At 38.1% G+C, this 56,942-nt stretch carries 60 protein-coding genes and 1 pseudogene (1 of these 61 only partly in view); 27 read left to right on the top strand and 34 right to left on the bottom strand.

The features are described 5' to 3' along the window. Positions 1-1,074: 1,074 nt before the first annotated feature. The 8 genes from hydF to CDOMF_RS01060 all read right to left on the bottom strand — a co-directional run bounded on the left by hydF (position 1,075) and on the right by CDOMF_RS01060 (position 8,268). Complete coding sequence (gene hydF, locus CDOMF_RS01025; RefSeq protein WP_260952055.1) at positions 1,075-2,328, bottom strand: [FeFe] hydrogenase H-cluster maturation GTPase HydF; 1,254 nt, start codon at positions 2,326-2,328, stop codon at positions 1,075-1,077. Further along, a complete protein-coding gene (gene hydE, locus CDOMF_RS01030; RefSeq protein WP_260952056.1) occupies positions 2,325-3,377 on the bottom strand; it encodes a [FeFe] hydrogenase H-cluster radical SAM maturase HydE in 1,053 nt (350 codons plus the stop codon). The genes hydF and hydE overlap by 4 nt, the downstream gene beginning before the upstream one ends. Further along, on the bottom strand, positions 3,365-4,834 hold the full coding sequence (hydG, locus tag CDOMF_RS01035; protein WP_260952057.1) for a [FeFe] hydrogenase H-cluster radical SAM maturase HydG: 1,470 nt from the start codon (positions 4,832-4,834) through the stop codon (positions 3,365-3,367). The genes hydE and hydG overlap by 13 nt, the downstream gene beginning before the upstream one ends. A gap of 9 nt (positions 4,835-4,843) precedes the next feature. Next, positions 4,844-5,521, bottom strand: coding sequence for a cytochrome b/b6 domain-containing protein (locus tag CDOMF_RS01040; protein ID WP_260952058.1), 678 nt, complete (start codon positions 5,519-5,521; stop codon positions 4,844-4,846). Further along, positions 5,514-5,861, bottom strand: a complete 348-nt coding sequence (locus CDOMF_RS01045) for an iron hydrogenase small subunit (protein ID WP_260952059.1) — start codon at positions 5,859-5,861, stop codon at positions 5,514-5,516. Before CDOMF_RS01045 ends, CDOMF_RS01040 begins: the two co-directional genes overlap by 8 nt. A gap of 16 nt (positions 5,862-5,877) precedes the next feature. After that, entirely contained in the window at positions 5,878-7,230 is a 1,353-nt protein-coding gene (locus CDOMF_RS01050; RefSeq protein WP_260952060.1) for a [Fe-Fe] hydrogenase large subunit C-terminal domain-containing protein, read from the bottom strand. Positions 7,231-7,540: 310 nt separating this feature from the next. Next, entirely contained in the window at positions 7,541-8,071 is a 531-nt protein-coding gene (gene bcp, locus CDOMF_RS01055; protein WP_260952061.1) for a thioredoxin-dependent thiol peroxidase, read from the bottom strand. Continuing rightward, positions 8,068-8,268 (bottom strand): tautomerase family protein, encoded by a 201-nt coding sequence (locus tag CDOMF_RS01060; RefSeq protein ID WP_260952062.1) that lies wholly within the window; start codon positions 8,266-8,268, stop codon positions 8,068-8,070. The genes bcp and CDOMF_RS01060 overlap by 4 nt, the downstream gene beginning before the upstream one ends. A 253-nt stretch (positions 8,269-8,521) precedes the next feature. On the opposite strand from CDOMF_RS01060, the gene CDOMF_RS01065 reads away from it, so the two are divergent. The 4 genes from CDOMF_RS01065 to CDOMF_RS01080 all read left to right on the top strand — a co-directional run bounded on the left by CDOMF_RS01065 (position 8,522) and on the right by CDOMF_RS01080 (position 12,575). Further along, positions 8,522-10,300, top strand: coding sequence for an aryl-sulfate sulfotransferase (locus CDOMF_RS01065; RefSeq protein ID WP_260952063.1), 1,779 nt, complete (start codon positions 8,522-8,524; stop codon positions 10,298-10,300). Between the two features lie 85 nt (positions 10,301-10,385). Further along, positions 10,386-11,324, top strand: coding sequence for a DUF3137 domain-containing protein (locus CDOMF_RS01070; protein ID WP_170000967.1), 939 nt, complete (start codon positions 10,386-10,388; stop codon positions 11,322-11,324). A gap of 102 nt (positions 11,325-11,426) precedes the next feature. After that, positions 11,427-12,071 carry a DsbA family protein gene (locus CDOMF_RS01075; protein ID WP_172129450.1) on the top strand — a complete coding sequence of 215 codons (645 nt, stop codon included), beginning with the start codon at positions 11,427-11,429 and terminating at the stop codon, positions 12,069-12,071. 3 nt (positions 12,072-12,074) lie between these two features. After that, positions 12,075-12,575, top strand: coding sequence for a hypothetical protein (locus CDOMF_RS01080; protein WP_260952064.1), 501 nt, complete (start codon positions 12,075-12,077; stop codon positions 12,573-12,575). A 116-nt stretch (positions 12,576-12,691) separates the two neighbouring features. Here the strand turns inward: CDOMF_RS01080 and CDOMF_RS01085 are convergent, their stop codons facing one another. Genes CDOMF_RS01085 through CDOMF_RS01100 form a run of 4 tightly spaced genes read right to left on the bottom strand, consistent with a single transcriptional unit; the run spans position 12,692 to position 16,381 of the window. Further along, the gene (locus CDOMF_RS01085) at positions 12,692-13,381 is read right to left on the bottom strand and encodes a response regulator transcription factor (RefSeq protein ID WP_260952065.1); all 690 of its coding nucleotides are present in this window, start codon (positions 13,379-13,381) and stop codon (positions 12,692-12,694) included. Then, positions 13,378-15,030: a cache domain-containing protein gene (locus tag CDOMF_RS01090; protein ID WP_442863526.1), complete on the bottom strand. Its 1,653-nt coding sequence runs from the start codon at positions 15,028-15,030 to the stop codon at positions 13,378-13,380. The genes CDOMF_RS01085 and CDOMF_RS01090 overlap by 4 nt, the downstream gene beginning before the upstream one ends. A gap of 59 nt (positions 15,031-15,089) precedes the next feature. Next, positions 15,090-15,725, bottom strand: coding sequence for a protein-disulfide oxidoreductase DsbI (gene dsbI, locus CDOMF_RS01095; protein WP_260952068.1), 636 nt, complete (start codon positions 15,723-15,725; stop codon positions 15,090-15,092). 8 nt (positions 15,726-15,733) lie between these two features. After that, positions 15,734-16,381, bottom strand: coding sequence for a thiol:disulfide interchange protein DsbA/DsbL (locus CDOMF_RS01100; RefSeq protein ID WP_260952069.1), 648 nt, complete (start codon positions 16,379-16,381; stop codon positions 15,734-15,736). Between the two features lie 240 nt (positions 16,382-16,621). Between CDOMF_RS01100 and CDOMF_RS01105 the strand changes: the two genes are divergently transcribed. The 7 genes and pseudogenes from CDOMF_RS01105 (at position 16,622) to CDOMF_RS01135 (ending at position 24,452) form a co-directional block, all read left to right on the top strand. Further along, complete coding sequence (locus CDOMF_RS01105; protein WP_260952070.1) at positions 16,622-18,481, top strand: aryl-sulfate sulfotransferase; 1,860 nt, start codon at positions 16,622-16,624, stop codon at positions 18,479-18,481. Positions 18,482-18,658: 177 nt separating this feature from the next. Continuing rightward, a pseudogene (locus tag CDOMF_RS01110) lies at positions 18,659-20,454 on the top strand (aryl-sulfate sulfotransferase). 173 nt (positions 20,455-20,627) lie between these two features. Then, positions 20,628-21,542, top strand: a complete 915-nt coding sequence (locus CDOMF_RS01115) for a branched-chain amino acid transaminase (RefSeq protein WP_260952071.1) — start codon at positions 20,628-20,630, stop codon at positions 21,540-21,542. A 20-nt stretch (positions 21,543-21,562) separates the two neighbouring features. After that, on the top strand, positions 21,563-22,651 hold the full coding sequence (locus tag CDOMF_RS01120) for a prohibitin family protein (RefSeq protein ID WP_260952072.1): 1,089 nt from the start codon (positions 21,563-21,565) through the stop codon (positions 22,649-22,651). A gap of 22 nt (positions 22,652-22,673) precedes the next feature. Then, entirely contained in the window at positions 22,674-23,387 is a 714-nt protein-coding gene (gene hisIE / locus CDOMF_RS01125; RefSeq protein WP_260952073.1) for a bifunctional phosphoribosyl-AMP cyclohydrolase/phosphoribosyl-ATP diphosphatase HisIE, read from the top strand. Continuing rightward, a complete protein-coding gene (locus tag CDOMF_RS01130; protein ID WP_260952074.1) occupies positions 23,377-23,904 on the top strand; it encodes a DUF2393 domain-containing protein in 528 nt (175 codons plus the stop codon). Before hisIE ends, CDOMF_RS01130 begins: the two co-directional genes overlap by 11 nt. Beyond that, positions 23,904-24,452 (top strand): DUF2393 domain-containing protein, encoded by a 549-nt coding sequence (locus tag CDOMF_RS01135; protein WP_260952076.1) that lies wholly within the window; start codon positions 23,904-23,906, stop codon positions 24,450-24,452. Before CDOMF_RS01130 ends, CDOMF_RS01135 begins: the two co-directional genes overlap by 1 nt. Here CDOMF_RS01135 and purF read toward each other — a convergent pair whose 3' ends face one another. The 22 genes from purF to mqnP all read right to left on the bottom strand — a co-directional run bounded on the left by purF (position 24,453) and on the right by mqnP (position 40,666). Further along, positions 24,453-25,790: an amidophosphoribosyltransferase gene (purF, locus tag CDOMF_RS01140; protein ID WP_169976313.1), complete on the bottom strand. Its 1,338-nt coding sequence runs from the start codon at positions 25,788-25,790 to the stop codon at positions 24,453-24,455. It lies immediately after the preceding gene. Positions 25,791-25,896: 106 nt separating this feature from the next. Then, the gene (gene dapB, locus CDOMF_RS01145; RefSeq protein WP_260952078.1) at positions 25,897-26,658 is read right to left on the bottom strand and encodes a 4-hydroxy-tetrahydrodipicolinate reductase; all 762 of its coding nucleotides are present in this window, start codon (positions 26,656-26,658) and stop codon (positions 25,897-25,899) included. A gap of 141 nt (positions 26,659-26,799) precedes the next feature. Continuing rightward, positions 26,800-27,738, bottom strand: coding sequence for a thioredoxin-disulfide reductase (gene trxB, locus CDOMF_RS01150; protein WP_260952079.1), 939 nt, complete (start codon positions 27,736-27,738; stop codon positions 26,800-26,802). A gap of 12 nt (positions 27,739-27,750) precedes the next feature. Beyond that, entirely contained in the window at positions 27,751-28,200 is a 450-nt protein-coding gene (locus tag CDOMF_RS01155; RefSeq protein WP_260952080.1) for a hypothetical protein, read from the bottom strand. After that, positions 28,200-28,514 carry a thioredoxin gene (trxA, locus tag CDOMF_RS01160; protein WP_169976305.1) on the bottom strand — a complete coding sequence of 105 codons (315 nt, stop codon included), beginning with the start codon at positions 28,512-28,514 and terminating at the stop codon, positions 28,200-28,202. The genes CDOMF_RS01155 and trxA overlap by 1 nt, the downstream gene beginning before the upstream one ends. A 70-nt stretch (positions 28,515-28,584) precedes the next feature. Then, a complete protein-coding gene (locus CDOMF_RS01165) occupies positions 28,585-28,923 on the bottom strand; it encodes a YraN family protein (RefSeq protein ID WP_169976303.1) in 339 nt (112 codons plus the stop codon). After that, positions 28,924-30,198, bottom strand: coding sequence for a homoserine dehydrogenase (locus CDOMF_RS01170; protein ID WP_260952081.1), 1,275 nt, complete (start codon positions 30,196-30,198; stop codon positions 28,924-28,926). Next, a complete protein-coding gene (locus CDOMF_RS01175; RefSeq protein ID WP_172129437.1) occupies positions 30,198-31,403 on the bottom strand; it encodes an LL-diaminopimelate aminotransferase in 1,206 nt (401 codons plus the stop codon). Before CDOMF_RS01175 ends, CDOMF_RS01170 begins: the two co-directional genes overlap by 1 nt. 13 nt (positions 31,404-31,416) lie before the next feature. Further along, complete coding sequence (locus CDOMF_RS01180; RefSeq protein WP_260952082.1) at positions 31,417-32,214, bottom strand: hypothetical protein; 798 nt, start codon at positions 32,212-32,214, stop codon at positions 31,417-31,419. After that, positions 32,208-33,221 (bottom strand): phosphatidylglycerophosphate synthase, encoded by a 1,014-nt coding sequence (locus CDOMF_RS01185; protein WP_260952083.1) that lies wholly within the window; start codon positions 33,219-33,221, stop codon positions 32,208-32,210. Before CDOMF_RS01185 ends, CDOMF_RS01180 begins: the two co-directional genes overlap by 7 nt. Beyond that, positions 33,214-33,894 carry a 23S rRNA (guanosine(2251)-2'-O)-methyltransferase RlmB gene (rlmB, locus tag CDOMF_RS01190; protein ID WP_260952084.1) on the bottom strand — a complete coding sequence of 227 codons (681 nt, stop codon included), beginning with the start codon at positions 33,892-33,894 and terminating at the stop codon, positions 33,214-33,216. The genes CDOMF_RS01185 and rlmB overlap by 8 nt, the downstream gene beginning before the upstream one ends. Positions 33,895-33,929: 35 nt before the next feature. Further along, a complete protein-coding gene (gene rsmI / locus CDOMF_RS01195; RefSeq protein ID WP_260952085.1) occupies positions 33,930-34,742 on the bottom strand; it encodes a 16S rRNA (cytidine(1402)-2'-O)-methyltransferase in 813 nt (270 codons plus the stop codon). A gap of 4 nt (positions 34,743-34,746) precedes the next feature. Then, the gene (rpmE, locus tag CDOMF_RS01200; RefSeq protein WP_169973557.1) at positions 34,747-34,947 is read right to left on the bottom strand and encodes a 50S ribosomal protein L31; all 201 of its coding nucleotides are present in this window, start codon (positions 34,945-34,947) and stop codon (positions 34,747-34,749) included. A gap of 88 nt (positions 34,948-35,035) precedes the next feature. Next, positions 35,036-35,692: a 16S rRNA (uracil(1498)-N(3))-methyltransferase gene (locus CDOMF_RS01205; RefSeq protein WP_260952086.1), complete on the bottom strand. Its 657-nt coding sequence runs from the start codon at positions 35,690-35,692 to the stop codon at positions 35,036-35,038. After that, positions 35,689-36,102, bottom strand: coding sequence for a hypothetical protein (locus CDOMF_RS01210; protein WP_260952087.1), 414 nt, complete (start codon positions 36,100-36,102; stop codon positions 35,689-35,691). The genes CDOMF_RS01205 and CDOMF_RS01210 overlap by 4 nt, the downstream gene beginning before the upstream one ends. Beyond that, positions 36,102-36,290 carry a hypothetical protein gene (locus tag CDOMF_RS01215; protein ID WP_260952088.1) on the bottom strand — a complete coding sequence of 63 codons (189 nt, stop codon included), beginning with the start codon at positions 36,288-36,290 and terminating at the stop codon, positions 36,102-36,104. Before CDOMF_RS01215 ends, CDOMF_RS01210 begins: the two co-directional genes overlap by 1 nt. Further along, the gene (locus CDOMF_RS01220) at positions 36,290-36,871 is read right to left on the bottom strand and encodes a 6-pyruvoyl trahydropterin synthase family protein (RefSeq protein WP_260952089.1); all 582 of its coding nucleotides are present in this window, start codon (positions 36,869-36,871) and stop codon (positions 36,290-36,292) included. Before CDOMF_RS01220 ends, CDOMF_RS01215 begins: the two co-directional genes overlap by 1 nt. Beyond that, entirely contained in the window at positions 36,872-37,633 is a 762-nt protein-coding gene (locus CDOMF_RS01225; RefSeq protein WP_260952090.1) for a 7-carboxy-7-deazaguanine synthase QueE, read from the bottom strand. It lies immediately after the preceding gene. A gap of 37 nt (positions 37,634-37,670) precedes the next feature. Then, positions 37,671-38,639: a GTP 3',8-cyclase MoaA gene (gene moaA / locus CDOMF_RS01230; RefSeq protein ID WP_260952091.1), complete on the bottom strand. Its 969-nt coding sequence runs from the start codon at positions 38,637-38,639 to the stop codon at positions 37,671-37,673. 143 nt (positions 38,640-38,782) lie between these two features. Further along, positions 38,783-39,295: a DUF6115 domain-containing protein gene (locus CDOMF_RS01235; protein WP_169973547.1), complete on the bottom strand. Its 513-nt coding sequence runs from the start codon at positions 39,293-39,295 to the stop codon at positions 38,783-38,785. Next, complete coding sequence (locus CDOMF_RS01240; RefSeq protein WP_260952092.1) at positions 39,288-39,803, bottom strand: hypothetical protein; 516 nt, start codon at positions 39,801-39,803, stop codon at positions 39,288-39,290. The genes CDOMF_RS01235 and CDOMF_RS01240 overlap by 8 nt, the downstream gene beginning before the upstream one ends. Continuing rightward, positions 39,800-40,666 carry a menaquinone biosynthesis prenyltransferase MqnP gene (gene mqnP / locus CDOMF_RS01245; protein ID WP_260952093.1) on the bottom strand — a complete coding sequence of 289 codons (867 nt, stop codon included), beginning with the start codon at positions 40,664-40,666 and terminating at the stop codon, positions 39,800-39,802. The genes CDOMF_RS01240 and mqnP overlap by 4 nt, the downstream gene beginning before the upstream one ends. Positions 40,667-40,760: 94 nt before the next feature. Between mqnP and CDOMF_RS01250 the strand changes: the two genes are divergently transcribed. The 16 genes from CDOMF_RS01250 to gdhA all read left to right on the top strand — a co-directional run. Further along, entirely contained in the window at positions 40,761-41,963 is a 1,203-nt protein-coding gene (locus tag CDOMF_RS01250) for an NAD(P)/FAD-dependent oxidoreductase (protein WP_260952094.1), read from the top strand. After that, positions 41,960-42,916, top strand: coding sequence for a tRNA (adenosine(37)-N6)-dimethylallyltransferase (locus tag CDOMF_RS01255; protein WP_260952096.1), 957 nt, complete (start codon positions 41,960-41,962; stop codon positions 42,914-42,916). The genes CDOMF_RS01250 and CDOMF_RS01255 overlap by 4 nt, the downstream gene beginning before the upstream one ends. A gap of 52 nt (positions 42,917-42,968) precedes the next feature. Then, a complete protein-coding gene (locus tag CDOMF_RS01260) occupies positions 42,969-44,042 on the top strand; it encodes an epoxyqueuosine reductase QueH (RefSeq protein WP_260952097.1) in 1,074 nt (357 codons plus the stop codon). A 122-nt stretch (positions 44,043-44,164) separates the two neighbouring features. Next, on the top strand, positions 44,165-44,611 hold the full coding sequence (fabZ, locus tag CDOMF_RS01265) for a 3-hydroxyacyl-ACP dehydratase FabZ (RefSeq protein WP_260952098.1): 447 nt from the start codon (positions 44,165-44,167) through the stop codon (positions 44,609-44,611). Positions 44,612-44,635: 24 nt separating this feature from the next. Further along, positions 44,636-45,424: an acyl-ACP--UDP-N-acetylglucosamine O-acyltransferase gene (lpxA, locus tag CDOMF_RS01270; protein WP_260952099.1), complete on the top strand. Its 789-nt coding sequence runs from the start codon at positions 44,636-44,638 to the stop codon at positions 45,422-45,424. Beyond that, on the top strand, positions 45,424-46,656 hold the full coding sequence (gene clpX / locus CDOMF_RS01275; protein ID WP_260952100.1) for an ATP-dependent Clp protease ATP-binding subunit ClpX: 1,233 nt from the start codon (positions 45,424-45,426) through the stop codon (positions 46,654-46,656). Before lpxA ends, clpX begins: the two co-directional genes overlap by 1 nt. Positions 46,657-46,671: 15 nt before the next feature. Continuing rightward, a complete protein-coding gene (locus CDOMF_RS01280; protein WP_169973529.1) occupies positions 46,672-47,709 on the top strand; it encodes a rod shape-determining protein in 1,038 nt (345 codons plus the stop codon). After that, the gene (gene mreC / locus CDOMF_RS01285) at positions 47,699-48,454 is read left to right on the top strand and encodes a rod shape-determining protein MreC (RefSeq protein ID WP_260952101.1); all 756 of its coding nucleotides are present in this window, start codon (positions 47,699-47,701) and stop codon (positions 48,452-48,454) included. The genes CDOMF_RS01280 and mreC overlap by 11 nt, the downstream gene beginning before the upstream one ends. Next, positions 48,454-51,708, top strand: a complete 3,255-nt coding sequence (gene carB / locus CDOMF_RS01290; protein WP_260952102.1) for a carbamoyl-phosphate synthase large subunit — start codon at positions 48,454-48,456, stop codon at positions 51,706-51,708. The genes mreC and carB overlap by 1 nt, the downstream gene beginning before the upstream one ends. Before the next feature lie 10 nt (positions 51,709-51,718). Further along, on the top strand, positions 51,719-52,423 hold the full coding sequence (locus CDOMF_RS01295) for a hypothetical protein (RefSeq protein WP_260952104.1): 705 nt from the start codon (positions 51,719-51,721) through the stop codon (positions 52,421-52,423). Then, positions 52,413-52,601, top strand: a complete 189-nt coding sequence (locus CDOMF_RS01300) for a DpnD/PcfM family protein (protein ID WP_260952105.1) — start codon at positions 52,413-52,415, stop codon at positions 52,599-52,601. Before CDOMF_RS01295 ends, CDOMF_RS01300 begins: the two co-directional genes overlap by 11 nt. A 7-nt stretch (positions 52,602-52,608) precedes the next feature. Continuing rightward, the gene (locus tag CDOMF_RS01305) at positions 52,609-53,430 is read left to right on the top strand and encodes a type II restriction endonuclease (RefSeq protein WP_260952106.1); all 822 of its coding nucleotides are present in this window, start codon (positions 52,609-52,611) and stop codon (positions 53,428-53,430) included. Continuing rightward, on the top strand, positions 53,423-54,241 hold the full coding sequence (locus tag CDOMF_RS01310) for a DNA-methyltransferase (RefSeq protein ID WP_260952107.1): 819 nt from the start codon (positions 53,423-53,425) through the stop codon (positions 54,239-54,241). Before CDOMF_RS01305 ends, CDOMF_RS01310 begins: the two co-directional genes overlap by 8 nt. An 84-nt stretch (positions 54,242-54,325) precedes the next feature. Beyond that, complete coding sequence (locus CDOMF_RS01315) at positions 54,326-55,228, top strand: DMT family transporter (RefSeq protein ID WP_260952108.1); 903 nt, start codon at positions 54,326-54,328, stop codon at positions 55,226-55,228. Then, positions 55,225-55,647 carry a Sua5/YciO/YrdC/YwlC family protein gene (locus tag CDOMF_RS01320; protein WP_260952109.1) on the top strand — a complete coding sequence of 141 codons (423 nt, stop codon included), beginning with the start codon at positions 55,225-55,227 and terminating at the stop codon, positions 55,645-55,647. Before CDOMF_RS01315 ends, CDOMF_RS01320 begins: the two co-directional genes overlap by 4 nt. 220 nt (positions 55,648-55,867) lie before the next feature. Continuing rightward, positions 55,868-56,942 carry the 5' portion of an NADP-specific glutamate dehydrogenase gene (gdhA, locus tag CDOMF_RS01325; RefSeq protein ID WP_260952110.1) on the top strand. The gene runs 284 nt beyond the window's last position, so 1,075 of the gene's 1,359 nt are visible here — the first part of the coding sequence; it begins with the start codon at positions 55,868-55,870; the stop codon falls past the right edge of the window.

Consider the following 56,942-nt stretch of genomic DNA (forward strand, 5'->3'; position numbering starts at 1 on the left):
GCTTTTGAGCTAAAAATATATTTTTCTTTTGATTGCTTTGCTGTCTTGTGTATAAAATTTGCTCTTTTTTGATACACAAATATTTTGAATATTAAAATTTATATACTATGAATTGTATTAAATTTCTTTGATTTCTTGCTATCTGCTTGATTGTGTTGTGTTTGCCTGCTTTCCTGCTCTCTGCCGGATTAGGTTAAATTTGCTTGATTTCTTGCTGTTGTGCGGATTTGCTTCTGCCTGCTTGATTTCTTGCTATTGTCCGAGCTGGATTAAAGCTTCTCAAGTAAGTTTAATTTGCTTAATTTTATTCATCCTTACACTGAATAAATTATATCTCGTTTAGGTTTTGGCGTAAGTGTTTAAAGCCCGTTTAATAGGCTTTTAATAGATGTATTTTTAAAGGATTATTTTTTCAATTCCGACATTTTTAAAAGCGAATTGTAGTTAAAATTTATGTGCGTTTCTTTCGGCTTGTGTTGATAAAATTGTCTAATGCTTGTTTTGAGTTAAAGCGGTCTTGTAGCCCTTTGCGGTTTAGTGTTCTGCCGTCTGTAAATGCTTTAAGTTTGATATATCAGGTGGTTATCATCGGTAAGCCCTCTAGCGTGTAATCTGTGCGCTATTTTATCGGCTGTTTCTATGCTCTGCGGCAGCTCGTTTTTAATACTTACGTAAAAAGTCTTATCGGTTGAGCTGTCGTATAGTCTTGCTTCGCCACTTGTTCTACGCTTATAAACCGGTTAGCAAAATTAAAGAAACCCTGCTTAATAGCGTAATAAAATATCGTTGCGCCAAGCTGTAATATATTGCCTATAGTTGCGTTTGCATATCCTGCGCTTATAAGCTCCTTTTGTAGCCCTATAACATCATCTTTTTTAATCGATATTAAAGGCTTATAGCCTATTGTGTCCCTTAGATGTCTGTTAAATTTGCTCCTGCGCTCTTTTAGGCTTATTGTTTCGCCTGCTATTGTTCTACCATCAAAATACTTGTCTGCAATATCGTTTAGCGTTGTCTTGTGCTGTTTTTTAGCGACAATAGGTATCTTTAAATCATCGCCTAGCCTAAGTTTGGCTAGTATTTAGGCTCGCTTGTTGTAGCAATATACCTCGTTAAATCCGTCCCTATCGCTCCCGATTGTAGATTGTTTTGAAAAATTTCAGTCACTCTATCAAGCACACCCTGACAAAGCGAGATGATGATGCCGTAGTTTGTTATAGGCACTATGGCGCGAGAGGCCTTTTGCATGCGGTTTTTCATGATGGTTTTGTTTATCATGCAGCCTCCGCAGTGGATAATGAGTGCAAATTCGTCTAAATTCGCAGGATAATCCTTGCCGTTTGTGTAGCTAAATTCAAGCTTTTTGCCGCTAAATTTGCTAAGCATTTTTGGGATCTTAACCCTTGCTATGTCGCCGTCTTTTGCGTTGTGAGTGCAGGCTTCGGCTATTAAAATTTTATCGTTATCTTTTAGGCTTTTAGCGCGCTCAGAGCCTTTTATAAATTCGCTCAAATCGCCCTTTAGCCTTGACATCAGGATAGAAAAAGTAGTGATTTTCGCCTCTTTTGGAGCGGTTTTTACGACTTCTAAGACACACTGCGAGTCGCACACTATCAAATTTGGCTTGAACATCTGCGCGGTTTTTGATACGTCTGCACTACTTGAGACGCAAACGTAAGCTTTGCCGTCTAAAATTTGCCTTATGGCTTGCACTTGAGGCAGTATGAGCCTGCCCTTAGGCGCTTCATCGTCAATCGGCGTTATAAGTAAGACAATGTCATTAGGATTTAAAATTCCGCTAAAAAGATCGTCAGTATCTTTTGAAATTTGCTTTGAAATTTCGGCTAAATTTTCATAAATCAGCTCTAAATTCAGACTCGTTTTGGCAGAAGTTTTGACAAATTTAAATGGCTTTATCAAATTTAAAAACTCGTCCTTTGACTCTTTGAGGTCGCACTTATTTACAAGCACTAAAAAAGGCTTGCTTAGGCTTTTAAATTTAGCAATAAGCTCACTTTCAAATTTGCCAAATTTGTTATTTTCCACGACCAAAACGGCTATATCGATATTTTCTATCGTCTCGTTTGTCTTTAAAACTCTTTGCTTGCCAAGTTCGCCCACATCATCAACGCCCGCCGTATCAAATAGCGTAGCGGCGCCAAGCCCGTGTATCTCGATACTTTTTTGCACCGTGTCAGTCGTAGTTCCCGCAACATCGGATACTATAGAGGCGCTTTGATTGCTTAGCATGTTCATGATGCTTGATTTGCCGACGTTTCGCCTGCCGAAAATCCCTATGGCCGTGCGCATAGATTTTGGAGTGTTCACAGCCCTTGCCTTTGGTTAAAATGCACGCTGTTGCCGTTTGTAAGCGAAATTTTATCTCCTATTAAAGTAAGCATTTCATCAAATCTATCGTAAATTTCCGCCACGCTTTCTTTTAGACAAAATTTATTCGGATAGAGACTGTATAGATCGTGATATCTGCCTTGCGTGATTGAAGGCATGATGACGTTTGCACCGCTTCTTAAAGCCATTTTACGCCCTTCGTTTGGATCAAGCGTCTCGATAGCGGTTGTTGCAGGTATATTTATCTTAGGCAATAGCAGTCTTGTTAGAGCGTTTGCTTTTAGGGCAAGCTTTATCTCGCCTGCTTTTGAGTGCTCAAGCGGCGTGTTTGTAGAGGGTATAAAAGGCCCTATGCCTATCATGTCAAAGTCGTGTTTCTTTAAAAACATCAGATCTCTTGCTAGGATTTTAGTGCTGCTTCCCGGCAAGCCCACAAGCAAGCCGCTTCCCGTCTCGTAGCCTAAATTTCGTAAATTCTCTAAGCACTTTATACGGTTTTTTAGGCCCATGTTGGGATGAAGGGCTTTATAAAGAGCTTGATTGGTAGTTTCTATGCGAAGCAGGTATCTATCTGCACCCGCTTCTTTGTAGGCTTTATACTGCTCAAAGCTCTTTTCGCCAAAGCTAAGCGTGATATGAACGCCAAATTTCTTTATCTCGCGTATGATCTCGCAAATTTCATCATCTTTAAATGCGCCACTTTCGCCTGATTGCATTACGATAGTTTTATATCCGCTTATGGCGGCTTCTTTAGCGCAAGAAACTACCTCATCTGTGCTCATCTTGTAGCGTTTTAGACTTTTGTTTTTGCTTCTAAGACCGCAGTAAAAGCACTCTTTGGCGCAGATATTTGAGATCTCTATAAGAGCTTTTAGATGCACCTCTTGTTTTACAAATTTTTGTCTAACTCTATTTGCCGCCTCGAAAAGATACTCGCAGTTATCATCATCGGCGATGATCTTTTCAAGCCCGTAAAGCGAAGTGGTATGGGTTGCTTCAAGCTCGTTTATAAATTTTATAGATGACAATCTCTTGCGCCCTTTTCCATATCGCTTATCAAATTTCTAACTTTTTGCGCAACGCTAGGCAAATTTTCCTCAAGCTCGCTAAGATACTTTGGAATGATCACGTTCTCGCCAAGCTCTCTTGCTTCGGTTGAACCGTAGTCTAGCAAATACTCCTTAAGCGTTAAGATTGCATTTGGCAAGCAAAGATACTTGATCTTGGCGTTTTTGGCATAAGGCATGAAGTGATCACCCGTGCGACCCTCGCGGTAACAGGAAGTGCAAAAGCTTGGAATTTTGTCTTTTTTCATCACGTTTAGCACGAATTCGTCGATACAGCGGTGATCTCCGATTTTAAATTGCTGATTGTCAAGCTCGTCTTTGATATTTTTCTTAGAATACCCGCCTATGCCTATGTTTGTGCCTGCGTCCATTTGAGAAATTCCGCACTTTCTTATCGCCTCATCTCTTACGGACGGCTCTTCTCTAGCCGTTAGGATAGTGCCTGTAAACGGACACATTAGGCGAATGATCGCAATAGCTCTTAAAAACTCATCATCACTTAGCGCATAAGGCATGTCGTTTGCGCCGGCTGAGGTCTTTTTGATACGAGGGAAAGATATAGTATGCGGACCTATACCGAAGTATTTTTCTAAACTCATGGCATGATAAAGCAAGCCTAAAATCTCAAATTTATAGTCATAAAGTCCCAAAAGTGCGCCTATAGCCACATCATCAAGCCCAGCTTTAAGAGCTCTATGAAGCGCAAAAACGCGCCAGTCGTAAATGCCTTTTAACGTATTTTGCGGATGGTATTTGGCGTAAGTTTCTCTGTGATAGGTCTCTTGAAATACCTGAAAAGTGCCTATGCCTTCAGCCTTAACTACCTTATACTCGTCTTCAAAAAGAGGAGCGGCGTTTATGTTTACTCTGCGGATGTTAAGGTTGTTTTTCCTAACGCTGTAAATTTCTCTTACAGTCTTTGCGATGTAGTTATAATCACTCTTTGGATGCTCGCCGTAAACCGCTATCAGGCGCTTTTGCCCCATGTCAAGCAGGCTTTCTATCTCGTTTTTTAGCTCCTCTTCTTTTAAAATTTTCTTTTTTGTAGCGGTGTTTGAAGCAGCAAATCCGCAGTATTTGCAGTTATTTACGCATGGGCTTGAGATGTAAAGAGGCGAGAAAAGCACCATTCTGTTGCCGTAAACTTCCTCTTTGACCTCTGTTGCGGCTTCAAAAATTTCATCCCAAATTTCATCATGCGAGTTATTTAAAAGCACCGCCGTTTCGTAAGGAGTTAGCATAGTGCCTTTTATGGCGTTTTCTTTGGCCTTTTTTATAACGGCTCTTACTTCGTCTTTGCTCGCGTTTTTGGTTTGAGATAGAATTTCTTCTATCTCATTTTCGTTTATGAAGTCTTCGTATTCGTGTTTGCTAACCCAATCTAAAATTTTTTCATATCGTTCATCTGTCCATGACATAAATCGCCTTTAATGAGCGGGTTTTGCAGCATCAACCGCCATAAGATCGTTTTCTACCCATTTTGGGGCGTGATGGTGCGCATCATCAAGCGGCACGTCGCCTGCGCCTATCCTAAACATAGCCTTTAGATCCTCTACGTTTATAACAGCAAGGGGCATATGCACGCAAAACGCAAGCAAGCTTGTTAGTATCGAGCCCCAAACATGGAAGTAAAACATCCATTTAACGAAAATTTTACCCATCGCAGCAGGATATGCATAAAGCAACCAGCCTGAAACTATAAGTCCAAATATCATAAACATAAATATAAGATAAGCGGCTTTTTGACCGGCGTTAAATCTGCCTTGAGGAGCTACCTCTTCAGGACCGAATTTGATACCAAACAGTCTTCTTGGATATCCGCCGAAATTCTTAAACCAAGCGAAAGTATCGCGATCCCAGATGAGTAAATTTCTCATCATCAAAGCAAAACGATCGAAATTTAGGAATACAAATCCGAAGAAATTTATCGTAAATACTATGCCTATACCGATATGCCAATCCATCATAAGCTCTGAAGTAGGCTCATCTACAAGTTGAAAGTAGATCAAAACACCCGTTACGATAAGAGCTATCCAAGTGATTAAGTTTACGTTATGAAAGACCTTTTCTGATAGAGGAAATTTTAAAACTCTTTTTTCATGCATGGTTAGCTCCTTGTAAGATCAAATTTTTGCGATCGAAATAAGCATTAGTATGCAGAAGTTTTTCGGCTATCTCGCCCATCGGTTCGGTCTTTAGATCCTCGTAGGATTTCGCACAGCTTGGGTTTTGATGAGAGCTTGTAAGCTTTAAATTTTGACAGCGCTTGTCATCTTTATATAAGCCTTCTTGGCGCATTGCGATATAGGATTTGCGTCTTTTGATGATGTCTGTGATGGCATATCCAGTCATCGCAACGACAGCCGTCATCACTCCGCCAGCTTTTAGGAAATCTCTTCTTGAGAAGATTTTGCCTACCGGTTTTTCTATGTATTGAAATTTCATCTTTTGTCCTTTAAATTTATGCTTTTAGAGGTAGAGGAAGCAATGGATGAAGCCACGACGTTCCCATAGCATGAACCGGCTGACCGCCGCCGTTTACGCAGCCTCCGGGGCAGTTCATAACCTCGATAAAGTGATATCTGTTAGAATCTTTCGTGATATGTTTTAGTATCGTGCCGAGGTTTCTTGAAGCGCCGTTTACTACCGCTACTTTAAGCTCGAGCGTCTTACCGCCGTAGTCTTTTAAAGGGATAGGTATAACCGCTTCGGTTAAGTCTTTATCATACCCTCTTACAGGAGTTAGCTCAGGATCTCTTAACTCTTGTCCCGATAGCAAGAAATAAGCCGTTCTGAGTGCAGCCTCCATAACGCCTCCGCTGTTGCCGAATATCGTTCCTGCGCCTGTATATACGTTCATTGTTTTTTCCGGATATTCATCGCTCATTTCAAGCGGATTTATGCCCTTTTTACGGAAAATTTCAGCTATATCGCGAGCCGTAAGAGTTGCGTCTATATCAGGGAAGCTCTTTGTATCCGCAGGAATTTCACCTGTCTCTTTTAGATACTGGTAAGCCGAGTTAAACTCAGGTCTGCTTGCCTCGTAAATTTTAGCAGTACATGGTGTAACGGTCGCTACGTAGATATCGCGCGGGTCTTTGTTCCAGACAAATTTAGCCGCCCATGTTTTAGCAAGCGGTCCTCCCATTTGGATAGGCGATTTTGCACCCGAGATGTGAGGTATGAGCTCGGGATGGAAAATTTCAGCATTTCTAACCCAAGCCGGACAACAGCTCGTAAAGTGCGGGAAAGGGTGGTGCGAAACGTGCTCTAAATCAGGGCTTCTCTCGCCAAGTAACCAGTATTTGATCTTTTTGATTAGCTCGGTTCCCTCTTCAAGGATAGTGTGATCAGCGGCGAAATTTACGTCGTACATATTAAAGCCCGCCATCTCAAGAGCGTTATACATCTTATTTATCGTTAGTTCGCCCGGTTTTCCGCCAAATTCTTCAGCCAAAGAGACACGAACGGCAGGAGAAGGGTGTGCTACGACAAAGGTCTTTTTGTCTTCAAGTTTAGCCATAACCTCATCGACAAAGCTCATCTGCTCGATAACGGCAAACGGGCAGTTGATGAGGCACTGACCACAGGCTACGCATAAATTTTGATCTATCCTGTGTGCGATGCCTAACGAGCCTTCTATCGCATCCGTTGGACAGAAAGAGCGACAGGTGTCGCATCCGACGCAATTATCTTGATTTATCGTTATGATACCTCTAAGTTCGCCTTTGCGATAAGTGCCTTCAAATTCAGCCTCACCGCCTCTTGAATTTGCAGACGGCGGGAAGGTATTTATCTTATAAACACTCAGCATAAAACCTCCTGATATTTATTAGTACTATTATTAAATTAGTATTATTATAATAATACTAATTTAATTTTCATGATATTGTATAGGTAGTTTTATTAAAAATAGATAAAATATAAGAATTAATGTATGAAATGTATTCTACTACAAAAATACTTTTATGAAATTTAAATATATAGCAAAAATTTCTATATTTAAGTAAAATATTTTAAATTTTTACAATAAATTATATTTTATATATTAATTTAATTTTAAGACGCTGTGAAAATATTTTTTGAAAAAGGAGTCGATAAATTTGACTCCTTATAAAATTATCTTATTTAGTTAGATCGGCAAGAACTTTTGCAGCATGATCTTTTGCTTTTACGCTTTTATAGACTTTAGAAATTTTGCCTTTTTTATCTATCACAAAAGTTGTGCGAACTATGCCAAGATACTCTTTACCATAATTTTTGCGAATCTGCCAAACTCCGTAAATTTTCGCTACCTCTTTATTTGCGTCACTTAGTAAAATGTGCCTTAAATTTTGCTTTTCTATAAAGCCCGCATGACTTTTTACACTATCTGGACTTATGCCGATTATAACTGTATCGCTTGCGATAAAATCATCATAGATCGCGCTAAATTCGCAAGCCTCGGTAGTGCATCCCGGAGTGTTATCTTTAGGGTAAAAATAAAGCACGACATTTTTGCCGATGAAATCTTTTAAATTTACACTCACGCCGTCTTGATTTTCAAGGCTAAATTCAGGCGCCTTATCGCCGGCCGCGAGAGTTACCTTGCGCTCGATATCCTCTTTGCTAAATTCGCTTTTTACTTCACAAGCTTCTTTTTTCTTGCAACTCATTTTTTACTCCTTAAATCTTCTAAACTAAGTCCGTTTTTGCCGATACTTTCAACCTCAAGTGTTTCTATCATCACAAGAACCGCGGCGGGATCTTTGCCAAGTACTCTTACTAGAGTATCGGTAACTTCGGCGATGATCTGCTTTTTTTGCTCTTTTGAGGGTTCGGGGGCTGAAACTTTGATATTTACAAATGGCATTTTTTCTCCTTTAAAATTTCAGTGATTATAGCTAAAATTAATAATAAATTTAGCTTAAATAATTTTGCATATAATATAAGTAAATTTAATCTTGTAAACATAAAATACTTACCAACTCTTTGTTTTTGCAAATAATATTAAATTCAGTGTAAAATACTTAAAATATGCTATTAGATAGTAAAATATATAAAATTTAAATTTATCTATAAATTAAACTATATTTTGCTTTGAATTTATTGCAGAAAGGATAAATATGAAAATAATTTCATTAGTTTCCGCAGCTCTTGCGGTAGGCTTGTCTTCAGCCATGTTGTTTATTGTTGCTACGCCTGCAAACTCAGGAGTTCTTGCTCATCAGATCAAAAAGCAAGGCGAGCTCGGACAAGTCTTCATAAACCCCTATGACGTAGCGCCGCTTACTGCTATAGTAGATCGTGCCGGCAAAGATATAACCGATATCCACGTGCGCGTACTTGGCAAGCCAAACGGAGGAGTTGATATTAACTACAACGTTTCGCAAAACGCTCTTTTAAACCACGACGGCGTACCTATATGGGGGCTATATCCCGACTATCTGAACCAAGTTGAAGTAAGCTATGTATTTAAGAGTGAAAAGAAAAAAGAAGTGTATAAAATTTACGCTCAACCGATCGTAACCTTAAGCCGAGATTTTAGATTTGAGCATATGCAAAAGAGAGTTCCAAAGAAAGTAGATCCCGAATTTAAAGATAGACTCTATCTTATCAATAATACAATTACGGGAATTTATAAGCCGTTTGACTGGCGAAGCGGATACGGCGGTGCGGCTAGCTGGAATGACTACACAGAAAACTATATCGTAGATACTACAGGCGAGGTTAGATGGTATCTTGACTATGCTAAATTTTACGATCGCCGCGAGAGAAATGTCGAAAACACAGGTATGATGATGGGGTTTCATCAGCTGCCAAACGGCGATATAAGCTTTGGAATGTCGCAAAAATATATGCGATATGATCTTATGGGCAAACAAGTTTATGAAAGAATTTTGCCGCGCGGCTATATTGATTTAAGCCATGAAGTTTTGCCGATTAAGGGCGATCATTTATTACTTCGTGTAGGCAAATACAACTATTACCACAAAGGTGGACAAATTTCGCACACTATCCGCGATCATATCATTGAGCTTGACAGTACGGGTAAGGTGGTAAACGAGTGGGATCTAAACGAAATTTTCGGAAATAATGTCTATAGAAGTAACCTTATAAAGGCGCTTGATCCACGTGCGATTTGTCTAAACATCGACATGAACGCAAAGGAAATCGACACTAGCTCGGACGCTCCGTTTGGCGATAAGATCGGCACCGGCACAGGGCACAACTGGGCTCACGTAAATTCTATCTCTTATGATCCAACCGATGAAGGTATCATCCTTTCGCTTCGCCATCAAGGTATCGTAAAAATCGGCAAAGATAAAAAAGTTAAATGGATACTGGCAAGCCCTGAAGGCTGGAGTGATGACTTTAAGGCTAAAGTTTTGGTTCCTGTTGATAAAAACGGCAAAAAGATAAAATGCGAAAATTCTAAATGTGAAGGTGATTTTGACTGGTCTTGGACACAGCACACCGCTTGGCTAACGGACAGATACGAAAACAAAGGTAATATCAAGCATTTAAGCGTGTTTGATAACGGCGACGGGCGAGGTATGCAGCAGCCTGCATTCAAAGAGGATAAATACTCCCGCGCGGTTGAATACAAAATAGATGAGAAAAATTTGACCGTTGAGCAAACTTGGGAATTTGGCAAAGAGCGCGGATTTGAATTTTATAGCGCGGTTACCAGCAACACCGAGTGGCAAAAAGATAAAAAGACTTACTACATCTCAAGCTCAAACGTAAATCTGCTTCGCCCTGATAAGACTATAAAGATGGTTTTAGTTGAGATCGATCCAAAGACAAATGAGATCAAATTTGAAATGGATGTGGAGTCTGCGTCAAGAGATGACGTGGCTTATCGCTCGCTTGTTATAAATCCAAATATATTTGAATACTAACTTTTTTAACGCGGCTAAATTTGGCCGCGTTAATCCTCTTTGAGAGCTTAAATTTGATATAATTACTCAAATTTAAAGGTTGCGTTTGAAGACACTACTTGAGCTTGAAAAAGAGCGAAAACTAATACTTTCTAAATTTTTCTCATATCGCATATTTGTTACTTTCATAATATTTGTATTTATTTTTTACTTTTTGTATCAAATCTTTACCGAGGCTCCATTAAATACGCAATTTGGTTTCATAAAAGGTAAAAATTTAGGTCAAATTTTAGCCTTGATACTCTCTTTGGTTATTACTTATATCTTTTATCATAATCTTTTCTTTTATTTTGCAAAAAAGGAAAAAAGTGAATTTGCGAAAAAATATAAAAAATTTTACCTTGAGAGCTACTTTAACTCGCTTGGGTTTAAATATGAGATGAATAATCATATAAATTTATTTTATATAATGCAAAGCAGATTGTTCTTTAGTATAACCGAACAGTTTGGAAATGATCTGGTAAGCGGAGAGATAGATGGAGTCAAATTTAGCTTTAGCGACTTAAAATTAATCGGTAAAGATAGTTTCTTTAATCCAGCAACTATGGAACAAGAGAGTGTTGAAGTAAGTTTTTTTAAAGGGATATTTTTTATGGCTGATTTTAATAAAAAGATAGAATCAAAAACCTTTGTGCTAGCAAAAGGCAAGCCGCATGATCCTCTAGCTAAACGATTTATCGTTGATAATGCTGAATTTAACGAACTTTTTAGAGTTTATACAACCGATATCCAAAATGCAATGTATATACTAAGTCCGGCTTTAATGGAGGCTATTGTAAAGCTTGCTAAGTATATGAGAGTTCCTATTGGATTAAGCTTTGTTGACGGGCGAATTTATATAAGGATTGATAGAGGCATTGATAGCTTTGAGCCTGATATTCATAAGAACATTGTAAGTAAAAAATTAGACAAAAAGATAAAAGCCGATTTAGATGGCATGTTTGACATTATTAGGATATTAAAATTAACTAAAATTTATAGTTGATTTATACGGATTATTTGCGAATTTGGCAGATAATGTTTTAACCTCAAATTTATCATTTCTTTTATAGTATTTCATAAAATATCAGGACTAATAAGGAGTTGTATGAAAATTTTTACTAAATTTATAAAGGTTTTGGCTACACTTGGGCTTTTTAGCTCCTGCGCTTTTGCTCTAACCGACGGGATAGAATATAAGGTGCTCGAAAGACCGCTTTCGGTAGGCGATAATACTCTTACTAAAGTATTTAGCTACGCTTGCTCGCACTGCTATAAATTTGATAAAGGCGTAACTCAAAAAGTAATGTCTAAACTTGATGGAGTTAAATTTATACCTTATCATCTAAAGTCAAAAGGTGAATTTGGCGAGACTGTGAGCGGAATTTTAGCCTCTATGATCTCACTTGATGAGGAGAAAAATATAGGCTATTTTGATGATAAATCTCTGTTTAAAAGAGCAAAATTTGCCATTTATAGATCATATCACGACAAAAACGAACAATTTAGTGACAAAAACGAGTATATAAATAAAATTTTAAAAGATACCAAGGTAAACAGAAGCGACTATGAAAAGGCTTTAAGCACAACAAGAGCGCAAGAAATTTTATCTAGTTGGGACGATAGCTATTCGGTTGCTGTTTTAAGTGGAGTACCCGCCTTTGTCGTAAATGGAAAATATCTAATTAATCTAGATGCGGCTTATTCGATAGATAAATTAATTGAAATTATAAAAGAACTTTTAGGAAAGTAGATTATGGATTATAATAAAGATAATAAAGGTTTTGTCTGCTGGATATATAACTTTCAGCGCACAAGGAAGCCTTGGATGGCTCTGTTTTTAGTATGTATCGGTTTGCTTGTCGGATCATTTTTTTGTGGCGCCTCAGATCCTCTTAGTATGATTATTAGATCTATTTTGGCGATTATTTTACTTGGTGCTATTATTGCCATGATAGAGCCTAAATCTTTTGCGGTAAAATTAATAGCCTATATTTTTATATTTTTAGGTGTTATTTTCGGACTTAGTTATACAAATGAGAGCAAGACACTATCTTTGGAAAATTTCTCATTCCCATTTGGACTACCTCTTAATGAGTGGATGCCAGCTATTTTTTTGCCTAAAAGTGCCGAGATTAGTAGTTCTTTGTCAGTAGTAGGCTTTATCGGTTTTGCATTTATTGGAGCGGTGTTTTTGGTCATGATCTTAAGTTGGTTTGTTTACAACGCAAGAAGTAGCGAGATAAATCCCATCTAGCATTAAAATTTTGTATTTGATAGCCTGCTAAATTTAATTAGCCAGCGTTTTTGCCCGTTTTGTTTATGAATCGGGCAAATTTCTTTTAAATTTCCAATCAAATTTTGCAAGACTTTTTATTCTTTTTGGCTTGTTACTAGGATGTATCCCGCTTCTGAGATATTTTTAAATTTTATCCCAAGCTCTCGCTTTAGACGCAAGATGATATTTTGTATAGCACCCTTGCTCACGACCTCGTTTTCATAGACGAATTCCTCTATCATTTCGTAGCTAACGAGCTTGTTTAAATTATACGCAAAGAGCCAGAAAAATTTATTTTGCAAATATGTCAGATAAATTTCCTCTCCGTTTTTATAAATTTTCTCCTCTTTTAAATTTATGCTTATTTCGTCGCTGATTTTGATTAATTTTTCGTCTTTTTCGTAGGTTAATGCAATTATCATTGAGCGAAGATCTTTGATGTCGATAGGTTTTTTTAAAAATAGCGCAGCGCCTTGTTCTATGCTTTTCATCAAATTCATATCCGTATCGTAAGAGGTAAAGACGATGAATTTTTGATGAGGTTTAAGCCTTGAAATCTCTTTCATCATCTCAAATCCATTCATTATCGGCATATGGATATCCGTTATGACGATGTCTGATTTTTGTTTTTTAAAGTATTCAAGCCCCTCGCATCCGTCCGCGGCGACTCTAACGCTAGCGCAATACGGCTTTAGCCCGCTTGCTATGAGCTCTCTTGACATATCGTCGTCTTCAACGATCAAAATCGATAGCTTTTTTAGTAATTTTAAAGATTCGTTATTCATTTATCGCCCTTTAAATCAACATCGAAATTTAACTCAAATACCGTAGGAAGCGCTCTGTTTACGAGTTTAATATCTCCGTTTATCTTTCTGTTGGCAAGCTTTTTAGCAAAGTACAGTCCTATGCCGCTGCCTTGTTTTTTGGTAGTTTTTGGCTCGTCAAATATCTTGTGGCTCATCGCTTCGCTCACCCCGCTTCCAAATTCGATGACCTCTATATAGCACCTGTTTTCATCGAATTTTACATCTATTTGCACTCTTCTTGACTTGATATCGTCTTTAAATTTATCCACCAAAGCGTCTTTTGCATTGTGGATTAAGATAAGTAAAATTTGCTGGATTATATTTTCTATCTGATTTACTTTTTTATCTTCAAATTCGCTTAAAACCACATGCACATTGGCTCTTGTAAGCTCGGTGTGCATAAGAGTTAAGAGATTTTTAATGCTCTGCTTGACGCTAAATTCTCTTATGTTTTCGCTTGTTTTGTAAAAATTTCTAAAGATATCTATGGTATTGCTTAGTAGCAATATGGACTTTTGCCCTTTTTCAAGCATATTTTGCAGAGTCTCTTTATCTAAATTTCCATCTTTTTTAAGCATAAGCAGGGTTGATATCATCAAATTTAAAGAATTTACAGGCTGGATGAATTGATGATTTATCCCGCTTATAAGCTCGCCCGCTTCACTCATTTTGGCTTTGTGAGCAAGGATTGCTTCGTATTCGTCTTGGCGCTTTTTGATCTTAGCGTACATGAAGTTATGAAGTGAATTTGCCACGAACGCAAGAGCTATAAAGGCAAAAAGCAAGGCAAGAGCGTTTTTAGTCGTTGCTTCAAGCAGCTCTTTAGTCTCTTTTGCATTATCCGTTCCTGCGCCGATAAACCAGTTTAAAGAGGGAATTTCGGCAATCGAGATGAAATTTGAGTCCAAAACAATGCTTTTTATATCCTCATCTTTTAAAAACATCTCTTTAAATTTTTCTTGAATTTGCTCTTTTAGCTTTTCGTCTTTCATCTTGGTTAAAATTTCGCCGCTATGAGTAACGATAAATGAGTATGAATTGGGAGGAAGCTTGAAGTTGCTGATCTTTTCAAATATGCTTTTAAGCTTTACTACTCCGCAAAGCACGGCTGCAAATTTGCCGTCTTGGTAGTTTGGAACGCACAAATTTAGAGTCTCTTGCTCTAATATAGCGTGTTTAGGCATGAAATTTACTGTCGGTTTGTTGCTGTTTTTTGTCTCAACATACCAAAAGAGACTAAGTCTTGAATTTTTTACTTCATCGCTTTTTGGTATATTTTCTCCGTTTATATAAATTTCTCTATTTTCCTTTAAAAGCTGGATAAGATCAAATTCCTGAGCATCGCCCAAAAAAGCTTCGGTAAATTTTTTGATACCTTTTTCATCGTCTAATATATCTGCATTTTGCATAAATTTAGAAGCTTTAACAAGTGAGTTTATCCTCTCATCAAGCCAAATTTGAAATATTTCTACGATATTTTCACTTGTTGCGATTTTGCTTTTGTTCGATAGAGTAGTGATATGATGTTTTGCGTTTTTGTATACGTTTGCGCCAAGCAATACAACAAATAGGCTGGAAAGAATTATGATGATATAAATTTTGAAGTTGTATCTGTTAAATATATCTATCTTCACTTGCCGTTTTCCTTAAATTTAAGCAAGCAGTATATCTAAAAAGGTCTGAAAATTCAGACCTTTTTAGAGTTGTTAACTAGAGTGATGACCTTTGAAACCGCCATGACAAGTAGAATGATTAAGCATAAGCCAAAGCCTAAAAGCGTGCAGTCAGCCATCGACATAAAGTGCTTTGAAGGTATCAGATACCAGCCGTCTGCATAAAGATCCACAAGATATTTTTGCAGTCCGCTTAAAGTAACTCCGTCAGGAACTATAGGATTATCATATCCGCAATCACCCGTTGGCAAAAACCAGTCAGGCGCCCACTCGTGAAGCGGCAAGTTAAACGGATAGGTCGGATCGGTTGAGCATCCTTGAACGCCAAACGGATCATCGCCATGAACGGCGGTGTGAATTTTAGCGAGCTTTACGCTATACATTATGCCTTGGATCGCGCCCCAAAAAGAAAACAGATAGCCTATAAGCGCAAGGGCTAAATTTTTAGGGTTGATAGCTGCAATGATGCCTCCAAAAGCCATGCATAAAAAGGCAAATCTTATATATACGCACTGCTCGCAAGGCGGCATGTAGACGTACTTTTGAAAGAGTGAGTGCGCTAAAACTACCAGCGCAACACTCACAAAAGTCATGAGCAGCCAAGGAAATCTGCTATCTTGCCAAGACGAAATTTTATCTATGAGGTTCATATCTTTTCCTATTTTTTAAGCAACTCTTCTATAAGGCTTGCAAAGCCTTCTACGGATGTGATAGAGCTTGTGTAAATCAGATATTTGCCGTTTACGATAAACGCAGGAACTCCTTGAATTTTAGCCGCGTCGTAGCTTTCGTCCCATTTTTTAAGAAGTTCTATGACTTTTGGATTTTCAAGCTCTTTTTTGTATTCGTCCATAGTTATTCCCGCAGCCTCAAGCCCCGTTTTTAAAAACGCCTCGATGTCTTTGCCTCCGCCCCAGCGCTCTTTTTTGTCGTGATAGGCTTTATAGTAGGCGAATTTCGCCTTTTTAAAATCAAGCCAACTAATCCCTTTAGCCTCGTCTTTTACGGCTAAAACGGCTAAAATTTTACTTGCCGCCTCTCCGTATTCGGCTTTGGTTTTTAGATGATAGGGCATATATTTTAAGTCCGCAACCTTTTCAACTACTTTTGGAGTTACGCTTTTATCATACTTATAGCAAAACGGGCAAGCGTAGCTAAAAACTTTTGTCAGTGTCCCGTTTTCCACGCTTAGAGGTTTTTCAAGGACTATATAGTCTTTACCTTCGGTAAAAGCGTTAGCGCTAACGGCGCCAAAAAGCAAAGCGGCGGCTAAAATTTTAGTCGTCTTCGTAAGTAGAGATTTCATCTAAACTCCTTTGAATTAAATTTATGTAGTGTAATTTTATAAAATCAAACTTCCACAAAAATAACGCAAAAATAAATTTAAGCTGAATTTACTCAAAACTATTAATATATAAAATTAAATTTGAAATATAAATTTGATTTAAACTTAGTTTAATTCTCGTGTGGTTTTTGCGTTAGTAAGATTATATAAATTTATCCAAGCGGTAAATCCGTAATCAATTTATTCATTAAGGAGATGATTATGAAAACAAAATCTTTGCTTTCATCGGTTTTAGTTGCAAGTATGCTGGTATGCGGCGCTACTACATCCGCACTTGCACTAGGAGGACCAAGCGGAGCGGCTCTTGATTATCAAGTCGCCGGAAAACTGGGCGGGGTGTATATGGATCCTTATGGACTATCTCCTTTAAGCGCTATCATAATGAACGGCGGATACGTAATAGAAGATGCTGCGGTTAAAATTTTGCCTAAAAAGGGAGGTGAAATTTTAAGCTACAAAGTAGGTCCTCAAAGCCTAAAAACTTACGGCGGAATTCCCGTAGTAGGGCTTTATGCGAACTATCAAAACGAGGTTGAAGTAGAATACACTAGAGTTTTTAAAGGAGAAAAAGAAAAGATTAAAGAGAGTTATAAAATTTACACCGCGCCTTATTATCAAACCATGATAGGCACTAGCGGCGCGAATGCCGCTCCTTACAAGGAGGTAAAGGTGCATAAGGTGGATAGTGAATTTAAAGATAGAATGTATCTTGTTAATAACGTCATCGGCAAGGCTGCGGGCAGGAATTCCAACTTCGTCTGGAACAACCCTATCGGCGGAGCTGCGGAGTGGAATTATCTATCAAACGTATTTGTAGTAGATACTCAGGGCGAAGTTCGCTGGTATATGAACGCAGACAAGCTCTTAAATTTTAACGATATGTATAATACGGGCATTATGATGGGATTTCAGCAGGCAAACGACGGGGCGATCACTTGGGGATTTGGTCAAAGATACGTTAAATACGACCTAATGGGACGCGAAATTTTTAATCGCAGACTACCGCTTGGATATCAAGACTTCTCTCATTCGCTTGATAATATGCAAAACGGCAACTACCTAATTAGAGTTGCGAATTCAAACTACAAAAGAGCCGACGGCAAAAACGTCCGCACCGTTAGAGACGTGATAATCGAAGTCGATAGTGCAAGCGGCAAGGTCGTAGACGAGTGGAAGCTATACGATATCCTTGATCCTCATAGAAGCGACGTTATCAAGGTGCTTGATCAAGGTGCGGTCTGCTTAAACGTAGATGAGAGCCATGCGGGACAAACCATAAGCGAAGAGGAGCTTGCTAAGCTTGACACCAGCGATAAATTCGGCGATATCGCAGGAACGGGAGCCGGACGAAACTGGGCGCACGTAAATAGCGTGGATTACGATCCGAGCGATGATAGTATCATCATAAGCCCTCGCCATCAAAACGCCGTTATAAAAATCGGACGCGACAAAAAGGTTAAATGGATACTTGGAGCTTATAAGGGCTGGAAGGGCGAATTTAAAAACAAGCTCTTAACGCCGATTGACGCAAAGGGCAATAAAATCATCTGCGAAGATGAATTTACGAAATGTCCGGGGTATTTGGACGAAAAGGGCGGATTTGACTGGACTTATACTCAACACACCGCGTTTAGGATAGACGAAAAATCCAAAAAAGGACTTATCTATATCACCGTTTTTGATAACGGCGATTCGCGCGGATTTGAGCAGCCTGCGTTAGCGTCTATGAAGTATAGTCGCGGCGTTATCTATAAGATAGACGAGAGTAAAATGACCGTCGAGCAGGTTTGGGAATACGGCAAAAACCGCGGATCGGAGTGGTTTAGCCCTATAACCTCCTTAACAAGATATGAGGCGGATAAAAACTCTATCATGGTGTATTCCGCAACGGCAGGTATGCAATACGATCTATCAAAAGGTAAGATGTTAGGCGCTCCAAAGCCTGAGATAGACGAATTTAAATGGGGAGAAACCGAGCCGAGCGTGCAAATTCAGTTTATAGGCACGGGCTCAGCCTATCAAGCGTTTCCTATAAGCATACAAAAGGCTTTTGAGAAGTGATTTGCCAATAGCCCTAAAATATATTTTGGGGCTATATTACTCTTTTTAAATTTAAATGTAGTGATTGCACATAAAATTTAAGCTAATTTTAATATGAGAATTAAAGATTAAAATTGTAATAAGTTTCAAAAGACGATTAATGTTAAGAATTTAGTTAATATCTAATTAGGAGGATTTATGAAAAAGTTACTTTCATCAGTAGTAGTTACAAGGGTTGCTTATCGGCACAAGTTCCATCGCAGCAGGCGGACCAAACAGTCCTGTCGGCTATAAATGTCCGGAAAACTCGGTGCAGTTCTTGTGAACCCTTATAAAATGACTCCTCTTACTGCTATCATTTATAACGGCGGGTACAACTTAAAGGATGTCAAAGTCGTCGTAAAAGGGAAAGGCGAAAAGGTGTTGATATAAAATACTCAGTATCTGACAAAGAGGTTTTAACGCATGGCGGTATTCCTGTTTGGGGACTTTATGCCGATCATGTAAATAACGTCGAAGTTAGCTACAAAAGAAATGGCGAAGCTATGAGCGAAACATATAAAATTCACGCTCCTGCTATCTTTATGAACACAAGCGGCACAGGACAACATACTTCGCTACCAAAAGCAAATGTCGTAAAAATGGATGAGAAATTTAAAGATAGGCTCTATTTTATAAACCATCTAATCAGAAATTCACTGCCAAATGCGGGGCAGGCGTTATGGAACTATCCTGCAGGCGGTGCTTTACCTTGGGATCTTGAGGCTATGAACTGGGTTGTGGATACAAACGGCGATATAAGATGGTATATGAAGTCTGATGTTATACGCGATCCTGATAACCTATATCGCAAGGGTAATATGATGGGCTTTCAGCAAACCAAAGACGGATATATGCTCTTTGGTATGGGGCAAAGATATATCAAATTTGACCTAATGGGGCGCATAGTATTTGATAGAGTGTTGCCAAATTCATATATAGACTTCTCCCACCATATAGAACAAACCGCAAAAGGCACTTATCTAATGCGTGTTGCAAGCGCAAATCAAAAAAGAGCAGACGGCAAAAATGTCCGCTCGGTTCGTGACGTTATCGTCGAGCTTGACCAAGACGGAAAAGTCATAGACGAGTGGAAAATTTACGATATCTTAGATCCTTATAGGGACGTAAATATCCTAGCACTTGATCAGGGCGCAGTATGTCTAAACGTAGATGCCGATAAAGCCGGAACAACCGCAAATAAAGAAGAACTTGAAGATCCAAATGCTCCTTGGGGAGATATACCGGGTGTTGGCATAGGTAGAAACTGGGCTCATATAAATTCGGTCAATTATGATGCAGCAGATGACAGCATAATCCTTTCTATACGCCATCAAAGCGCTGTCGTAAAGATAGGCAGAGATAAAGAGGTTAAATGGATACTTGCCTCAAAAAGAGGCTGGAACGATAAACTAGCCAAAAAGCTACTAACTCCTGTGGATAAAAACGGCAAAGCGCTTGATTGTGATGATAACGGAAGATGCGAAAATACGGATTTTGACTTCTCTTGGACTTCACATACCGCTTATAAAGTAAATGAAAAGAGTAAGTCGGGAAAATTCATGCTAAGCGTATTTGATAAGGGCGATGCAAGATATAACGAGCAGCCAGCACTTCCTACCGAAAAATACAGCCGTGCGGTTGAGTATGAAGTAGATGAGAAAAATATGATAGTTAAGCAGGTTTGGCAATACGGTAAAGAGCGCGGATTTGACTGGTATAGCGCTATAACTTCGGTTGTGAAGTATCAATCGCAATACGACTACATGTTTATATATTCAGCTGTTGCCGGTCTTGCAAAACAGCTTCTTAAAATGGGTAAAACAGAACCTATTTTAAATGAGGTAAAATACGGCAGACAAGATGTTAAAGTGAAGATTAAATTTACAGATATGGGACCTGCTACTATCGGTTATCGAGCGCTTCCTATCGACATAAATAAAGCCTTTAAATAATCCTTTCTAAATTTGCCTGCTTGGAGAGCACTTCTTTTGCTACTCCTGCAGGCAACTATTAAAAATTCGCCCTTTCAAATTTTACTCCTTGCGTGCGTGCTATTTTCAAAACAATTAAATTTTAAAGATTTTTTTGATAAACTCCGTAAATTTTACAATATGAAAGGCGTAAGATGAACCCTTCTGAATTTATTTGGATGGATGGAAAATTGGTTAAATGGGAAGATGCTAAAGTGCATGTTTTAACCCACTCGCTTCACTATGCAAATGCCGTATTTGAAGGCACAAGGGCTTATAAAACTGATAAAGGTTTAGCGATTTTTCGTTTACAAGATCACACAAACAGGCTTTTAAAGTCTGCAAAAATGACAATTTTAAACTGTACTTATACTCAAAAAGAGCTTGAAAATGCACAAATAGAGCTTTTAACGGCAAATAAATTTAACGGCAACGTATATATTCGCCCGATTATATTTTTAGGTTACGGCATTATGGGACTAGCTCACACAAAAGCTCCTGTAAATACCGCAATAGCCGCATGGGAGTGGGGTGCTTATCTTGGCGATGAGGGGCTTGAAAAGGGCATTAGAGTTAAAATTTCAAGCTTTGCCAAGCTAAATCCGGCAGGTCAAATGAATAGAGCAAAAGCAAGCTCAAACTACCTAAGCTCGCAAATGGCAAATTACGAAGCAAAAGATGCGGGCTACGATGAAGCTCTGCTTTTAGACAGCGAAGGCTTCGTGGCTGAGGGTCCTGGCGAGTGCTTTTTTATAGTTGAAAACGGCACTATCGTAACACCTCCAAACGATAATAGCCTAGCAAGCATTACTCAAGATACCGTTATCAAGATTGCTAAAGATTTAGGCTATGAAGTTCGCCGCGAGCGAATTACTAGAGATCAGGCTTACGTGGCCGATGAGGCTTTCTTCACGGGCACGGCAGCTGAGGTAACTCCGATAAGCAGTATCGATGCTAGGGTTATCGGAAGCGGAAAACGCGGAGAGATCACTAAAAAACTGCAAGATGCTTATTTTGACGTAGTTTACGGACGAAACCCAAAATATGCTTCAATGCTAACTTATATTTAAAATTCTAAACAAGGATATGAATGCCAGCAGATTTAAATGATTATTTTAATAAAAAGAACAATAGTAGCGGCGGAAGCAATAACGGTCCAAAGCTGAATTTCAAGGCACCAAATTTACCAAAGAATTTTGGAAAAATGTCAGGACTTGCTTACGTTATCATAGTTATCATAGCTATTTTAGCTATTACTCAGCCTTTTGTGGTTATAAACTCGGGCGAAGTAGGCATTAAGGCTACAGCAGGTAAATATGATCCAAACCCAATGCAACCGGGCTTTCACTTCTTTATACCAGGAATTCAAAGAGTTATAATCGTAGATACCAGAGTTCGCCTTATAAACTATACTTCAGGTGAGGATATGGGTGAGACACAAAAATTTTCAACCCAATCTCAAGCGGGAATTATTCGCAAAAACTCAATTTCGGTTTTGGACGCTAGAAACCTTCCTGTAAGCATAGATATCACCGTTCAATACCGCTTAAATCCGGAAAATGCACCTCAAACAATCGCTGCTTGGGGTCTTAGCTGGGAAAGCAAAATAGTAGATCCTGTAGTGCGAGATGTGGTAAGAAGTGTAACTGGTAAATATACAGCCGAAGAGCTTCCTACTAAGAGAAATGAGATAGCTGCTCAAATAGATGAGGGAATTCGCAAAGATATCGACTCTCAGCCAAATAGGCCGGTAGAGCTGCTTACCGTTCAACTTAGAGAGATCATCTTACCTGAAAAGGTAAAAGAGCAAATTGAGCGCGTTCAAATCGCTAAACAAGAGGCGGAGAGAACCAAATACGAAGTAGAGCGTGCAAACCAAGAAGCGCTTAAAAAGGCCGCTCTTGCAGAAGGAACCGCAAAGGCAGCTATCATAGAGGCTAAAGGTAAGGCTGATGCGGTTAAGATAGAAGCCGATGCTCAAGCGTATGCAAATAAAGAGGTTGCCAAGAGTTTGGATCAAAATTTGCTAGAGTTAAAACAAATAGAGATTCAGGGTAAATTTAACGAAGCTTTGCGTGAAAATAGCGATGCTAAAATTTTCTTAACACCTGGAGGATCGGTACCAAATATTTGGGTTGATACAAAAGACAAGGCAAGACAATCGGCTATTGAGCGTTAGAAATAAATTTTAAGAGAGTGCGATGAAGATAGATTGGGATAAAGTCGGAGGGATGATACCTGTAGTAGTGCAAGAGAGCACTACAAATGATGTTTTAATGCTTGCTTTTATGAACAAAGAGGCTTTAAATTTAAGCGTTCAAACCGGCTTTGCCCACTATTTTTCACGCACAAAAAATAGAATTTGGAAAAAAGGCGAAGAGAGTGGCAATGTCCAAAAAATCGATGAGATATTTTTGGACTGCGATAACGACACGCTCTTAATCAAAGTAGAGCAAATAGGCGGAGCGGCTTGCCATACCGGTAAGAAATCTTGCTTTTTTAGGAAATTTGAGCTTAATTCAAGTAACAAGAACTTAAATTTAGATAGTAAATTGCCGGATATAAAGACAAATTACCAGATAATTGACAAAGTATATCACGAAATTTTAGATAGAAAACTCAACGCAGACCCCCAAAAGTCTTATGTGGCAAGCTTGTTTAAAAAGGGCGAAAACACAATACTTAAAAAGATCGGCGAAGAAGCGACTGAGTTTGTAATGGCTTGCAAAGATGCTTCCAATACCAAAGATGAAAAAAGTAAAAACGATTTGGTGTATGAGGCGGCTGATTTGTGCTTTCACTCTATGGTAGCACTTGCCGCTCATAATATTCACCCTGATCGCATCAAAGATGAGCTTGCTAGAAGGTTTGGAGCAAGTGGAATCGAGGAGAAAAAATCAAGAGATGTTAGATAAGCTAAAAGATGGACTAAGCTTCTATCTCGAGCATTTAGGCTGGATAGATATAGCGGCCTATATATGGCTTGTCTTGATGTTTTTTATCCTTTTTGTAGTTTGTATATATGTAATTACAAGATTTCATCTTTTAGGCTTTTTGTTGATGTTATTAAATATAGTAGCTTTTGGTGTCGGGATATTTTATATAAATCGTTTCTTGGATGAGAATTTGAGAACTAGAAATTTAGAACTAATATCACAAAAACAACTTTCATACTCAAATACTCTTTTGGTTGATTTAAGACTTACAAATTTATCAAAAAATCCATTTAAATATTGTAGGATTGATCTTAAATTTTATAAGCCTTCCGGAAATAAGCTTAGAAATCAAATAAATATGTTAAGACCGATCATGAAAGATAAGATATTTCTTAAAGAAATAGTGGATATCAACGAGACAAGGCGCGTTCAAGGTGTGATAAACAATTTTAGATTGAGTGATTATAACATAACAGTTAGTTCGGAGTGTTTTTAATGCTAGAGTATTTTAATATTTTTCATATTCTGATAATTGTTATATTATTGCTTCTTTCAGGACTCTTGGCGTATCTGTCAAAATATGAAGAAAACAAAAAAATATTTACTTCTTTAATAGTTATAAATTTTAGCGTTACTCTTCTGATAGGGATATTTTTAATGTTTGTTGTGGACAAATATACTAAAAAAGCTATTTTAGAAGGCATTACTAAAAGTAGAGTTTTAATGAATGAAACCGTAGTAATTAAGGGTGTCATAAGAAATATAGGCTCATTTGATATATCTAACTGCAATATCATAGTAAAGCTGATAAATGACCCTATAAGTAAGGAAGGTTTAAAAGGCGATGCGATATTTAAACCAAGCGGATTATCTATATTTTCATGGCTTAAGAATGATAAAGATGCTCGTCCGAACACAATCGAGCAAAAGGTAAGTATTGCTAAAAATTTAAAGATAAGAGAGGCTAGAAATTTTAGTGTCTCTATGCCATATCCTCCGTATTTTAAAAATACTATGTTTATAACTAAGCTGGATTGCTATTAATTATTTTATAAAATAATCCCCATTAAAACTTACAAGCGAGTATTTTCGCTCATTGCCTATACTGCTTACAAGATCTTTGAGGTTTAAAAACTCAAGAGTATCGGCTCCTATAAATTTACATACCTCATCTTTATTCATCTTATAACTGATAAGCTCTTCAAAGCTTGGAGTGTCGATACCGTAGCGTTCAGGAAATTTAAGCTCTGGGCAAGCGACTCTAAAGTGTATCTCTTTAGCTCCCGCAGAGCGAAGTAGCTCTACTATCTTTTTACTCGTAGTGCCTCTAACTATACTATCATCCACTACCACTATGCTCTTGCCTTTTAGTATGCTTGACATAGGATTTAGCTTGAGCTTGACCTTAAGATTTCTCATCGCTTGAGTAGGCTCAATGAAAGTGCGTCCTACATAGTGGTTTCTTACTATAGCAAGTTCAAAAGGTATCTTGCTCTCATTTGCATATCCAAGAGCCGCAGGAACTCCGCTGTCAGGCACAGGCACTACGAAATCAGCCTTTATGCCGCTTTGTTTGGCTAGGGCAGCACCCATATTTTTACGCACGTCATATACGCTTTTTCCCTCTATGACGCTATCCGGGCGTGCGAAGTAGATGTATTCAAACGCACAAATTCTAGGATCTGGCTTAAATAGTTCTATGCTTTGAAACTCGTCTTTGCCGTTTTCAAATATTATCATCTCTCCTGGTTTTACATCTCTTATAAATTTAGCTCCCACGAGATCAAAGGCACAAGTTTCGCTGGCTATTATGTATCCTCCGTCTTTTAGTTTGCCTATAGATAGAGGTCTTACGCCATATTTATCACGCACGGCAAAAATTTTATGTCTGGATTGAATTATGAGGCAATATGCACCTATAATTTTTTTTAAAGCCTCTGTAATACGATCTTTTAGATGTTTTTTCTTGCTTCTTGCTATTAGATGGATAATGTTTTCTGTATCCATATTTGACTGAAAGATCGCTCCTTCGTCTATGAGGGCTTGGCGAATTTCATCTTTATTTATTAAATTTCCGTTATGAACCAGTGAGATTGAGCCTAGATTGTAGTTGGCGGATATCGGTTGTGCATCGTCTATAGAGCCGCTTCCTGCAGTCGAGTAGCGGTTGTGTCCTATCGCCATATCACCCTTTAAAATTTCAAAGCTTTTCTCGTCAAAAACATCGGTAACAAGTCCTGTGGCCTTTATAGTTCTAATATATCCGTTATCACTAGCGCTTATTCCGCTTGCCTCTTGACCTCTGTGCTGCATTGCAAACAGGGCATAATAAGCTGTTTTTGCCGCATTTTTTGAATTAACCACTCCTACTACAGCGCACATTTTTAGACCTTTTTTGTTTTATTTTGAAATTTATTTTAGCTAAACTTATCTAAAATTTTTAAAAATTTTAGATATAAAATAATATAAAATTTATAAAAATAGCCCCTTAAAACCCTAGACAATCATCAATACCGTATAGTCCGTTTTTTTGAGAGGCTAGCCAGATAGCGGCTTTAATCGCGCCTTTGGCGAATGTTGCACGACTCGTTGCAGTATGATTTAACTCTATAAATTCTCCATCGTTATAAAATCCAACAGTATGTCGCCCCACAACATCTCCTCCGCGCACCGCTAAAACCGCGATCTCATCTTTGCTTCTTGCTCCTATTAGACCCTCTCTGCCTGTTACCATAACTTCTTTTATATTCAAATCTCGTGCATTTGCCACACGCTCTGCAAGAGTTAGCGCAGTACCGCTTGGGGAGTCTTTTTTATGTCTATGGTGCTGCTCTACTATCTCTATGTCAAATTCTTTTAGCGTCTTTGAGGCTATTGCTGCAAGGCGGTTTAGCACAGCCACACCAAGACTCATATTGGTAGCTTGCAGTATAGGCATCGTATTTGAGGCTTGAGCTATTAGCTGAGCTCCATCCTCTCCAAGTCCTGTTGTGCCTATTACTAGTGGTTTTGGATTGGTTCTTGCATAATTTATTAGATTTATTGCCCCATCTTTTATAGTAAAATCAATTACTACATCACAATTTTCAAATAGCTCCTCAAAACTATCCGTTACCACTGTATTAAGGGCAAAATCAATAGGCTCTATCGTATAAGCGGCAGTTAAAACAGCTTCTTTGCTATATTTTAAGCACTCTATTATCATTCTTCCCATTTTTCCACTTGCGCCGTGAATTCCGATTTTTATCATGACTAATCCTTTTTAATTTAAGATTTGTAATTTAGCATATTTTTGATAAAAATAGCGATAAATAGATAGGGCTAGTATGAAACGAGGATTGATAAATTTTACTAGAAGTTAAATTTAGCCGAAATTTCGGCTAAATTTGAGTTAGCTTAGGCTTTCTACGTAGCTTAACGCAGAAAGAGCAGCTACTGCGCCATCTCCTGCAGCTACTACGACTTGTTTTGGAGCATCTTTTCTGATGTCTCCAGCGGCAAAGAGTCCCGGTATATTTGTTTGCATTTTTAGATTTACATCTACCTGACCTTCGTTTGTCATTTTACATAGAAATTCACCATTTTCTTGCTTTAAAATTTCATTGTTGACATTTAGTCCCACGAATGTGAAAATTCCAGGAACTTTTAGATCGCGCTCTCCATCTTTTGTATTTAATATAAGTCCGTTAAGACCCATTTTATCGCCATAAGCCTCTTTTATGGTAGCGCTTGTGATAAATTCTATCTTCTCGTTTTTGCGAGCCTTTTCCAAAGTCGTTGGAGCCGCGCGAAAACCCTCTCGTCTATGTATGATATAGACTTTAGAACAGATATTGGCAAGATAAATCGCCTCTTCTATAGCAGTATCGCCGCCACCAAGAACGGCAACTTCTTTATTTTTATAAAAAAATCCGTCGCATGTAGCGCAGGTGCTTACGCCTCTTCCGAAGAACTCATCTTCGCCCTTAAAGCCTGCACTACGAGGAGTTGAGCCGGTAGCTATGATTACAGATTTTGCACTTTCCTCTTTTCCTCCGTCAAATACGATTTTAAAGGTTTTATCTGCATTTTGGCTAACTCTTATTATGTTTACCATCTCGTGTTTTAATCCAAATTTCATACATTGAGGAGCCCAAGTGCTCATGAAATCCATTCCGCTCTCGCCCGGATTTTTTTGGCCAGGATAGTTTTCTATCTCGGAGCTTCCCGTGATTTGTCCACCAGGTTCGCCTTTTTCAAACATAACAACATTTTTAAGTCCGCCGCGAGTCGCATAAAGTCCGGCACTTAGTCCTGCGGGACCACCACCTATGATAGCTAAATCCAACATATTTTATTCCTTTTAAATTTTATTTATTTTTGAATCTTGTTTATAAATTTTTTCGTCCTGATGGATCATCTCAACACTACTTGGCAATGTAGTAATATTCAGAAGATTCATAAGTTTTAAAATAGTATTTATATCTGATGTAATATAAGTTATATTTTCCTTTGGTTCAAATCTTTTTTGGAATAGATCAATTGCTACAATAGGCAAATTTTTATTTGAAATTTCTAAAATTTTGTCTAAATTATTCATATTCGAGCTAAAAACAACTAGTAAAAATTTACTATTTTTCGGCATAAAAATTTCATTTTTCTCATAAAAAGTTAAAGAGCTAAAATCTACAAATTTGTATTTTGAGAATCTATAATTATTGTAAGCAAAAACCGAAGCAATTAAAGCGGCGCCAATAAATGAAGCAAAAACCGAAGTCAGGGGGAGTAAAGTCCCCCGTCTTTTTATGCTCATTAAAGAAGCGAATTTATCTTATCTGCTATTGCTTGTTTTGATTGAGCTCCTACCATTTGTTCAACAACTTCGCCATTTTTAAAGAATAGCAATGTAGGAATTGATCTTATGCCAAACTCAACCGCCAGATCTTGAACCTCATCTGTATTTACCTTGCAAATTTTGGCTTTGCCGTCAAATTCTTCCGCAAGCTCATCAATAACCGGAGCAAGCATTCTGCAAGGTCCGCACCAAGGCGCCCAGAAATCAACAAGTGCAACACCCTCTTTGGCTACGTCGAAGTTAGCCGATGTAAGCTCAATGTATTTTCCCATAATTTTCTCCTAATTGAATTTTGGATTGTATTATACATAAACAAGTTTAAAAAATAATAAATAATAAAAATTATAAACTAATATTTTTTATCCACTTTATATTATCATTTTCTATTGTTATCAGATCCACTTGAAAATCGGAGTTTAATCCATTTTGAAGCAGATAAAAATCAATAGTTTTTAAAATTTTCTCAAATTTAGCAGGAGTTAGTCTATATATTGCTTCATACTCTCCTTTGGTTGCTTTGACCTCTATGAAGTGTAAAATTTCATCTTTTTTTGCGATAATATCTATCTCGCCAAATTTTGAGCTAAAATTTCTATCTAAAATTTCATATCCCTCGTTTTTAACATGCCTAGAGGCTATATCCTCTGAGCTTATTCCAAAGAGATATTCATTTAAGCCCACTTACTGTTCAATCCTTATCATAAATGGCTTTTCTCTTATAAATTCTTGCTCTTCTAGTATTCTTATAACTCGTTTGACATCAGCCTCTCTACTTGTATGAGTTGTAAAAAATAGAGTTGCTTTTTTGTCATTTTCTTCATTTTTAATATGTGGTTTTTGTAAAAAACTATCGATTGAAAGATTATTTTCGCTCATTAAATTTGTAATTCTAGCCAAAACACCTACTTTATCATCAACCTTTAGTCTGAAATAGTATTTGGTTCTAATCTCATCTTGGGCAAGTAACTCTAGGGATTTTATCTCAAGAGGTGATTTGTATCCCATCATCGGGAAATTTGTGCCTCTGGCAACATCGATTAGATCGCTTATAACAGCACTTGCGGTAGCGCTTCCACCAGCTCCTGGACCATAAAACATGGTTTCTCCGACAGCATCTCCTGCTACACTTACTGCGTTCATGACTCCATCGACTTTGGCTATCATCTTATCTTTCGCTACAAGTGCAGGATGTACTCTTAGCTCTACTTTATCTTCTACTTTTTTAGCTATCGCAAGAAGTTTGATGACATATTCAAAGTCTTGAGCGAAGAAAATATCGTCTTTTGTAATGCCTTCTATACCCTCTATCAGTATGTCTTCAGGATCTCCGTGAACACCGTATGCGATACTTGCTAGTATTAGCAGCTTATGAGCCGTATCAAATCCGCCTATGTCAAAGGTAGGATCAGCCTCTGCGTATCCAAGTTCTTGAGCTTTTTTAAGGGCGTCTTCAAATTTGACTCCGCTATTCATCATAGAGGTTAGTATATAGTTGCTGGTTCCATTCATTATGCCGTTTATAGATAGAATTTGATTAGCGCTTAGACCTTCTCTAAGGGCTTTTATGATAGGAATTCCGCCAGCCACACTAGCTTCAAAACCAAAAGGAGTGTCTCCTGTTAGATTTTGAAGTTTAAATCTATGGTAAGCTAAAAGTGCTTTGTTTGCTGTAACAACAGCTTTTTTTCTATGTAGAATCTCACTTACGACTCTATAAGGTTCATCAACTCCGCCCATCAATTCTACGTAAATATCGATATCGTCTCTATTGATAACGCTATTTATATCATTTGTAAGCGGTAAATTTACATCACGTTTTTTGTCTAAATTTCTTACAACACCAATGACCGGTTTTATCTCCTTGCCGGCTCTTGCGCTGATTAGCTTTTGATTTTGAATCAAAATTTTAGCCACCTGTTCGCCGACTGTGCCAACTCCTAAAATTGCTACATTCATTAGAACTCTTTTAGATATTTTTTGATATTTCTTGCCGCTTGCCTAATGCGGTTTTCATTCTCTATAAGTGCGATTCTTACATAATCGTTGCCACCTTCTCCAAAGCCTATTCCGGGACTTACGGCCACACAAGCTTTAGTTAAAAGCTGCTTGGAAAACTCTAAGCTTCCTAAATTGCCCACTTGAGGAGGTATTTTTGCCCATACAAACATACTCGCACTTGGTTTTTCTATTTGCCAGCCTGCGTTATCGAATGCTTCTATTAGGACATCTCTGCGCTTTTCATAAATTTGGCGAATTCCTTCTACACAGTCTTGAGGACCGTCTAATGCCACTGTTGCACCCACTTGAATAGGGGTAAACATTCCGTAGTCAAACCATGATTTGATTTTTTTAAGCGCTGCACAAAGCCTTTTGTTTCCGCATACAAAACCAACTCTCCAGCCAGCCATATTATAGCTTTTTGATAGAGTATAGCACTCTACTGCTACGTCCTTTGCTCCTTCGACTTCAAAAATACTAGGGGTTTTGTATCCGTCAAAAGTAAGGTCGGCATAGGCGATATCTGAAATAATGTAAAATCTCTCTTTTTTTGACATTGCCACAAGTCGCTCGTAAAAGCTCTTTTGAACCGTTACAGTGGTAGGATTGTGAGGGAAATTTACAACTACATATTTTGGCTTTGGCGAACTTGAGTAGATGGTATTTTGCAAATTTTCAAAGAATTTATTCTCGTCAAGCTCATATTTTTCATTATAAACTAGAGGCATTTTTGCGACATTTCCACCCGCAATGATAAACGCTTGAGTGTGAATAGGATATGCAGGATCAGGCACGACCGCAATGTCTCCTGGATTTATAATAGCCTGAGTAAGATGTACAAAGCCCTCTTTTGATCCCATTACCGCTACAGCCTCCGTTTCCGGATCTAAATTTACGTCATATTTGCGCTTATACCAGTTGCAGATAGCAAGGCGGAGTTTATAGATCCCTGCTGACGCGGAGTATCCGTGAGTCTTATCTTTTTGTGCGCTCTCACAGAGTTTATCGACTATATGTTGAGGAGTCCTGCCCTCGGGGTTTCCCATAGAAAAATCTATAATATCTTCTCCCGCACGACGTGCGGCCATTTTTATAGCATTTACCTCTGCAAATACGTAGTTGGGTAGTCTCTCAATCGTATTAAAGCGAATTTCATCAAACATAGCTATCTCCTAGTTATTGTATATGGATTCTTAAGCCTCTTTTTATATTTTCAAGGCTGTTTGCATCGTCTATTGTAATGTATTTTGCGTTTGAAGGAAGTATAAAATTAATTTTAGTCGTCTTTTTGTTTTTTCTTTTTTCATCTATCAAATTTAAATTTTTATCCAAAATTCTAACCAAAGCAAACCAACTATCGCCATTTTTTGCAGTTATTTCGACCTTGTTTGCATCGCTTACATCTATAAAATATGGCTCAAGAGGTTTTGATAGTTCTATCTCTTTTCCTATTTCTACGGCCGTTAAATTTAATATGGATTTTGAGGTATCAAGTGCGTATTTATAAGTGAAGGTATCTGTTCTTTCAATAGCTTGTATAATGGTATTTGTATTTTTAAAAGCAGTATATAATGAGCCTGGATCAAGCATAAATTTAGTATTTAGCCTAATTCCCCAAATCGTAGCTTGGGTATTTGCAAATTCGGTTGTTAAAATTTCATTAAATCCAAGGCTGTTTAGCGCTTCTTTTACAATCTTTATCAAAAGTAGCGGATTTGCTTGACTTGATATAAATTGTATATCTAAATTTATTTTCTCTTTATATGAAGTAGGAAATAGCGAATTTGACTTTAGCGTGTTTGAAATTTTAGCTATATTAGGTCGTCCGTCTTCATCTAGATAATCCAGTCCATCTCCAAATAGTGCAGTTGTATTGGCGCTAGTTTGACCAAGTATGCCATCTACTATCTCTAATACATTGGCTCCAAAAGCAAAAGAAGCCGCTAAAGCAAATGCAATAATTTTTTTTACCAAGATTTGCCTTTATTTAAAGACACAAAATCATCATAGCTAATAAGCGTTATCTTGTCTTGTTCTACTAAAAATCTCTTTGGATTATCGGTGCTAAATTTTACAACCTCTCCATCTATATCTAAATTTATAGAGCCGTGCCCGGTTACTACTAATTGCTTTTTATCTAAAATTATATTTAGAGGCTTATCCGTATCGACAGATCTTTTTTTGCTACTTTCAAGATCTATAATGCCTATCCAAACTTTCTTGCGTGGATGAATTTTAACTTCGTTTAATCCGGTTGTTATATATTGGCTTCCTATTTCGGTAGATTTTATTTGATTGACTTTTGAAGTGTCTATTTGCAATATTGTCTCAGGCTCTATTTTTTGAACTTTCTCTTCAGGTTTAGGCTGCTCTTTTGATTCATTTTCATCTATTTGATCAGCTTTGGCCGGTTCTTCTTGAGGTATGGGAGCAGATACAATTATAAGTTCAGGCTTTTGCTCTATATTTTGCTTTGCTATAGGTGCCGGTAAATTTATAGTGACATTGGTCTCTTTTATGCTGTTTATATTTTTTTCAGCCTCTTCTACTACTACAGTATTCGTATAGCTTACACTTCTATTTTTGTCTTCAAAGAGGCTAGATATGCTACCTATATGTTTATATCCTTCAAAAAACCATACTAAAAAACTTACTACAATCAAGATAATAAGAAGCCAAAATAAACCCCAGGATGATTTTTTACCAGTAGATGTGTATGATGAAATTTTTGGGAAAATGGCCGTGCTTTTTTGTGGAGTTTCATCCTTGTGTTTAGATACGAATTGATCATATTCCTCTAACCACTCTTTAAAATTTACATTATATTCACGTTCTAAAATTTTAATAAAGCCTCTGACATTTAGTCTTGCAAGCTTCTCATAATTTCTATCGATAATATAACCTACATATTCAGCTTCTATATGCGTTTTTCTGGCTATTTCGTTTAGTCCAATCTCTTGTAAGATACTAGTTTCATTCATTTATAATCCTGTCGCAAATTATGGCGAAAGCCGCACTTACATTTAGCGAATCCCAGCCGTTTTTCATCTTTATACCGACGCACTCATCGCATTTTAAGATCGCTTTTTTCGGCATTCCTTCGCCTTCACTTCCCATAACAAGAGCTGTTTTAGGACCAAAATTCATCTCATTTACGTTTTTACCGCCGCTTGCCGTTGCGTAGAGCTTAAATCCGCATTGCTTTAACTCATTTAGCGCACTAAGCCCGTCTTCTACAAGAGCGATATCTATCTCGTATGCTGCACCGCTGCTTGCTCTTATGACGCCTTCCATGGCAAGACTTTTAGCCACTACGACTATGCCCTCACATCCCAAAGCATGAGCGGTTCTGATGATAGCACCTATATTTCCAACATCGCTGAGTCCATAAAGCACGGTTATAAAATTTCGCTTTTTTAGCTCGTCAAACTGCTTAAAACCAAACTCTTCAACTTCTGCTAAAAAGCCTTGATGGTTGCCTCCGCGTGCAAGAGCTTGTGCTTTTTGATTATCCACTCGCTTGATAGGCGCTCCAACGGAAGCGATTTGCGAAAATGTAGCTTTATCGCACTCTTTTGCAAGATAGATAGTTTTAACGCTTTTTTTATAGTGCTTTATAATGTGTAAAAATAGCTGTTTTCCATATATAATCATCGGCTCATAATAGCTAAAAATCAGTAAAATTTAGCTTATTTTGTTAGATTTTCGTATATTTTCTTTACGTTTTCGCCTGTGATTTTGGCGATCAGTTTGGCTTTGGTTTTTGGTGGGATATCAAGAGAAGTAATGTCATCTATAGTGATTTTTTCACCGCTTTGATGCGCGCTTTTATCTATCACGATACACCATTCGCCTTTTAAATTTGAATTTTGAAGCTGCTCTTTTAACTCTTTTGCGCTTGCGCTGAATTTGGTTTCAAATTTTTTAGTCGCCTCTTTTATGGCAAAAATTTTTCTCTCAGGTTCTAAATTTGCTATCTGCTCTATCAGTGCAAGCACTCTTTTTGGACTTTCGTATATGACTACAGGATAGGGCGAATTTAGTGCGTTTTGTATAGCTATCGTTCGTTCTTTGCCCGTGTTTGGCAAAAAGCCTAAAAAGGTAAATTCTTTATCACAAAGTCCGCTTGCAACGACTGCTAAAAGTAGTGCGCTTGAGCCGCTTAAGACTTCATAGTCAATCCCATTTTTGATAGCAAATCTTACTAGCTCAACTCCGGGATCGCTAATGGCGGGCATTCCTGCATCGCTTACATAAGCAACCGTTTTTTTGAAAATTTCCGTATCCAAATTTGAAAGAATTTGAGCTTCGTTATGAGAGTGAAGCGAGATAAATTTTTCTATCTTTATATCTGAGTTAAAGCGAGAATTTAAGAGATTTATAAGAGATTTAGTAACTCTTGTGTCTTCGCAAAAGATCACTTCACATTCACGCAAAATGTTTAATGCGTGAAGTGAAATGTCCTCTAAATTTCCTATCGGAGTAGGAATAAAATAGAGCAAAGTATTATTTCAAGTTATATTTTTTCTTAAATTTATCAACTCTACCGGCAGAGTCAACGATCTTTTCGCTTCCTGTAAAGAACGGGTGGCACTCGCTGCAGATATCTACTCTGATCTCGTTTTTGTTTGATTTAGTTGTAAAAGTGTTGCCGCAAGCACAAGTTACTTGGCACTCAACAAATTCCGGATGAATCTCTTTTTTCATTTTTTATCCTTTTATAGCCTGTTTTTATGATTTGTTTCGTTCATAGAGTAAGGCGTGATTATACAAAAAAACTTTTTAAAAATCAAATTTAAACCAAAACCTTAGAAGCGATGCCTAAAATCGCAGTTTGCGAGCGAAGTATATTTTTTGAATTTAGACTGTATTTTTTGCTTATTTTTTCGCGTTCAGTTTGGCTAAAGCCACCTTCCGGGCCTATGATTAAGAGTTCGTTTTGTGTGTAATTTTCAAAATTTACTCCGCCAAAATCAACTAACGCCACATCTTTATAAGCCTTGATAATCTCATCTAAATTTTTATAAATTTCAATTTGCATAATAGAATTTCGCCCGCACTGTTCGCATGAGCTGATTAAAATTCTCTCAAGCCTGTCTTTATCAATTTTAAAGTTTTTTTGAGAAAAATCAGAGTAGAAAAATATAAGCTTATCAACTCCGATCTCGTTTAAGCTAGGCAGAGTTTTTTCTATCACTTTAGTATCTATGATAGCCCAGCCAAGGCTGAAATTTAGCTCTTCGCTCTCTACACTATGCTTAAAAACAAGAGATAGCTCAGCGCTTTTTTTATCTAAATTTGAAATTTCATAGATATAATTTTGCCCGTCTTTAAAATTTCTAACGTCAATTCGTTCGCCAAGCTTAGCTCGCCTTACTTTAAGGTGCAAAAACTGCTCGTTTTGAAGGCAAATTTGCTCATCTCCCGCCTGCTTTGAATAAAGAAATTTCATCGCACACCGCTTGCGATAAGAACGAGCGCAAGATCAAGCAAAATTTTAAATCTCATCTTTTTTCTAAAATCTATAAAATTTTTACTCCTCATAGCTACTTTTAGCTTCTTAAACTCCATCGCTCCAAGCCCGATAAGAAGCACCCAAACTACTATCATCACAACCGCTCTAAAACTCAGATGAAAGTAAAAAACACTCATTAGCAAAAGCCCTGTCATCATCATGGCTGCTAAAAAGCTGTAGTAGGCTGGCAGGAAAAATCTAATCCTTTTTGCGTAAGATGGCGAATTTGCGCCAAATTCTATGAGGCAAAAGTGAATTATGATAAGTGCTATTAAGATGATGGCAAGCCCCAAATGCAAGCTAAGCGCCATCTCGTAAAGCTCTTTTAAGCTCTCGTTAAATTCCATTATTTCCCTTCAACTACCGGCTCAGGCGGTAAATTTTCATCTATAGTTACGTTCGCATCAGGCACGGCTATGGGCACATCACTTGGCGGAGTTTCGTTTAGATCAAGTAAAACTTGCTTCTTTTCATCCTCACAACCTGCAAAAAACAGCGCCAAAATTAAAGCCAAAATCCCAAAAATTTGCCTCATCAGACCTCCTTTGGGTTTATGATTTTTTGTCCCAGTTTTATCTTTTCAAAGAGCTCTTTATCGTCCCATTCGCTTATGATTTCAGGCGAAAATATAATATCTTTTAAATTTATCTCGCCCATTTTGGCGTTATACGCGTCATCTCTAAAGCACTGCGCATAGCCTGTGTCGGTCTCATGCACGATGACGCTATGAATTTTTACTTCGCGCTCGCCATTTTGCATGACAGTTGATTTTAAAAGCCTGTCAATTAGCACGAAAAATATCCTGCAAAACTGCTCGGCAGATGGATTTACGGGTATTTCTATCCAGCGTTTTGAGTGCTTTTTTATGTCATCTAAGTACTCTTTGTCGTCGCCGCTAAAAAGTGTAGTCGTGTGATCAAAGCTGTCGATTAGACACTTGATATTTTGCTTCATTAAGCCAAAGTCATAAACCATACCTGCGTTATCTAAGAAATTTGACTCAAGCAGGATTTCAGCCTTGTAAGAGTGCCCGTGGATGCTTGTTCTGCATCTTTTTGAGCTACAAAATCTCACGATGTGAGCATTTTCAAATTTAAAAAGTTTTCTAATAATCATTTAAACTCCGTCCTTATCACCCCAAAGCCTTATGTGCACGCGATCAGTGTAGTTAAAGCCAAATTTTATGCAAAATTCAGCCACGCTCTTTGCGTTTTTTTCAAGGCTTATTTTATCATAACCTTGAGGCATGCAAAAAACATCATTATCGCAAATTTCAAGGATCTCAAAAATCTCATCCGCGGCTTGTCCGCCCTGGATCAACTCATCATTTATCACAAATTTATAAAAACTCTCTTTTGCGCTGTTTTTTATAGCTTTTAGAGCCGCTTTATTTATGCGTTTGGTCTTGTTTTCGCCACTTGCGCTTAACTTAACGCTGATGGCAAAAATGCAATTTTTATAAAGTTCAAATTTGCTAAAATCAACTTCAATCGTGCCGTTTGTCTCAAAATGTACTTCGTAATTTTCATCAAGCAAATTTTGAACCAAATTTATAAAATCTTCGTTTTTATGGTGTAAAAGCGGCTCGCCACCGGTTATGACGACGATTGGCTTTTGATGTAAATTTTTATCGTATTTTTTGATGATAGATAAAATTTCTTGAGAGGTTAAATTTTGGTATTTAAAGTGGCTTGTGTAAACGGCTCTTATGGTGTCGCAACCCATTAGCGCCTCGCCTGTTTTTGGTGAAATTTTACTTACGCCAAAGCCTTTGCAAGTTAGGTTACACCCTGCAAAGCGTAAAAATATGGCGAGTTTACCGCTACTTGCACCCTCGCCTTGTATGCTTAAAAAGCTCTCGACCAAATTTAAACCCAAATTTTACCTTTCAAATTTGGCGAGATTATATCAAAATTTAGCCGCCTGTTTGGTAAAAGGCTCTGCTTGAAGTTTCGTTTGCGACTCCCGCTTCCCATCTGTTTTTCTCAGGCTTGTTTTGAAGCACTTTGCGTAAAACTTCGCTAGCACCCTTGACATCGCCGGCTTTTACCGCGTCTTTTATACTCATCGCGTCTTCAAAGTATAAGCACGGTATCAAAAATCCTTCGGCAGTTAAGCGGATCCTGTTGCAACTCTCGCAGAAATCATGCTTGTGCGGATCTATAATGCCAAATTTGTATCCGTCTTCAAGCATATAAATACTAGCAGGGCTTGTAGGCAGTTTGCCGTCGCTTATGACTTTGTATTTTTGCCCGATCACGTCTAAAATTTCAGCCGCTTTCATCCCTTTAAGCTCGTCGTCCGCGTGCATGTTTTCCATATGCTCGATAAAGCGAATTTGACAATCTCTACTCTTTGCAAACTCAAGCAGGCTTATTAGTTCATCGTCGTTTACGCCTTTTAGCGCAACCGTATTTATCTTTACTTTAAGTCCTGCGTCAAGTGCGGCTTCAAAGCCTGTTAAAACTTCGTGCAAGACGCTTTTTTGCGCGATAAATTTAGCTTTTTCTATTTTTAGGCTATCAAGAGACATATTTAGTCTTTTAAGGCCCGCGTCTTTAAGCGATCTTGCGTAGTGCTTTAGCATATAGCCGTTGGTTGTAAGGGCTAAATCTATATCGCTTTTATAGTCATGTATCATTCTTATAAAGCTATCAAGATCCTTTCTTAAAAGCGGCTCACCACCTGTGATACGGATCTTTTTTACACCCTCGTCAATTGCGACTTTAACAAATAAAAACAGCTCCTCAAAGCTTAGTAAATTCTCTTTTGGTGTCCATTCAAAAGGGGTTTTTGGCATACAGTACTTGCATCTAAAATTACAGCGTTGCGTTACTGAAATGCGCAGATAATCAACAACTCGTCCATGCCCGTCTATCAACATCTTTCTACCCTTAGTTAATTTAGATTTTTATCTAAACAAATTTATAAGCATTATATGGAGCTTACCTTTAAAATTTTTTAAATTTTGACTATTTTAGTGATGTTTATTTTTTATATTTTATAAGTTTAATTAGTTTTATTTATTTAAATGAGTTTATTAAATTTGAGGACAAATTCGACTTTGCCTATTCCAAGTCTAAGATCTTTGGCTATTGTTTCTATGTTTTTACCATCTTTATACATATCTATAATTCGTTTTTCGTCAGTTTCTTCACTATTTGATGTTATTTTTCCTATGGTTTTAGTTCGTTCTTCAAGTGTGTAGATCCTGTTTTGCTGCTCTTCTTGAAAGCTGTCTATGGAAGTTTCTATCCCTTTAAGAGTATTTACTATAGGGATGATTTTTGAGTTTATCTGCTCGTTTAGTCTTTGTTCTAATCGTAATTCTATCGCTTCTACATCTATATTTGCACTTCCTGCTATCTCTATATTGTTAAGTTGTTTTTTTAAGAGATGATTCTCTTGTATGATACCTTCTAATACTTTTTCATATCTTGAAAATTTCTTGCCAGCCTCCATGTCTTTAAACACTACCAATAAAAAAAGTATTACTAAAATAAGTCCAAGTCCAATAAAAATTATAAAATCGCTACCCATTATTTCCCCTTAACTCGCGTATCATCACGCGCTCTCTAGCCGTTACATATCCGTTGTAGTCGCTCTCATCGCTTTCATGCATCTTTATTATCTTGGCTGTTTTTTCATCAACCGCTTCAAAAAACACCGCTAAATCCCGCTTCGGAAATATCGGCATTGAAATTCTAGCGTAATAACTGCCTCCGGTGCTAAATTTAGCCTCTTTTATCGCAAAATTTTCAAAGCCGATGCCTTCTATCACCGAGCTTTCGTTAAGCTCAAGCTTTGAAATTTTTTCGTTTTTCAAATATGCGTTTAGTTCGTCAAATTTGCGGTGCAGTTCGGTTAAAAGCGTGAGCAAAACCTGATCGCTCTCTTTAGTTTCACCTCTTGCCTTAGCGCGCTTTAGCCACTGTCCAAGCGGATCATCCTCGCTACCGCTTAATTTATCAAATTCAAGCGTAAATTCGTCTTTTCTATCTAAAATTTCTTCAAAAACGATATCTAAATTCGCAGGATAAAGCCTCATAAATCTATCCAAATAAATATAAAAAACATGATTCCAAGATAGCCGTTTAGCGTAAAAAAAGCTCTATCTATTTTTGTAAAATCCCTGCGAACGATTCTGTGCTCTTCAAATAAAATTACTCCGCTTAATATAACCCCGATAAATGCCCAGAGTCCCAAATTTGCAGCCCAAGCAAATAGCAGCCAAAATAAAATCGCATTTATATGAAAAAGCGCAGAGATAAACATCGTAGCCTTTTCGCCATAAATCGAAGGTATGCTAAAAAGCCCTTTTTGTTTGTCAAATTCCATGTCCTGAAGCGAATAAAGCAGGTCAAATCCCGCAACCCAAAACATCACGCCAAGGCAAAGCAGCACGCTCCAAAGCGGTATGTTAGCAGTTATCGCTACGGCTCCTGCGATCGGAGCTAGCCCAAGCGATAAGCCAAGCACCAGGTGCGCAAGCTCGCTAAAACGCTTAAATAGCGAATATCCGCCAAGGATAGCTAAAATCGGAAACGACAGCCAAAATGCAAGATCGTTGATAAGCCAAGCAACTATCACGAAGATCGCGGCATTTGCGATGATAAAGAGAAGCAAATTTGAGCGTCCTATGCGCCCGTCCACGCTTGGTCTGTTTGCGGTGCGAGGGTTTAGTTTGTCGATATCTTCATCCATGTAGCGGTTAAAAGCCATCGCAAAATTTCTCGCACTCACTGCGCAGATAACGCCTAAAATAAGCAGTTTCCAGCCAAACCAAGCCGAGTTATTTACGTGCTTGCTCGCAACTATCATCGCCGTAAAGATAAACGGCAATGCAAAAACAGAGTGCTTAAATACGATCAGTTCGCCGATATCTTTTAACGTCGTTAGAAATTTTTGCATACTTTTCCATGAATTTAAGTTTTGCGTTATTTTATCTTAAATTGCAAAAATTTGCTAAAATTAAGCAGTTTGATATGAATTTAAAGGAAAACCTATGAGAGACGTAGTAGTTGTAGGAAGCGGAATTTCAGGGCTTTTTAGCGCTTACTGGTGTGTGAAAAACTCTCTTAGCGTAGCTGTCGTGTCCAAAACGCAAAAGCCTGAAACAAACGGCTTAAATACCCTAAATTTATTTTTAGGCGCGCACAAAAGCCTCTTTGATGAGGTTTTAAAATTTGCCAAAGGCGATGGCTTTGTAGGTTTTAAAAATTTAGCCGACAAGGCGTTTTTAAGCTGGCTTTTAAAATTTGGCGTAAATCAAACTAAGTCCAGCAAAAAGCTTGAAATTTTAACGCGTAGATACGGACTAAAAAGCTATGAAATTTATCAAAATTTAGCAAGCGAAATAGGCGATTTTGAGTTTGAAAACAGAGGCGAAGCGCTTTTGTTTTTTGATGATAAAAAATACAAATTTATGCTTGAAAATATCAAATTTCACGATGAAAATTTTGAAATTTTAGATGCGCACGATCAAAACGCATTCGGTTTTGTTAAAAACGGCGTCAAAGGAGCTTTAAATTTAAAGAAAAACGCAAGGCTGGACGCACAAAAACTCTATGAAAATTTAAAAGCGTTTTTAGAGCGAAGCGGAGTTGCTTTTATAAACGATGAGATCGTTGATTACGAGATTAGCGGAGATAAGGCAAAAGCTGCGATCGGAAGACTTGGCAGATACGAGGCAAGCAGCTTTATTCAAGCAAGCGGTGATGATAAATTTCTAGCTAAAAAGCTGGGTGTAAATTTAGATCTCATAAACGCAAAAATTTATGAAGTAAGCTTTGAAGCAAGTGAGGATATAACGCCTAAGATGCCGCTTATGGTAGATGATTTTGGAATGAGTATAGATGCTAAAAACGGGCTTATAAACATCGTCACAAAGCCGCAAATAAACGCAAAAGATGAGATGGTGGATATAAAAGAGATAAATGAAAATTTAGCTAAGCTAAAGCCGTATGCTTCATTTTTTGAGCTTAAAAATCCGACTTTTAAAGCTAAAAATTTGGCATTTACGCCAAATTCGCTGCCGATATTTGGACGAGATGAGAGCTATAAAAACCTGCTTTATATAAGCGGTTTTGGGCTAAATGAAAGCCTTTTTGCTCCGTGCGTTTCTAAAATTTTAACCGATATGATAGTGCGTGGCGTTTCAAACGAAAACAGCGATGACGTGCTGCTTTTTTCAGGTCTTATTTCGTGAAGGAACTTGCTCTCATAGGCGCTACGGCAAGCGGCAAGACTGATCTTGCTCTTAAGCTTGCAAGCGAATTTAACGGCGTTATTTTAAGCCTTGATTCCCTTTGTGTTTATAAACAGATCGATATCGCAAGCGCCAAGCCAAGCGAGGCGGAGCTTGCTAGTGTGAGGCATTTTGGGATAAATTTAATATATCCAAACGAACATTTTGACGTGGGAATGTTTTTTAAAATTTATAAGCAAGCCCGCGAATTTGCATTAGAAAGCGACAAAAATTTATTTATAACAGGTGGAAGCGGCTTTTATCTAAAATCCTTAATCTCAGGGCTCTCGCCAAAATTTGAGCGACTTGAAAGCGGACTTAGTAACTCTGAAATCCATGAATTCGCAAGTAAAATAGATCCTGAATTTGCCTCCAAATTTAGCCAAAACGATACATATAGGCTAAACAAATGGCTTGACATCTACGCTCATATTTTCAAGACCGAAAATCGCACTAAAGAGTTTGATACGCAAAATTTGATTAAAGCTGTGCAGGATAAATCGTGGCAAATTTTAGAGATCTTAACTCCGCCAAGTATTTATCTGCGCGAAAATACTTATGAGCCCATCATTTCAAATTTAAAAATTTTCGAGATAGTTTGGGACAAGGAAATTTTGCGTGAGCGCATAAAAATTCGCACCGAAAATATGCTTAAAAAAGGGCTTTTGGCTGAGGCAAAAATTTTGTTTGAGAAGTATCCTAGCGAGCCAAAACCGCTTAAGTCAATAGGTCTTAAAGAGTGCGGCGAATTTTTAAGAGGCAAGATCGATGAAAGCGAGCTTTTGGAGCTGATTTCAACGCATACGGCTCAGCTTGCCAAGCGTCAGCGCACATTTAACCGCTCTCAGTTTGAGGATAAATTTAGCGGCTCTATAAAAGAGTGCGAGGATAGGATCAGAGAGTTTTTGAGCTGATTTAAAATTTGCAGCTAAAATTGCTATAAAACAACAATAAAAAAGGAAAAATTTGCTAGTTCATATCTGCTGTTCTGTTGATAGTCACTACTTTTTACGCCGTTTGCGCGAGGATTTTCCAGACGAGGAGCTGATCGGCTATTTTTACGATCCAAATATCCATCCGTATAGCGAATTTTTGATGCGCTACGAGGACGTTAAGCGCTCGTGCGACGCGATGGGTATCAAGCTGATATGTGGCGAATACGACTATGAAAGCTGGCTTGCGGGAACCAAAGGGCTTGAGGATGAGCCTGAAAAGGGCAAGCGCTGCAAATATTGCTTTGATTTTCGCGTGGGAAGTTCGGCTGCTAAGGCGCTTGAGCTTGGACAAAAGTCGGTTACAACGACGCTTTTAATGAGTCCAAAGAAGGATTTTAGCCAGCTTGAAGCTTCGCTAAAAGAGGCGGTAGAGGGCTATGATCTTGAAGCTGTGGCGGTTGATTACCGAAAAAACGGCGGCACAAACGAACAGTTTGAGCTAGCAAAAAAAGATAAGCTTTATCATCAAAATTACTGCGGGTGCATTTTTGGTCTTAGCAAGCAGCGAGAGGCACAAAATTTGCCTTTAAGTGAGCTTGCAAGCGAGATAAACGGGCGGGTTTTGCCGGGCAGTATCGAAGAGCGGCTTGAGCTTTATAAAAAAGTGCGAGAGTGCGAAGAAAAGGGCGTGAAATTTCATCTTTCGCGCAAGTATTTTTTAAACTACCGTTTGCTTAGAGCAAGTGTGAAATTTGATAAATTCATTGTGCCTAGCTACTTTTTGCTCTACTCAAATTTTAAGCGTGCGAGCGTGAAATTTAGCGTAAATGAGGCAAAAAATTTGCTTGATGAGCTTAGAGACGGTGTAACGATGATGAGTTTAGCCAAATTTAACGAACTTACGGGGTGCAAATACACTAGCGTTAGCGAGCTTTGCAAAAATCCGCCAAGCGTGGAGGCTGAGCTAAATTTAAGGCGAGAAATTTGCGGGGATTTTAGCCAAAATCCTATAATTGTGCTTGATGAAATTTTAGTCGGTAGATATGAAATTTATGGCAAAAGCGTAACTTATAACGACAGCAGGGAAATTTTGGTTTTAGAGTAATTTTGTACTCGAAATTTGGCTTAAAATTTCCTGCCCAAAAAGCTAAAATTTAACTCAATAATCTTTCTCTTAGCAAAAATTAGCTAAAATCGGGTCTATATTTTAATGATTAAGGCTTAGCAGTGATAGATATAATGCAAATTCAAAAAATCCTCCCGCACAGATATCCTTTTTTGCTCATTGATAGAGTTGTAGAGATCGAGCCGGCAAAGCACATCGTAGCTTACAAAAACGTAACCATCGGCGAACCGGTTTTCCAAGGGCATTTTCCCGATCATCCGATATATCCTGGCGTTATGATCATCGAAGGCATGGCGCAAGCAGGCGGAGTGCTCGCGTTTAAGAGTATGAGCGATGAGCATCAGGCAGGCATTAAAAACAAAGTTGTCTATTTTATGAGCATAGATAGGGCTAAATTTCGCCATCCGATCCGCCCGGGCGACAAGCTTGAATACCGCCTTGAAGTGCTAAAACACAAAGGAAATATCTGGGTTCTTGACGGCAAGGCTTATGTGGACGGAGTGCTTGCTTGCGAAGCCGAGCTAAAAGCGATGATAGTAGATAAATAAAACTCGGTAAATAGGCAAAATTTGATGAAAAATATCCATAAAACAGCAGTCGTAGAAGAGGGCGCTAAGATCGGCGAAGACGCGATAATCGAAGCCTACGCCTATGTCGGAAAAGACGTGGTACTTGGTAACGGCGTGCTGGTTAAGCAGGGCGCTAGGATCGTGGGCGATACGCATATAGGCGATTTTAGTAAAATTTATAGCTACGCGATCGTGGGTGACATACCTCAAGATATCAGCTACAAGCCTGAAAGCGATACCGGTGTGCGAATAGGCAAAAACGCTACAATCCGCGAATTTTGCACAATAAACTCAGGCACGCATAAGGGCGATGGGCTAACCAGAATCGGCGATAGTGCATTTATCATGGCGTATTGCCACATAGCGCATGACTGCATAATCGGCAATAACGTAATTTTAGCAAACAACGCAACTTTAGCAGGGCACGTTGAGATGGGAGATTTCGCCGTGGTTGGCGGACTAACTCCTGTGCATCAGTTCGTGCGAATCGGCGAAAGCTGCATGATAGCAGGTGCAAGCGCGCTTAACCAAGATGTGGTGCCGTTTTGCTTAGCTGAAGGCAACAGGGCCTATATAAGAGGGCTAAATTTGGTTGGAATTCGCAGAAGATTTGATAAAGAAAATGTTGAAGAGATAAATAGGGCTTATAAATTTTTATTTAGACACGAAGGCGGGTTAAAAGAGGCTGCAGGCGAGCTTTTAAAAACCCAAAATAACGAAAATGTAAAAAAAATGTGCGAATTTATACTAAGCACGACGCGGGGAATTCCGCTTGCAAAAGGAAGAGAATAATGGCAAAAAAGTGTAATTTTTGCGGCGAAGTCGAATCAAGCGACAGAAGGCTGCTATCTGATATAGACGGGCATGCTTTCATATGCGAATACTGCATAAATGCCGCTTACAATATGATTTACGGCGATACCAGCCTTGAAAAAAACGAAGAAATTTTAAAGCATGATTATAAAAATTTGACCCCAAAAGAGTTAAAAGAGGTGCTTGATAACTACGTCGTGGGTCAAGATACTGCAAAAAAGGTATTTAGCGTAGGAGTTTATAACCACTACAAGAGAATTTTTAAGCAAAGCGAGATCGAGGATGATACCGAAATTTCAAAGTCAAATATCTTGCTTGTAGGACCTACAGGAAGCGGTAAAACTCTGATGGCTCAGACTTTAGCTAGATTTCTTGATGTGCCTATAGCTATTTGTGACGCGACAAGCCTAACCGAGGCGGGATACGTAGGCGAAGACGTGGAAAACATCCTAACTCGCTTGCTTCAGGCGGCTGACGGCGATGTGAAAAGAGCCGAGCAGGGCATTGTATTTGTCGATGAGATCGATAAGATAGCAAGGATGAGTGAAAACCGCTCGATAACTCGCGATGTCTCAGGCGAAGGCGTGCAGCAAGCGCTTCTTAAGATAATCGAAGGAAGTGTCGTAAATATCCCTCCAAAAGGCGGCAGAAAGCATCCTAATCAAGACTTTATCCAGATAGATACTTCAAATATCTTGTTTGTTTGCGGTGGGGCGTTTGACGGACTTAGCGATATTGTTGAAAGACGTATCGGTAAAAACGTGCTTGGATTTAACCAAGATAAGCGCAGTAAGGATGAGAGGTCAAATTTGCTCCAGCTACTTGAGCCTGATGATCTGGTGCATTTTGGGCTTATACCTGAGCTTATCGGAAGGCTTCACGTCGTAGCTACGCTAAATGAGATAACCGAAGATGATATGGTGAGAATTCTTACCGAGCCAAAAAACGCGATCTTGAAGCAGTATCAAAAGCTATTTGCGATAGATAAAGCCACACTTAAATTTGACGATGAGGCGCTAAGAGAGGTTGCTAGACTTGCCATCGAGCGAAAGACCGGTGCAAGAGGGCTTAGAAGCATAATGGAAGAGGTAATGGTAGATATCATGTATGAGCTGCCGGAGCTTGGCGGATATGAGGTGGTGATCACAAAAGACGTAGTAAGCGGCGGTGCTAAGCCGATTTTAGTAAAGCAAAACAAACTAAGTGCATAATATAAAAGGTAAAAGATGATTTTAGATCAAATTATTGGATTTTTCTCAAGTGATATGGGTATAGATTTGGGCACGGCAAACACGCTTGTGTTGGTAAAAGATAAGGGTATCATCATAAATGAGCCTTCGGTAGTTGCCGTGCAACGTGAAAAATACGGTAAGCAAAAAATTCTAGCAGTAGGACATGAGGCTAAAGATATGGTCGGTAAAACTCCGGGCGATATCGAGGCTATAAGACCGATGAGAGACGGCGTTATAGCGGACTTTGATATGACTGAAAAGATGATTAGATACTTTATAGAAAAGACTCACAGACGTAAAAGCTTCATCCGTCCGCGCATCATCATCTCAGTACCTTACGGTCTAACTCAAGTTGAGAGAAAAGCCGTCAGAGAAAGTGCGCTTAGTGCGGGCGCTAGAGAGGTGTTTTTGATAGAGGAGCCTATGGCTGCAGCGATTGGAGCAAATTTGCCGGTTCGTGAACCGCAAGGAAATTTAGTTGTCGATATCGGCGGCGGCACGACTGAGATAGGAGTTGTCTCCTTAGGAGGTCTGGTTATTAGTAAATCAATTCGCACTGCCGGCGATAAGATCGATATGAGTATAGTAAACTACATAAAAGAAAAATATAACCTTTTAATAGGCGAAAGAGCGGGAGAGGACATAAAGATACAAGTAGGCTCTGCTATACAGCTTCCTCAAGAGCTTACTATCGTGGTCAAAGGGCGCGATCAGGTAAGCGGACTTTTAAGCAGGATAGAGCTAACCAGCGAAGATGTGCGAGAGGCGATGAGAGAGCCCCTTAAAGAGATAGCTGACGCTCTAAAAACAGTGCTTGAGATGATGCCGCCTGATCTTGCCGGTGATATTGTAGAAAATGGAGTGGTTTTAACAGGTGGCGGAGCTCTGATAAGAGGACTTGATAAGTATCTATCCGATATAGTTAAGCTTCCTGTATTTGTAGCCGATGAGCCGCTAATGGCTGTTGCAAGAGGAACCGGTAAGGCCTTGGAAGAGATAGGACTTTTGCAACAACTAACAAATGAAGAGTAAAATTTTATTTGTTATTTTAATCGGAGCCTTGGTGCTTGGCTCTCTTTACAAGGGTGAGATATTTAGCAAAGAGGTTGTAAATTTAAATAGCTCTATTGTCAAAATGTATGATGATGGCATTAAAATTATAGTCAACAAGGTAAATGAGCATTTTAGACAAAAAGAGGAGATAATATCTCTTAGGACTCAAAATGCTGAGCTTGAAAAGTCTGCCGTTCTTTTGGCCTCATTTGCCAAAGAGCTAAATGAAATTTTGATAGATAAAAATTCAAGCATATATGAGCCCAAAATTCAGCTCGTTAGAGCGTTAAGCTATGTAAATATAAGCGATTATAATAAAATTTGGCTTGATAAATTTGATGATTTTAATAGCTCTAAAATTTATGGGCTTATCTATCAGGGCAAGAGTGCCGGCATAGTAATATCCAAAGACGATCGCCCTATGGCTATCTTGCAAAATGATCCTAAAAATATATTTGCGGTTTTTGTGGGAAATGAAAAGATCCCAGGTATAGCACATGGCAATAAAAACGGACTTTTGATAAAATTTATTCCTCAATGGCTTCATCCAAAAGAGGACGATGAGGTCTATACAAGCGGGCTTGACGGGATATTTTTCAGCGGAGTTCCTGTAGGAAAGGTTACAAAAGTTATCGAAGAGAGTTTATATAAGAGCGTATTGGTAGAGCCGTACGTAAAAGTTGATATTCCATCATATCTATATGTAGTTACAAAGGAAAAATAATGCCAAAAAGAGAAGATATAAAAACAGTTTTATTGATAGGTTCAGGACCTATTGTTATCGGTCAAGCCTGCGAATTTGATTATAGTGGCACGCAAGCGGCTAAGACTTTAAAGAGTTTAGGCTATAAGGTCGTGCTTATCAACTCAAATCCGGCTACGATCATGACCGATCCTGATTTTGCAGATGCTACTTATGTAGAACCTATTACAAAAGAGAGTATAAAACGTATAATAGATAAAGAAAATGTAGATGCCATTTTGCCTACTATGGGTGGACAAGTGGCTCTAAACGTGGCTATGCAGCTACATGAATCAGGAATGCTTGAAGGCGTGAAATTCTTAGGCGCTAGACCTGAGGCGATCAAAAAGGGTGAGGATAGGCAGGAATTTAAAGCCGCTATGCAAAGAATAGGTATGGATCTGCCAAAGAGTAGATACGCTTATAACCTTGAAGAAGCTATGTCGGCTGCTAATGAGATAGGATTTCCTCTGATTATTAGGGCCTCTTTTACTCTAGGTGGTGCAGGAAGTGGAGTTGCATATAATATTGATGAGTTTAGAGAGCTTGCGCAAGCTGGTATAGATGCAAGCCCGATACATGAAATTTTAATAGAGGAGAGTTTGCTTGGTTGGAAAGAGTATGAGATGGAGGTTATTAGAGATAGCAAAGATAATTGCATCATAGTATGCTCTATCGAAAACCTCGATCCAATGGGTGTGCATACAGGAGATTCTATAACTATAGCCCCAGCGCTTACTCTAACAGATAAAGAGTATCAAAAGATGCGCGAAGCAAGCTTTGCTATTATCAGGGAGATAGGCGTAGATACCGGTGGAAGCAATATGCAGTTTGCTATAAATCCGAAAAATGGCAGAATGGTAGTTATAGAGATGAATCCACGCGTATCTAGAAGCTCTGCACTTGCCAGTAAGGCTACCGGTTATCCTATAGCAAAGGTTGCTACTCTTCTTGCCGTCGGTTTTAGCCTGGATGAGATAAAAAACGATATAGCCGATACTCCTGCATCAAGAGAGCCTGCAATTGATTATATAGTGACTAAAATTCCTCGCTTTACTTTTGAAAAATTTCCAGGTGCGAATCCATATTTAGGCACTGCGATGAAGTCTGTGGGCGAAGTAATGGCTATAGGAAGAACGTTTAAAGAGAGTATCCAAAAGGCACTTTGCTCTATGGAGAAGGATTTTTACGGATTTAACTTTTTAAATTTAGATAAGAACGCTCTCATATACGGACTTAGAAATGCTAATGAAAATCGTCTTTTGATGATTGCTCAAGCATTTAGAGATGGACTTAGCATAGATGAAATTAACGAATATAGCAAGATAGATCCTTGGTTTTTGGATCAAATTCGCCAAATAGTTGAATTTGAAGACCGCATAGATATGGATATCTTAAACGATGAAAATTTACTTAGAGAAGCTAAATCAATGGGCTTTAGCGATAAGATGATAGCTCATCTTATAAATTTAAAAGACAATCTTGAGCTTAGTCAAAATGACATCTATTTTGCCAGAAATAAGCTTGGTATTAATCTTGAATACAATGAGGTAGATACTTGCGCAGGAGAGTTAAAAGCGCTTACTTCGTATCTGTATTCTACGACAAATATCACTAAAATTCCACAAAATTTATTAGCCGATGATTCTAAAAAAGTGATGATAATAGGCGGTGGACCAAACCGAATAGGTCAAGGCATAGAATTTGATTATTGCTGCGTGCATGCAAGCTACGCTCTTCGCGATCTTGGCGTAAAGACTATAATGTATAACTGTAATCCAGAGACTGTATCAACAGATTACGACACGAGCGATGTGCTTTATTTTGAGCCGATTGATTTTGAGCATGTACGCTCAGTCATCGAACGCGAAAAGCCAGATGGAGTGATAGTGCATTTCGGAGGACAAACTCCTCTTAAATTTGCTAAGCGCTTAACTATAGCCGGTGCTAAGATTATCGGAACTACTGCTCGCGTTATTGATATCGCAGAAGATAGAAAGAAATTTAGCGAATTTATAAATAAAATCGGAGTAAAGCAACCCGTTAACGATACCGCTACAAGCGAAAGCGAGGCTATTAGAAAGGCTAATACCATAGGCTATCCGGTGCTTGTGCGTCCTAGCTATGTACTTGGCGGACGTGCTATGAGAAGAGTTCATAGTGAGGCTGAACTAAAAGAGTATATGAGCGAAGCTGTGAATGTAAGCAACAATTCTCCTGTATTGCTTGATAAATTCTTGCAAGATGCTATTGAGCTTGATGTCGATGCAATAAGCGACGGCAAGGATGTATATATCGGTGCTATTATGCAGCATATCGAGGAGGCGGGCATCCACTCAGGCGATAGCGCGTGCATACTGCCACCAATGAGTTTAAGTAGCGAGATGATAAAAAAAGTCGAGAGCCAAACTCGCGATATAGCACTAAATTTGGGCGTTGTGGGACTTATGAATATCCAGTTTGCTATCTATCAAAATGAGCTATATATGATAGAAGTAAATCCTCGCGCAAGTCGCACCGTGCCTTTTGTAAGTAAGGCTACGGGCGTTCCTATGGCAAAGGTTGCAACCCGCGTTATGTGGCAAGGAAATTTGCGTGAAGCGCTTAAATTTTACGACGCTTACGGAGTCGTCTTTGAAGAGGAGGGCATCCTAAAACCGCGCGTTAAAAATCACGTTTGCGTTAAAGAAGCGGTATTTCCGTTTAATAAACTAAGCGGCGCAGACTTAATCCTTGGCCCTGAGATGAAATCAACAGGCGAAGTTATGGGTATCAGCAGTGATTTTGCAAGAAGCTTTGCTAAGTCACAAATTGCAGCCAGCAACTCGCTACCTACAGGCGGACTCGTCTTCTTAACTCTTGCAGATAATGACAAGACATATGCTATTAATCTTGCAAAAGAGTTTATAAAATTAGGGTTTAAGATTATAGCAACAGGTGGAACGCATAAAATTTTAAAAGATAGCAATGTAGATGCGGAATTTGTGTATAAGATAAGCGAGGGTCGTCCAAATATAGAGGACAGGCTTAAAAATGGCGATATATCTTTAGTTGTAAATACAAGCGATAGTAAGTCAAATGCCGAGGATGGCAAGAAAATTCGCCAAAATATCTTGCGATTTAAAATTCCTTACTTCACTACTATAGCTGCTGCACTTGCCGCTGCTAAGTCGATTAGAAGCGTTCAAGACGGTTCAGCACATGAGGTAAAATCACTTCAGGAGTATTTGGGCTAAAAGCAATAGCATGAAGCAAAAAGATTTCGTCATAAAGGCTATGGTTGAAAACGGAAATTTGGCTACGTTTTCACAGCTTTATAGACTAACCGATGTTAGTTCGTGGCAGACTAAAACTCCGTTTGCCACGATACGCAGGATAGTTCAGACAAATAAAGAGTTTTTTAAAATTCAGCCCGGGCTTTGGGGGCTTAGCGAATTTAAAAGCGAAATTTTATCAAAGCTTAATATAAAAGAGATTGCACGAGAAAACGAGTTTACTCACTCTTATTTTCAAGGCATTATCGCTCAGATAGGCAATTTAAGAAATTTTTATACTTATATACCGCCGCAAGATAAGAATAGATTTTTCATCGATAAAAAACTGCATGAAGTAGCTACGACTAGTAAAATTTATGAATTTTCTTATCCAAAAATCATAAAATTTGCTAAAACTATCGATGCGATATGGTTTAACGAGCGCAAGCTACCTCATTCATTTTTTGAAGTAGAACACTCAACTGATTTTAAAAATTCTCTTAATAAATTTTACGAACTTCAAGACTTTAACGCTAAGATGTTTATAGTAGCCGATAAAAATAGACGTGCTCAATTTAATAGCGTAATTAGCGCATCTATATATGAAAGTATAGCCAGTAGCGTGCGTTTTGTTGATTATGATAGCATAGTAAAACTATATGAAAAAGAAAATTTAAAGGTTCAAGTTGGAATTTGAAGTTCAAATCACCGAGACACTTGTAAAAAAGCTTTTTATTAAAGCAGAAAATAAGGAAGTTGCACGTAAGATTGCAAAATCAGCTTATGAAAATTGCGAAATAGTTTTAAATTCGGATGATTTTTGCGATGTTGAGTTTGAAATCAAAGAGCAAGTTAAGCTGAAATCTGAAATTTAGGGCAAAAATGGGGCAAAATTTCACGAATTTTGATGATTTTTTAGGGCTACTTAGGAAAACTAACGCAAATTTAAGCTATTTTACTGATTTTGAAAAGTGTGATGAAAATTTGCAAATCGTTTCGATAAAGCTTCACACTCTTAACTTTTTGCTAGGCAAAAATGATTTGAAAACAAATATTAACAGACTTTTTAAGTATGATAAAGAGTGCTTTGATGTCTTAAATTTGCTTATTGCGGTTCGTGATAAAAATACAGATGTAATTGATAATAACAGGGTTTTAACTAAGATTAAGACATATTTTAACGACCCAGAAAAAATCTATGAATTTTTTTGTGAAACAGGACTTGATAAAGTTTTTATAAGTGGGAAAATTAAAAATTTACATGATTATGTATTTGGAGTAGAAGTGGGGCTTGATACAAATGCTCGTAAAAATCGCGGTGGAAGCAATTTTGCGCGAATTATTTCAGAATATTTTAATAGTGAAAATATTTGTTTTCAAACTGAAGTTAGCAACCTAAGCCTTGGCTTAGATTTAGGAAGCGATCAAAAGAGATTTGATTTTGTTGTCAAAGCCGGTGAGCTAACATATTTGATAGAGACAAATTTTTATAATACGGGCGGTTCAAAACTAAATGAAGTAGCCAGATCCTATATAGAAATTTCGCACAAAATTTCACTTTATGATAGATTTAAATTCGTTTGGATAACAGATGGACAAGGCTGGTTAAGTGCTAAAAATAAGCTTGAAGAAGCTTATAAAAGTGTGAAGATTTACAACCTATCTACGCTTCATCTTTTTACTAGTGAGCTAAAACATGGCTGATAAAGTAGAAAGCAACTTCACTCTTCTTCAAGGCGATTGCTTTGAAATTTTGCCGAAATTTACAAAAGAATTTGATCTAATCTTTGCCGATCCACCATATTTTTTATCAAATAACGGCTTAAGTATCCAAAGCGGACGCATAGTAAGCGTCAATAAAGGCGAGTGGGATAAGAGCTATGGCATAGATGAGATAGATAAATTTAACCTCTCTTGGCTTAGCCTAGCCAAAAATGCCCTAACCGACAACGGAAGTGTAATGATAAGCGGAACCTATCATAATATCTTTTCTATCGGGCGCGCTTTGCAAAAGCTGGATTATAAAATTTTAAATATCATAACATGGCAAAAGACAAATCCGCCTCCAAATTTTAGCTGCAGATACCTCACTCACAGCACAGAGCAGATTATCTGGGCAAGAAAGAGTGAAAAGCATAAACATATATTCAACTACGAACTTATGAAAAAACTAAACGGCGATAAACAGATGAAAGATGTTTGGAGCTTTCCTGCTATTGCTCCTTGGGAGAAAAGCTGCGGCAAGCATCCGACGCAAAAGCCGCTTGCTCTTTTAGTGCGTATAATTTTGATGGCAAGCAGTGAAAATAGCGTTATCTGCGATCCTTTTAGCGGTTCAAGCACGACGGGAATAGCTGCAAATTTATTAGGACGAAAATTTGTAGGCATAGAAAAAGAGGATGAGTTTATAAAAATTTCTCAAAAAAGAAGACAGGAGTTAGATGCAAATTTTATCAATTTTAAACTTAAATTTTCAGACATTCGACTACTTGAACAATATAGCTTAGATTTTTAAGAAATAGTATTTAAAATAAAGTAATATTTTATTTATGATTAAGATTAAATTTATATACTTATTTTTTAATCTCAAGGTTGATCTATGCAAAAAAATATAAGCGAATTCTTAGGCACACTCTCTACACTTTTTGGCGGTATTTTATGGGGTTTTAGTGGGGTTTGCGGACAATATCTATTCGAACAAAAAAATATAAGTCCAGATTGGCTTGTTCCTTATAGGCTGTTTTTGGCTGGAACAGTTTTGGTAGTATATTTTATGATCTCAAATCCAAAGCTGGCTTTTAAGCCTATAAGAGATACTAAGCTGCTTTTAGAGCTTATGATATATGCCTTTTTCGGTCTTTTGATGACGCAATATACATATTTTTGTGCCATAGAGCTATCAAATGCCGCAGTTGCAACGGTCATACAATACTCTGCGCCCGCAATGATATTAGCCGTTGTATGTTTAATGGATAGAAGATTTCCAAAGCAAAATGAACTAATTGCTTTAATACTTGCTATTTTAGGTGTCTTTTTATTAGCAACTCATGGAGATTTTAATACTCTTGCTATCGGAGGAAAAGCTTTAGTTTATGCGCTAATAAGCGCAACAGGCATTGTCATATATAGCCTTGTGCCGACAAGACTTAATAAAAAATATCCAGTTGCTTTAAATCTGGGTTGGGGTATGGTGATAGCTGGAGCTGCTTTGGCACTCATAACCAAACCTTGGAGCTTAGATGGCGTAAGCGATACTGATGGCTTTTTAGCTTTTTTGTCTGTCATCACCTTAGGCACTATTTTTGCCTTTAGTTTTTATATGGTAGGTGTTAAGACAATAGGTGCAAGCAAGGCTAGCATGATAGCTTGCATAGAGCCTGTTAGTGCCGCTATTTTTGGATATTTTTGGCTTAAGACCGAGTTTGTTTTATTAGATTTTATCGGGTTTGTATTTATAATATCTTGTATTTTAATACTTTCTAAAAAGGAGAAGGCGAGATGATATATCTTGCCCAAACCGATACTACAGCTGGATTTTTAAGCAAAGATTATCGTGAACTAAACCGAATTAAAGGGCGAGACGAAGATAAGCCTTGCCTTATCACTACATCAAAATTTAGCGAGCTAAAAACACTCGTGCGAGTTCCAGATAAATTTAAAAATTTAGTTCGCCGAGCAAGAAAAACTACATTTTTATATCCAAATTTAAAGGCCGTGCGAGTTGTTAAAGAGTGCGAGCATGCTAAATTTCTTGATATTCACGGCTGGCTTTACTCAACTAGTGCAAATTTAAGCGGAGAGAAATTTGATGAAATTTGGGCAAAAAGTGTAGCGGATAATATAGTGGATATCGAGTTTAAAGAGAGCGCAAGCTCAAGGATATATAAAATTTCAAATAAAAGAATAAAAAAGCTTAGATAAGTCTTTTTATTATAATATTTTCTTGAAATTTCAATCTTTATCTTTTAAATTTTACATTTAAAACATTTATAGAATATACATTAATATTAAACCAGGATAAATTTAGTTTCAATATGTAACATCAAATGCCTAAAATAAAAATATAAAAATAACTTTAAACAAAAATTTTTTACTAGAGTGTTAATATTTCACCATAAAAATCTACCAAAAAGGATCCAAAATGAGTGAGTATATCAACCAGACTTTGGAGTGGATAAAGAGGACAAACCCAGGTCAGGCAGTATTCGTCCAAGCCGCTACTGAAGTGCTTTATAGCCTAGAGCCTTTGATAAAAAAAGAGAGCAAGTACCAAAAACATGCCATATTAGAGCGCATAGTAATCCCTGAAAGAACGGTTATTTTTAGGGTAACATATACCGATAACAACGGAAAGCCTCAGGTCTATAACGGTTATCGTATCCAGTTTAACTCAGCTGTTGGTCCATATAAGGGTGGGCTTAGATTTCATCCTAGTGTTGATCTTGGTGTGTTGAAATTTTTAGGATTTGAGCAAATTTTTAAAAACTCTCTTACAGGCGTTAGAATGGGTGGCGCAAAAGGCGGAAGCAGTTTTGATCCAAAGGGTAAAAGCGATAATGAGATAATGCGTTTTTGCCAAGCTTTTATAAACGAACTATACCGTCATATAGGCAATACCGTAGATGTGCCCGCAGGAGATATAGGTGTGGGTGCTAGAGAGATTGGGTATATGTTTGGACAGTATAAAAAACTAACTGGTAGATTTGATGGGATTTTAACAGGCAAAGGCTTAAATTGGGGCGGAAGCCTTGCTAGAACGGAAGCTACAGGATATGGGGTAGTGTATTTCACTCAAAATATGCTGCAAAAAGCCGGGCTTGATCTTGAGGGCAAAAGATGCTCTGTAAGCGGAAGCGGAAATGTCGCCATATATACTATAGAAAAGCTTTATCAGGTGGGGGCATTGCCTATTACGGCTTCTGATTCAAGTGGTTACGTATATGATAGCGAAGGTATAGATGTATCTTTACTAAAGGAGATAAAAGAGGTTAGGCGTGAAAGACTTAGCGAATATGTGAAATTTAGACCAAATGCAAAATATGTAAGCGTGAGCGAATATAAAGAGGGCAGAAATGGAGTCTGGGATGTGCCTTGTGACGGAGCTTTTCCTTGCGCCACTCAAAACGAGATTCATTTAGCCGATATAAAAGTGCTTTATGCAAACGGTTGTCGCTTTGTTACCGAAGGTGCAAATATGCCAAGCACTCTTGATGCGA

The organism is Campylobacter sp. RM16187 (genome assembly GCF_025319965.1).
Classification (GTDB): domain Bacteria; phylum Campylobacterota; class Campylobacteria; order Campylobacterales; family Campylobacteraceae; genus Campylobacter_A.

What these genes read in the sequence shown, in the direction of transcription:
- hydG (WP_260952057.1), bottom strand. Translation starts at nt 4,834, where the DNA reads ATGTCATGGACAGATGAACGATATGAAAAAATTTTAGATTGGGTTAGC.
- CDOMF_RS01040 (WP_260952058.1), bottom strand. Translation starts at nt 5,521, where the DNA reads ATGCATGAAAAAAGAGTTTTAAAATTTCCTCTATCAGAAAAGGTCTTT.
- CDOMF_RS01045 (WP_260952059.1), bottom strand. Translation starts at nt 5,861, where the DNA reads ATGAAATTTCAATACATAGAAAAACCGGTAGGCAAAATCTTCTCAAGA.
- CDOMF_RS01050 (WP_260952060.1), bottom strand. Translation starts at nt 7,230, where the DNA reads ATGCTGAGTGTTTATAAGATAAATACCTTCCCGCCGTCTGCAAATTCA.
- bcp (WP_260952061.1), bottom strand. Translation starts at nt 8,071, where the DNA reads ATGAGTTGCAAGAAAAAAGAAGCTTGTGAAGTAAAAAGCGAATTTAGC.
- CDOMF_RS01060 (WP_260952062.1), bottom strand. Translation starts at nt 8,268, where the DNA reads ATGCCATTTGTAAATATCAAAGTTTCAGCCCCCGAACCCTCAAAAGAG.
- CDOMF_RS01065 (WP_260952063.1), top strand. Translation starts at nt 8,522, where the DNA reads ATGAAAATAATTTCATTAGTTTCCGCAGCTCTTGCGGTAGGCTTGTCT.
- CDOMF_RS01075 (WP_172129450.1), top strand. Translation starts at nt 11,427, where the DNA reads ATGAAAATTTTTACTAAATTTATAAAGGTTTTGGCTACACTTGGGCTT.
- CDOMF_RS01080 (WP_260952064.1), top strand. Translation starts at nt 12,075, where the DNA reads ATGGATTATAATAAAGATAATAAAGGTTTTGTCTGCTGGATATATAAC.
- CDOMF_RS01085 (WP_260952065.1), bottom strand. Translation starts at nt 13,381, where the DNA reads ATGAATAACGAATCTTTAAAATTACTAAAAAAGCTATCGATTTTGATC.
- dsbI (WP_260952068.1), bottom strand. Translation starts at nt 15,725, where the DNA reads ATGAACCTCATAGATAAAATTTCGTCTTGGCAAGATAGCAGATTTCCT.
- CDOMF_RS01100 (WP_260952069.1), bottom strand. Translation starts at nt 16,381, where the DNA reads ATGAAATCTCTACTTACGAAGACGACTAAAATTTTAGCCGCCGCTTTG.
- CDOMF_RS01105 (WP_260952070.1), top strand. Translation starts at nt 16,622, where the DNA reads ATGAAAACAAAATCTTTGCTTTCATCGGTTTTAGTTGCAAGTATGCTG.
- CDOMF_RS01115 (WP_260952071.1), top strand. Translation starts at nt 20,628, where the DNA reads ATGAACCCTTCTGAATTTATTTGGATGGATGGAAAATTGGTTAAATGG.
- CDOMF_RS01120 (WP_260952072.1), top strand. Translation starts at nt 21,563, where the DNA reads ATGCCAGCAGATTTAAATGATTATTTTAATAAAAAGAACAATAGTAGC.
- hisIE (WP_260952073.1), top strand. Translation starts at nt 22,674, where the DNA reads ATGAAGATAGATTGGGATAAAGTCGGAGGGATGATACCTGTAGTAGTG.
- CDOMF_RS01130 (WP_260952074.1), top strand. Translation starts at nt 23,377, where the DNA reads ATGTTAGATAAGCTAAAAGATGGACTAAGCTTCTATCTCGAGCATTTA.
- CDOMF_RS01135 (WP_260952076.1), top strand. Translation starts at nt 23,904, where the DNA reads ATGCTAGAGTATTTTAATATTTTTCATATTCTGATAATTGTTATATTA.
- purF (WP_169976313.1), bottom strand. Translation starts at nt 25,790, where the DNA reads ATGTGCGCTGTAGTAGGAGTGGTTAATTCAAAAAATGCGGCAAAAACA.
- dapB (WP_260952078.1), bottom strand. Translation starts at nt 26,658, where the DNA reads ATGATAAAAATCGGAATTCACGGCGCAAGTGGAAAAATGGGAAGAATG.
- trxB (WP_260952079.1), bottom strand. Translation starts at nt 27,738, where the DNA reads ATGTTGGATTTAGCTATCATAGGTGGTGGTCCCGCAGGACTAAGTGCC.
- CDOMF_RS01155 (WP_260952080.1), bottom strand. Translation starts at nt 28,200, where the DNA reads ATGAGCATAAAAAGACGGGGGACTTTACTCCCCCTGACTTCGGTTTTT.
- trxA (WP_169976305.1), bottom strand. Translation starts at nt 28,514, where the DNA reads ATGGGAAAATACATTGAGCTTACATCGGCTAACTTCGACGTAGCCAAA.
- CDOMF_RS01170 (WP_260952081.1), bottom strand. Translation starts at nt 30,198, where the DNA reads ATGAATGTAGCAATTTTAGGAGTTGGCACAGTCGGCGAACAGGTGGCT.
- CDOMF_RS01175 (WP_172129437.1), bottom strand. Translation starts at nt 31,403, where the DNA reads ATGTTTGATGAAATTCGCTTTAATACGATTGAGAGACTACCCAACTAC.
- CDOMF_RS01185 (WP_260952083.1), bottom strand. Translation starts at nt 33,221, where the DNA reads ATGAATGAAACTAGTATCTTACAAGAGATTGGACTAAACGAAATAGCC.
- rlmB (WP_260952084.1), bottom strand. Translation starts at nt 33,894, where the DNA reads ATGATTATATATGGAAAACAGCTATTTTTACACATTATAAAGCACTAT.
- rpmE (WP_169973557.1), bottom strand. Translation starts at nt 34,947, where the DNA reads ATGAAAAAAGAGATTCATCCGGAATTTGTTGAGTGCCAAGTAACTTGT.
- CDOMF_RS01205 (WP_260952086.1), bottom strand. Translation starts at nt 35,692, where the DNA reads ATGAAATTTCTTTATTCAAAGCAGGCGGGAGATGAGCAAATTTGCCTT.
- CDOMF_RS01210 (WP_260952087.1), bottom strand. Translation starts at nt 36,102, where the DNA reads ATGGAATTTAACGAGAGCTTAAAAGAGCTTTACGAGATGGCGCTTAGC.
- CDOMF_RS01215 (WP_260952088.1), bottom strand. Translation starts at nt 36,290, where the DNA reads ATGAGGCAAATTTTTGGGATTTTGGCTTTAATTTTGGCGCTGTTTTTT.
- CDOMF_RS01220 (WP_260952089.1), bottom strand. Translation starts at nt 36,871, where the DNA reads ATGATTATTAGAAAACTTTTTAAATTTGAAAATGCTCACATCGTGAGA.
- moaA (WP_260952091.1), bottom strand. Translation starts at nt 38,639, where the DNA reads ATGTTGATAGACGGGCATGGACGAGTTGTTGATTATCTGCGCATTTCA.
- CDOMF_RS01235 (WP_169973547.1), bottom strand. Translation starts at nt 39,295, where the DNA reads ATGGGTAGCGATTTTATAATTTTTATTGGACTTGGACTTATTTTAGTA.
- CDOMF_RS01240 (WP_260952092.1), bottom strand. Translation starts at nt 39,803, where the DNA reads ATGAGGCTTTATCCTGCGAATTTAGATATCGTTTTTGAAGAAATTTTA.
- mqnP (WP_260952093.1), bottom strand. Translation starts at nt 40,666, where the DNA reads ATGCAAAAATTTCTAACGACGTTAAAAGATATCGGCGAACTGATCGTA.
- CDOMF_RS01250 (WP_260952094.1), top strand. Translation starts at nt 40,761, where the DNA reads ATGAGAGACGTAGTAGTTGTAGGAAGCGGAATTTCAGGGCTTTTTAGC.
- lpxA (WP_260952099.1), top strand. Translation starts at nt 44,636, where the DNA reads ATGAAAAATATCCATAAAACAGCAGTCGTAGAAGAGGGCGCTAAGATC.
- clpX (WP_260952100.1), top strand. Translation starts at nt 45,424, where the DNA reads ATGGCAAAAAAGTGTAATTTTTGCGGCGAAGTCGAATCAAGCGACAGA.
- CDOMF_RS01280 (WP_169973529.1), top strand. Translation starts at nt 46,672, where the DNA reads ATGATTTTAGATCAAATTATTGGATTTTTCTCAAGTGATATGGGTATA.
- mreC (WP_260952101.1), top strand. Translation starts at nt 47,699, where the DNA reads ATGAAGAGTAAAATTTTATTTGTTATTTTAATCGGAGCCTTGGTGCTT.
- carB (WP_260952102.1), top strand. Translation starts at nt 48,454, where the DNA reads ATGCCAAAAAGAGAAGATATAAAAACAGTTTTATTGATAGGTTCAGGA.
- CDOMF_RS01295 (WP_260952104.1), top strand. Translation starts at nt 51,719, where the DNA reads ATGAAGCAAAAAGATTTCGTCATAAAGGCTATGGTTGAAAACGGAAAT.
- CDOMF_RS01305 (WP_260952106.1), top strand. Translation starts at nt 52,609, where the DNA reads ATGGGGCAAAATTTCACGAATTTTGATGATTTTTTAGGGCTACTTAGG.
- CDOMF_RS01310 (WP_260952107.1), top strand. Translation starts at nt 53,423, where the DNA reads ATGGCTGATAAAGTAGAAAGCAACTTCACTCTTCTTCAAGGCGATTGC.
- CDOMF_RS01315 (WP_260952108.1), top strand. Translation starts at nt 54,326, where the DNA reads ATGCAAAAAAATATAAGCGAATTCTTAGGCACACTCTCTACACTTTTT.
- CDOMF_RS01320 (WP_260952109.1), top strand. Translation starts at nt 55,225, where the DNA reads ATGATATATCTTGCCCAAACCGATACTACAGCTGGATTTTTAAGCAAA.